The 57,671-nt window shown below is 45.2% G+C and carries 50 protein-coding genes and 1 riboswitch (1 of these 51 running past the window's edge); of the genes, 23 read left to right on the top strand and 27 right to left on the bottom strand.

Features of this window, described 5'->3' with window-relative positions; genetic code table 11:
* Positions 1-225: 225 nt before the first annotated feature.
* Positions 226-2,370, bottom strand: coding sequence for a tetratricopeptide repeat protein (locus LAY57_RS04480; protein WP_249065104.1), 2,145 nt, complete (start codon positions 2,368-2,370; stop codon positions 226-228).
* A 451-nt stretch (positions 2,371-2,821) separates the two neighbouring features.
* On the opposite strand from LAY57_RS04480, the gene LAY57_RS04485 reads away from it, so the two are divergent.
* Positions 2,822-3,433, top strand: a complete 612-nt coding sequence (locus LAY57_RS04485; protein ID WP_249065105.1) for a CHRD domain-containing protein — start codon at positions 2,822-2,824, stop codon at positions 3,431-3,433.
* 127 nt (positions 3,434-3,560) lie between these two features.
* The gene (locus tag LAY57_RS04490) at positions 3,561-3,878 is read left to right on the top strand and encodes a TlpA family protein disulfide reductase (RefSeq protein WP_249065106.1); all 318 of its coding nucleotides are present in this window, start codon (positions 3,561-3,563) and stop codon (positions 3,876-3,878) included.
* A gap of 135 nt (positions 3,879-4,013) precedes the next feature.
* Here LAY57_RS04490 and LAY57_RS04495 read toward each other — a convergent pair whose 3' ends face one another.
* Together LAY57_RS04495 and LAY57_RS04500 are read right to left on the bottom strand one after the other, a co-directional pair.
* Positions 4,014-4,241, bottom strand: coding sequence for a hypothetical protein (locus LAY57_RS04495; RefSeq protein WP_249065107.1), 228 nt, complete (start codon positions 4,239-4,241; stop codon positions 4,014-4,016).
* Positions 4,238-6,004, bottom strand: a complete 1,767-nt coding sequence (locus tag LAY57_RS04500; protein ID WP_249065108.1) for a S8 family peptidase — start codon at positions 6,002-6,004, stop codon at positions 4,238-4,240. Before LAY57_RS04500 ends, LAY57_RS04495 begins: the two co-directional genes overlap by 4 nt.
* A gap of 548 nt (positions 6,005-6,552) precedes the next feature.
* Here LAY57_RS04500 and LAY57_RS04505 point away from each other — a divergent pair.
* Positions 6,553-6,981 (top strand): hypothetical protein, encoded by a 429-nt coding sequence (locus LAY57_RS04505; protein ID WP_249065109.1) that lies wholly within the window; start codon positions 6,553-6,555, stop codon positions 6,979-6,981.
* 99 nt (positions 6,982-7,080) lie between these two features.
* Here LAY57_RS04505 and LAY57_RS04510 read toward each other — a convergent pair whose 3' ends face one another.
* The 5 genes from LAY57_RS04510 to LAY57_RS04530 all read right to left on the bottom strand — a co-directional run bounded on the left by LAY57_RS04510 (position 7,081) and on the right by LAY57_RS04530 (position 12,888).
* Positions 7,081-7,437, bottom strand: a complete 357-nt coding sequence (locus tag LAY57_RS04510) for a hypothetical protein (RefSeq protein ID WP_249065110.1) — start codon at positions 7,435-7,437, stop codon at positions 7,081-7,083.
* A gap of 340 nt (positions 7,438-7,777) precedes the next feature.
* Entirely contained in the window at positions 7,778-10,150 is a 2,373-nt protein-coding gene (locus tag LAY57_RS04515; protein ID WP_249065111.1) for a glycoside hydrolase family 31 protein, read from the bottom strand.
* A gap of 20 nt (positions 10,151-10,170) precedes the next feature.
* Positions 10,171-11,442 carry an RNA-guided endonuclease InsQ/TnpB family protein gene (locus LAY57_RS04520; protein WP_249065112.1) on the bottom strand — a complete coding sequence of 424 codons (1,272 nt, stop codon included), beginning with the start codon at positions 11,440-11,442 and terminating at the stop codon, positions 10,171-10,173.
* Between the two features lie 165 nt (positions 11,443-11,607).
* Positions 11,608-12,267 carry an HAD family hydrolase gene (locus tag LAY57_RS04525; protein ID WP_249065113.1) on the bottom strand — a complete coding sequence of 220 codons (660 nt, stop codon included), beginning with the start codon at positions 12,265-12,267 and terminating at the stop codon, positions 11,608-11,610.
* 345 nt (positions 12,268-12,612) lie between these two features.
* Positions 12,613-12,888 (bottom strand): DUF7219 family protein, encoded by a 276-nt coding sequence (locus LAY57_RS04530; RefSeq protein ID WP_249065114.1) that lies wholly within the window; start codon positions 12,886-12,888, stop codon positions 12,613-12,615.
* A gap of 82 nt (positions 12,889-12,970) precedes the next feature.
* Between LAY57_RS04530 and LAY57_RS04535 the strand changes: the two genes are divergently transcribed.
* Positions 12,971-13,207, top strand: coding sequence for a hypothetical protein (locus tag LAY57_RS04535; protein WP_249065115.1), 237 nt, complete (start codon positions 12,971-12,973; stop codon positions 13,205-13,207).
* Between the two features lie 108 nt (positions 13,208-13,315).
* Here LAY57_RS04535 and LAY57_RS04540 read toward each other — a convergent pair whose 3' ends face one another.
* From LAY57_RS04540 to LAY57_RS04555, 4 genes are all read right to left on the bottom strand, one after another.
* On the bottom strand, positions 13,316-13,978 hold the full coding sequence (locus LAY57_RS04540) for a class I SAM-dependent methyltransferase (protein WP_249065116.1): 663 nt from the start codon (positions 13,976-13,978) through the stop codon (positions 13,316-13,318).
* Between the two features lie 384 nt (positions 13,979-14,362).
* Positions 14,363-15,556 carry an iron-containing redox enzyme family protein gene (locus LAY57_RS04545; RefSeq protein WP_249065117.1) on the bottom strand — a complete coding sequence of 398 codons (1,194 nt, stop codon included), beginning with the start codon at positions 15,554-15,556 and terminating at the stop codon, positions 14,363-14,365.
* 139 nt (positions 15,557-15,695) lie between these two features.
* Positions 15,696-15,905, bottom strand: a complete 210-nt coding sequence (locus LAY57_RS04550; protein WP_249065118.1) for an acetyltransferase — start codon at positions 15,903-15,905, stop codon at positions 15,696-15,698.
* A 365-nt stretch (positions 15,906-16,270) separates the two neighbouring features.
* Positions 16,271-17,371, bottom strand: coding sequence for a DJ-1/PfpI/YhbO family deglycase/protease (locus LAY57_RS04555; protein WP_249065119.1), 1,101 nt, complete (start codon positions 17,369-17,371; stop codon positions 16,271-16,273).
* A 341-nt stretch (positions 17,372-17,712) separates the two neighbouring features.
* On the opposite strand from LAY57_RS04555, the gene LAY57_RS04560 reads away from it, so the two are divergent.
* The gene (locus LAY57_RS04560; protein ID WP_249065120.1) at positions 17,713-18,126 is read left to right on the top strand and encodes a DUF6335 family protein; all 414 of its coding nucleotides are present in this window, start codon (positions 17,713-17,715) and stop codon (positions 18,124-18,126) included.
* Positions 18,127-18,451: 325 nt separating this feature from the next.
* On the opposite strand, the gene murD is transcribed toward LAY57_RS04560, so the two are convergent.
* Positions 18,452-19,834: a UDP-N-acetylmuramoyl-L-alanine--D-glutamate ligase gene (murD, locus tag LAY57_RS04565; RefSeq protein WP_249065121.1), complete on the bottom strand. Its 1,383-nt coding sequence runs from the start codon at positions 19,832-19,834 to the stop codon at positions 18,452-18,454.
* A 131-nt stretch (positions 19,835-19,965) separates the two neighbouring features.
* Entirely contained in the window at positions 19,966-22,116 is a 2,151-nt protein-coding gene (gene glyS / locus LAY57_RS04570; RefSeq protein WP_249065122.1) for a glycine--tRNA ligase subunit beta, read from the bottom strand.
* Between the two features lie 278 nt (positions 22,117-22,394).
* Here glyS and LAY57_RS04575 point away from each other — a divergent pair, with 278 nt between their 5' ends.
* Positions 22,395-23,048, top strand: a complete 654-nt coding sequence (locus LAY57_RS04575) for a Uma2 family endonuclease (RefSeq protein WP_249065123.1) — start codon at positions 22,395-22,397, stop codon at positions 23,046-23,048.
* A gap of 40 nt (positions 23,049-23,088) precedes the next feature.
* Here LAY57_RS04575 and LAY57_RS04580 read toward each other — a convergent pair whose 3' ends face one another.
* Both LAY57_RS04580 and LAY57_RS04585 read right to left on the bottom strand, forming a co-directional pair.
* Entirely contained in the window at positions 23,089-23,961 is an 873-nt protein-coding gene (locus LAY57_RS04580; protein WP_275993601.1) for an ABC transporter ATP-binding protein, read from the bottom strand.
* Between the two features lie 132 nt (positions 23,962-24,093).
* Entirely contained in the window at positions 24,094-24,867 is a 774-nt protein-coding gene (locus tag LAY57_RS04585; protein WP_249065124.1) for an ABC transporter permease, read from the bottom strand.
* 26 nt (positions 24,868-24,893) lie between these two features.
* Here LAY57_RS04585 and LAY57_RS04590 point away from each other — a divergent pair, with 26 nt between their 5' ends.
* From LAY57_RS04590 to LAY57_RS04625, 9 genes are all read left to right on the top strand, one after another.
* Positions 24,894-26,840 (top strand): FAD-dependent oxidoreductase, encoded by a 1,947-nt coding sequence (locus LAY57_RS04590; protein WP_249065125.1) that lies wholly within the window; start codon positions 24,894-24,896, stop codon positions 26,838-26,840.
* Between the two features lie 122 nt (positions 26,841-26,962).
* Positions 26,963-28,018, top strand: a complete 1,056-nt coding sequence (locus LAY57_RS04595; protein WP_249065126.1) for an aromatic ring-hydroxylating dioxygenase subunit alpha — start codon at positions 26,963-26,965, stop codon at positions 28,016-28,018.
* A 240-nt stretch (positions 28,019-28,258) separates the two neighbouring features.
* Positions 28,259-30,217, top strand: a complete 1,959-nt coding sequence (locus LAY57_RS04600; protein WP_249065127.1) for a bifunctional serine/threonine-protein kinase/formylglycine-generating enzyme family protein — start codon at positions 28,259-28,261, stop codon at positions 30,215-30,217.
* A 325-nt stretch (positions 30,218-30,542) separates the two neighbouring features.
* Positions 30,543-30,674: an SUMF1/EgtB/PvdO family nonheme iron enzyme gene (locus tag LAY57_RS36400; RefSeq protein WP_420839061.1), complete on the top strand. Its 132-nt coding sequence runs from the start codon at positions 30,543-30,545 to the stop codon at positions 30,672-30,674.
* 181 nt (positions 30,675-30,855) lie between these two features.
* A complete protein-coding gene (locus tag LAY57_RS04605) occupies positions 30,856-31,182 on the top strand; it encodes a helix-turn-helix domain-containing transcriptional regulator (RefSeq protein WP_249065128.1) in 327 nt (108 codons plus the stop codon).
* Between the two features lie 59 nt (positions 31,183-31,241).
* Positions 31,242-31,580 carry a type II toxin-antitoxin system RelE/ParE family toxin gene (locus tag LAY57_RS04610; protein WP_249065129.1) on the top strand — a complete coding sequence of 113 codons (339 nt, stop codon included), beginning with the start codon at positions 31,242-31,244 and terminating at the stop codon, positions 31,578-31,580.
* Complete coding sequence (locus LAY57_RS04615; RefSeq protein WP_249065130.1) at positions 31,573-31,878, top strand: helix-turn-helix domain-containing transcriptional regulator; 306 nt, start codon at positions 31,573-31,575, stop codon at positions 31,876-31,878. Before LAY57_RS04610 ends, LAY57_RS04615 begins: the two co-directional genes overlap by 8 nt.
* A gap of 59 nt (positions 31,879-31,937) precedes the next feature.
* Positions 31,938-32,282, top strand: coding sequence for a type II toxin-antitoxin system RelE/ParE family toxin (locus tag LAY57_RS04620; RefSeq protein ID WP_249065131.1), 345 nt, complete (start codon positions 31,938-31,940; stop codon positions 32,280-32,282).
* Positions 32,254-32,577: a transcriptional regulator gene (locus LAY57_RS04625; RefSeq protein ID WP_249065132.1), complete on the top strand. Its 324-nt coding sequence runs from the start codon at positions 32,254-32,256 to the stop codon at positions 32,575-32,577. The genes LAY57_RS04620 and LAY57_RS04625 overlap by 29 nt, the downstream gene beginning before the upstream one ends.
* A gap of 23 nt (positions 32,578-32,600) precedes the next feature.
* Here LAY57_RS04625 and LAY57_RS04630 read toward each other — a convergent pair whose 3' ends face one another.
* From LAY57_RS04630 to LAY57_RS04675, 9 genes are all read right to left on the bottom strand, one after another.
* Positions 32,601-33,221 carry a hypothetical protein gene (locus LAY57_RS04630; RefSeq protein ID WP_249065133.1) on the bottom strand — a complete coding sequence of 207 codons (621 nt, stop codon included), beginning with the start codon at positions 33,219-33,221 and terminating at the stop codon, positions 32,601-32,603.
* A gap of 117 nt (positions 33,222-33,338) precedes the next feature.
* Positions 33,339-34,127 carry a bifunctional hydroxymethylpyrimidine kinase/phosphomethylpyrimidine kinase gene (gene thiD / locus LAY57_RS04635; protein ID WP_249065134.1) on the bottom strand — a complete coding sequence of 263 codons (789 nt, stop codon included), beginning with the start codon at positions 34,125-34,127 and terminating at the stop codon, positions 33,339-33,341.
* A 156-nt stretch (positions 34,128-34,283) separates the two neighbouring features.
* The gene (gene ftsZ, locus LAY57_RS04640; protein WP_275993603.1) at positions 34,284-35,543 is read right to left on the bottom strand and encodes a cell division protein FtsZ; all 1,260 of its coding nucleotides are present in this window, start codon (positions 35,541-35,543) and stop codon (positions 34,284-34,286) included.
* A 162-nt stretch (positions 35,544-35,705) separates the two neighbouring features.
* A complete protein-coding gene (locus LAY57_RS04645) occupies positions 35,706-36,575 on the bottom strand; it encodes a cell division protein FtsQ/DivIB (RefSeq protein ID WP_249065135.1) in 870 nt (289 codons plus the stop codon).
* Positions 36,576-37,333: 758 nt separating this feature from the next.
* Complete coding sequence (locus LAY57_RS04650; RefSeq protein WP_249065136.1) at positions 37,334-37,813, bottom strand: orange carotenoid protein N-terminal domain-containing protein; 480 nt, start codon at positions 37,811-37,813, stop codon at positions 37,334-37,336.
* Positions 37,814-38,201: 388 nt separating this feature from the next.
* Entirely contained in the window at positions 38,202-39,242 is a 1,041-nt protein-coding gene (cobW, locus tag LAY57_RS04655) for a cobalamin biosynthesis protein CobW (RefSeq protein WP_249065137.1), read from the bottom strand.
* A 34-nt stretch (positions 39,243-39,276) separates the two neighbouring features.
* Positions 39,277-39,648: a DUF1636 domain-containing protein gene (locus tag LAY57_RS04660; protein ID WP_249065138.1), complete on the bottom strand. Its 372-nt coding sequence runs from the start codon at positions 39,646-39,648 to the stop codon at positions 39,277-39,279.
* 2 nt (positions 39,649-39,650) lie between these two features.
* Complete coding sequence (locus tag LAY57_RS04665) at positions 39,651-40,823, bottom strand: hypothetical protein (protein ID WP_249065139.1); 1,173 nt, start codon at positions 40,821-40,823, stop codon at positions 39,651-39,653.
* Between the two features lie 463 nt (positions 40,824-41,286).
* Positions 41,287-41,436, bottom strand: a riboswitch (cobalamin riboswitch).
* A gap of 39 nt (positions 41,437-41,475) precedes the next feature.
* The gene (locus LAY57_RS04675; protein WP_249065140.1) at positions 41,476-43,146 is read right to left on the bottom strand and encodes a sensor domain-containing diguanylate cyclase; all 1,671 of its coding nucleotides are present in this window, start codon (positions 43,144-43,146) and stop codon (positions 41,476-41,478) included.
* A gap of 334 nt (positions 43,147-43,480) precedes the next feature.
* Here LAY57_RS04675 and LAY57_RS04680 point away from each other — a divergent pair, with 334 nt between their 5' ends.
* The 5 genes from LAY57_RS04680 to LAY57_RS04700 all read left to right on the top strand — a co-directional run bounded on the left by LAY57_RS04680 (position 43,481) and on the right by LAY57_RS04700 (position 51,758).
* Entirely contained in the window at positions 43,481-44,311 is an 831-nt protein-coding gene (locus LAY57_RS04680; RefSeq protein WP_249065141.1) for a FecR family protein, read from the top strand.
* A 103-nt stretch (positions 44,312-44,414) separates the two neighbouring features.
* The gene (locus tag LAY57_RS04685) at positions 44,415-46,268 is read left to right on the top strand and encodes a CHASE2 domain-containing protein (protein ID WP_249065142.1); all 1,854 of its coding nucleotides are present in this window, start codon (positions 44,415-44,417) and stop codon (positions 46,266-46,268) included.
* Positions 46,269-46,363: 95 nt separating this feature from the next.
* Complete coding sequence (locus tag LAY57_RS04690; protein ID WP_249065143.1) at positions 46,364-49,117, top strand: adenylate/guanylate cyclase domain-containing protein; 2,754 nt, start codon at positions 46,364-46,366, stop codon at positions 49,115-49,117.
* 74 nt (positions 49,118-49,191) lie between these two features.
* A complete protein-coding gene (locus LAY57_RS04695; protein ID WP_249065144.1) occupies positions 49,192-50,682 on the top strand; it encodes a cyclic nucleotide-binding domain-containing protein in 1,491 nt (496 codons plus the stop codon).
* Positions 50,679-51,758 (top strand): PstS family phosphate ABC transporter substrate-binding protein, encoded by a 1,080-nt coding sequence (locus LAY57_RS04700; RefSeq protein WP_249065145.1) that lies wholly within the window; start codon positions 50,679-50,681, stop codon positions 51,756-51,758. The genes LAY57_RS04695 and LAY57_RS04700 overlap by 4 nt, the downstream gene beginning before the upstream one ends.
* A gap of 356 nt (positions 51,759-52,114) precedes the next feature.
* Here the strand turns inward: LAY57_RS04700 and LAY57_RS04705 are convergent, their stop codons facing one another.
* Positions 52,115-52,699 carry a L,D-transpeptidase gene (locus LAY57_RS04705; protein WP_476727008.1) on the bottom strand — a complete coding sequence of 195 codons (585 nt, stop codon included), beginning with the start codon at positions 52,697-52,699 and terminating at the stop codon, positions 52,115-52,117.
* Positions 52,700-53,150: 451 nt separating this feature from the next.
* Here LAY57_RS04705 and LAY57_RS04710 point away from each other — a divergent pair, with 451 nt between their 5' ends.
* Complete coding sequence (locus LAY57_RS04710) at positions 53,151-53,801, top strand: hypothetical protein (protein WP_249065146.1); 651 nt, start codon at positions 53,151-53,153, stop codon at positions 53,799-53,801.
* 320 nt (positions 53,802-54,121) lie between these two features.
* Here the strand turns inward: LAY57_RS04710 and LAY57_RS04715 are convergent, their stop codons facing one another.
* Positions 54,122-55,192 (bottom strand): T4 RnlA family RNA ligase, encoded by a 1,071-nt coding sequence (locus LAY57_RS04715; RefSeq protein WP_249065147.1) that lies wholly within the window; start codon positions 55,190-55,192, stop codon positions 54,122-54,124.
* Positions 55,193-55,488: 296 nt separating this feature from the next.
* On the opposite strand from LAY57_RS04715, the gene LAY57_RS04720 reads away from it, so the two are divergent.
* Together LAY57_RS04720 and LAY57_RS04725 are read left to right on the top strand one after the other, a co-directional pair.
* The gene (locus tag LAY57_RS04720) at positions 55,489-56,898 is read left to right on the top strand and encodes a MurT ligase domain-containing protein (protein WP_249065148.1); all 1,410 of its coding nucleotides are present in this window, start codon (positions 55,489-55,491) and stop codon (positions 56,896-56,898) included.
* A gap of 186 nt (positions 56,899-57,084) precedes the next feature.
* Positions 57,085-57,671, top strand: partial view of a type 1 glutamine amidotransferase gene (locus tag LAY57_RS04725; RefSeq protein WP_249065149.1) — the 5' portion only. It continues 229 nt past the right edge of the window; only the first 587 of its 816 coding nucleotides appear in the window; the start codon lies at positions 57,085-57,087; its stop codon lies beyond the right edge, outside the window.

The following is a 57,671-nucleotide window of genomic DNA, read 5'->3' on the forward strand; positions in this document are numbered from 1 at the left end:
CCTTGTCCAGAAATTGATGACTCCTTATCCACCCACCTCCCTCATCAGCCTGCGGCTGATATAGGTCAGTAGGTGTAGGAGTCGCCATCCGGCTTATATCCCGCCGCCGAATCGAAGCGATTATGGCGGGGGACTTACGCCGAAAGAGTTAAATTTTAGATTTGAGATTTTAGATGGCAAATTTATTCAATTTGCAATCTGGAGTTTAAAATCTACAATTCCCTATTACGGCTTTTGTTGAAGTAGCGATCGCCAATCTTTAATCGCCTGTTCTGTCCACAGCCAATTTGTCTTAAGCGTATTAGGCTGAAAATGAACTGAGTCGTCGCGAATCACCTTTTGGCGCAGCTTGAGGGCCTCATTCATCAGACGCGATCGCCGATCGGCTGGTTGATCGAGGGCCGATCGCTTCAGCACTAATGCTAATCCCGCATAAGCTGTGAGGGCATCTGGACTGGCGACTGAGTTGGTTGGTATGGGTGCAAAATTTCCAGCCGTTTCTCTGCTAGCAAGTTCCATTTTGGCAGCTTGTTGTTCTTGCGTTAAATATAGAGCCTCAAACCAAGCCTGGTTAGCACGAGTTAAATTACCTTTTGCGTAGTAAGCAAAGCCGAGAGCGTTGTAGTAAACCGGCGATTTTAACGATCCCGCAGCAGTCTCCCAGTAACGTCGCGCATCATCCACGGTGTAACTTTTGTCTCCCGCCCGAACTGATTGCCAAGCCAAACGTCCGTAGAGAAAGTTAATACCGGGATTATCCTTTTGCTGCTTCGGTACGGCAGTTAAGGCAGCTTTTGCTTGTTCGATCGCACCCCTATCCAGGAGTACTTCGACAGTTTGTTCCCCAGCCGCTAAGTCACCTTGCTTGAAATGTTTAATTGCGATCGCAGTAACGGTTGAAGTGCTGGCTTTTTTAAGAGCGATGGATGGCGCTTTTGCTTGAGGTTGGGCCCCTTTAAGAGCGATGGATGGCGCTTTTGCTTGAGGTTGGGGTGCGGGCGTTGTTGAAGGTGCCTCATGTAACAAATGGGCCGAGCGCAAGCCTACTTGAAACGATCGATTTCGGAAAAACCATAAACTCAAAGAAGTCAAAAGTAAAAAAGTCAAAGGCCAAACCAGCAAAGTTTTGTTTTGTAGGGGCGAGACATTGGCTTTGAAGCGATCGCGTCCCCTGACTTTATCCCATATTTGGACTAAATTTCTAGGCGAATCGATCGCCCTGATTTTTTCTTGGCGATTGGGATTGGTTGTTTTTCCGATTTCTTCAGATAGAATAAGTGGCTTATCCGTATCCACAACAGAATCAAAACGTTGAGTAATAGGTACAGATGTCAACTCCTTGTCTGTTGACTCAACCTTCAGCCTCAAAGTTACATCGGTTAAAGTATTTTTGGGCGACTCTTGGGTAGGATTGGGTTTGGACGGTTGACCGAGAAGACCGGAAATAAAGGCTAAATCTTCTCGATCATCAAAATCATTCATATCTCCATCTTCCAATGCCGTCGGGTTCTGGGCATCGGACTCCTCAAATTCGTCGAACTCCGCAGCTTGTTGTGTAGACATCAAATATCCATCAAATTCCGGGTGAAGATAGAGGATAGGTAAAGCCCAGTAAAAGCGATCGAAACCGTATATCAAAATTAACTTCTGCCGCGCCAAAGTCAAGCTCACATCGACAGGATCGCCTTCACGGATGTTTTCGTAAAACAGATCGGTGAAGGTAGAAGCCACCCGATCCGGCATATACTGAGAAATCGCCAGCACGCTGGAAATACCTGCTTTGACTAGGGCATCTGCCTGATTTTTCTCATCGGCGTCATCCCAGGATATCTCCCTCAAAATTTTCAGTTGTTCTTGATGGTGTCCCTTTAACTCTGACTGAGTGCGAAAAGTCGTCGATTTGCCGACGCAGCGAGAGAAAGCCACATCAGTACTGATGGCAACAAAGCAATCTGGTGAAACATTATCTAGGTTTTCCAAATCGCCACTATAAAGCAATTCCCAAGGAAGATGCGCCAAACGATTATCTTTGAGTTCCAATCGCAGCCGCAATAACTCTCCCCGCGATCGGGCCATTTTTCGAGCCGTCAACCAGCTATTAAGCAGAGTGCCTTGAAACAGCCCCCTGTACAGTTGCTGACCCAGCCCTACCGGGGACTGGGAAGAAGACAGGATGCCATTGTGCCCCTTTGGTTCGCTTGCCTCTGCGGGCAAAATAGCCAGCAACTGTGCAGCTTGGCTTAACCAATCTTCGATTGGCCAAACCACCAGATCTTCCGCCAATGGCACTCCTGGCGCTACTCGTTCTGTTTGCACCAGATATTTATTTTCTCCGACTGGTGTTACGGATACGTGAAATTCCTGAGTCACAGTTGCCCTTCACTCCCGCTCAACTCCTCAATCTCGTTGGCTTTAGCCGCCTTTAAAGCGAGTCCTTCGCCCTTAATATAAGTAGATTCATTTAAGTCGCTAAAGTTTCAATTTTTGTTTCTGAGTCCCTAAAAAGTTGCCGTTGCCATTTTTTTTAAATTTATCCCGATCCCAACGCTTAGGGATCGGACAAAGAGATGGTAGATGCACCCTGATAAGACAACTTCCCCCTGGCCCTCAAGGTCGGGGGTTTTTCTTATTAAAGGTGATTTGCGATCGGGCTAAGAACGGCTCTGAGGCCATATTAGCCTTTCGGATCGTTTTCATTTGCAAAGATATCGTGAAGACGAAGTTACAGGGGCTGCAATCTAATATCTTTGAACGCAACTCGGTATCATTTGTTTGCTTAGATAAGCTTTGTTTGCCTACCCATTCAATCAGGTAACGCTAAATGAAAATTTTTATTGGCTTATTGATAAGTGCATTATTTGCGCTCACCATCTTATTCAGTTCGCCCACTAAGGCTGAAAATCAGGGATTTGGAGAGGGGTCATTTACCGAGTACGAAGCCTATATACATCCTGCCCAAGAACTCGGCCCTGCCACGGGGTCTCAAGCCAAAGGCTATGGTCGAATCCGTTTCGCTCGAAATCTCAGTTCTGGTCATGTTGATGTTCAAATGGCTGGCATCAATCCGGCAAACATGACTGCGTTTCACATCCATTGTGGCACGCCAGATGTCCTCGGCCCGATCGTCGTTAATTTTGGTCAGTTTGGTGATTTTAAGAACACCGTTGTGAATGGTCACTTCTCTGCTTCCATTACTAACGACAAGTTAACCTTTGTCAAACAACCTCTGCCACCGCCTTCTCTTTCTAGTGCGCCTACACTCCCTCTACCTGAAGGTTGCCCCAGCGATCTCAATATTCCCGTTCAAGTCAATACGATCGCAGGCATGGAAGCTTTGGCTAGGAAGGGAGTCCTTTATTTCAACGTTCACACCAAGGGAAACGAATTTTATGGCGAAATGCGAGGTCAGATCTATAAAGTAGAGAAGTATTAAGATTGTCAATGCGTAAGTCATACCAAATTTCTTTCTAAAGCCCGCGCAGACGGGCTTTGTTTGTGTAGCTGCGACTAAAGTCGTCGGGTAACTTTCGCTTTTTTGACAAACAAGGAGAATGGGACAGATGGATAGAACTGTAATCAAATTTTCTTCAGAAGACTGTGGCATTTGCCATAAAATGTCTTTTTATGACCAAAAAGTAGCCGAAGAACTGGGTTTGCAATTTATTAATGTCAAAATGCAGGATACTGCTACCTACCGCAAGTATCGCAAGATTCTGTTAACCCAATATCCCAATAAAGGAGAAATGGGATGGCCGACCTACATAATCTGCGATTCCCCAGAAGGTGAATTTAAGATTTTGGGAGAGGTTAAAGGCGGCCACCCCAAAGGAGAGTTTAGAAGTCGGCTGCAAGAAGTTTTGGATGGAGTAGCAAGTTAGTAAGCTATTACGCATCTAAATCGAATAAAAAGACGGGCAGAATGCCCATCCCACAATAATCTCAGAAAAACTGACTGTGAAATTAGATGCGTAGCAGCTTAGTGTAAGGTGCGTTAGTAACGCACCCTACGCCTTCTAATCCACAACTTTAAAGGATTTGACTTCTAGGACTGGGCCAATCATGGCGAAGGTCATCACATCGTCTCGTACCTCGCCTTTGATTTTGGCTTTCACGCCAGATTTGAGCAGTTCGTCGGGGGCACCTTGGTAGAGTTCGTAGGTTTCCCCTTCCTCCGTGACTATGGCCCAGGTTCCTGGCCCAAGTCCTTTGCGTTCGATCGTGCCGGTAACATTTATACTCATGCGGTTTTTTGTTCTCCCTGCATCGATAACCAAGAGAGTCCGTAACACAGTATGGCGTTGACGATCAGGAAGCTACGAGCCAAAAGCCCTTCTCCCAGCCACATCACATTAGGCATCATCACTGCACTGACTAGCAAGCAGCTGGCGACGCCTATCCCGGAACCAATAGCGAACCATTTCCAGCTACGATTTCCCAGCAGCAGCGCTATTAAGGCTAAGGGAATCAGCACGCTGGCAAAAATGGGGTTTAAGGCGATCGTACCTTGAACGGCGTTGCCGAGTTCGGGAATGGAACTACCCAGGACGCGGAAGGGCCACTGGGGCAGATCGAAGACGTAGAAGCCGCGCAGGAAAAATAACCCAGAACTGCCGAAAATTAGGCCGCCGCTGAGCGACCAACTCCAGCCGGGTAAGTAATTCCGCAAAAACCAAGCCAGGATATAAGAACCCAATACCATCGCAATCTTGGGCAGGAGTGCTACTGCACCGCCATCAAACCAGAAGCGAAGGTTGAGATAGCCGTTTTCGCGCAACCAGCGGAAGAAGTCGCGGAAGGTGATTTGTCCTTTCTGGGCAAATTTGACTGCCGCAGCTGCATCTAGGTGACCAGCACCAAAGTGGTTGAGGGGGTCTTCTGTGACGACTCGTGCCGATTTGGTGAGGACTGTTTCAATTTCATCTGGGTTTTCGACACCGCTGGCTTTCACCAATGCTGCTACTCCGGCAACGTGGGGAGAAGCCATGCTAGTACCTTGGTACTCAGCAAAGACAGGTTCGCCGGTTTGGTAGTCTATGGTTTCTTGCAGAATCTTACCAGTTTCGCTGCCACCGGGTGCGGAGATATCCACACCGGCACCAAAGTTGGAATAGGGTGCTTTTTCACCGGCGGGGCCGGTTGCTGCCACACTGATGACGTGGGGATAACGAGCTGGATAGGAGGAAGAATTTCGATTTTCGTTACCTGCTGCTGCGACTATGACTACGCCTTTACTGTAGGCATAGTCAACGGCTTCTTGCATGAGTTCGCTGGCACCACCGCCACCCAAGCTCATGTTAATCACATCTGCGCCGTTGTCGGCGGCAAATTTGATGGCTTCGGAAATATCGGCAACTGTGCCGCCACCGCTGCCACTCAGCACTTTCAGGGGCATGATGCTGGCTTCGTAGGCGATCCCGGCGACGCCGTAACCGTTGTTGGTTGATTGGGCGATCGTTCCGGCAACGTGGGTGCCGTGTCCGTTGTCGTCATCGGCTTCTTCTTTGTCGTTAACGAAGTCGTAGCCTTTGACAAATTTGGTATCTTTTAAGTCGGGAACGCGACTGACGCCAGTATCGATCACCGCAACTGTCATCCCGCTGCCTTTGGTTTCTTCCCAGGCCGCTTCTACGTTGATGCTCCGCAAGTTCCACTGCTTGGTGTAGTGGGGGTCGTTGGGGACTTCGTAGGCGTTATAGATATAGTTGGGCTCGATAGATTCTGTGGCTTTGGCTATATCTGACTTTTTCAGGGCGTTAAGTAAGTTGGCATCGCCCTTGACAATATAGACATTATCCTTTATGGAGAATTCGCTGTTTAGGAAAGGGTTAACGTGATACTGTTGTGCGATCGCGCTAAGCTTACCAGCGATTTGCGCTGCTGGAACATCTTCCCGGAAGTCCAGCACAATAGAGTCATAGGTGCCACGGGTTGCCAAACCTTTAAAATTAAAGATCGCAAAACCCAGGCCGATTATAAACAAGCACAGAATAAAAACCTTTCTCATCTAAGACCTCACGGGAGAACGGAAACCGCGATGTTTTAACTCGCGGATGAAGTTCGAGTCGGCATTTAAAAATGCCGTCCCCGATTTGGGGAGGATAGAAAGAGGTACAGTTTCTATCCATTCCTGTTAAATAGCCGGAAGCGCCTATCCTGTACGATGTAATGTTAGCTTCGCCAATGTTTAAGGTCGGTAACTATCAAGAAAGCACTGTCTTACCCCTCGTAAAACTGTTTAACCTTCTTGTTCTAGAGCAAGGAACTAGCTACGCATCCCTTGGTAGGTTCTTCAACGCTTACCTTAAACGTAGTCCTTGCGAGACTGAGGCTGGTCAGCTATCTAAAGTTTGAGGCATGACGCCCCGTTTCTTTAGAGCGGGGTGCTGACGTCAACCTGCTAGGGATAGCGCCAGTTTAATCACCACGATAACTCAAGCTCACCCGATTAGAACATTTTGTTGCAGGATATTAAGTAAAAGGGAAAAGGGAAAATTAGGCTTTCTCTATCTGCCTTCACCAATTTACTCGTAGCGAACGCTGGGATAACGAAAAATGGAAAGAGGTCTTTTATGGCTGCCCCTGCTGGCAGCGTTTATTTGGCTAGCTTGGGCTGGCTGGAACGAATTTCAAAAAGTTCAAGCTTATCAGCGCTGGGCATCCCAGTTTGAGCGTGCTAAGTACGATATTTATGCGGTTTTGGGTCAAAATGGCAGCAATTTGACTTGGGGAAAACCTACGCGCAGCGAACCAATCAATCTGCAAACTTTTTCTCTAATAAATATAAAATATATCTATCTAATGGTAGATGACAAAGCAGTAGATTCAAAAAATCCACCTAGCCAAGGTCGTACAGTTGCTTTGGAATTTTTGTTTTCAGAGTCTGGTGCTTCTGTGCGAATTCCCTTCACAGAAATACCCCTGGCAGCTGAGTGGGGAAAATATTTGCAGCAGGAATTGCAACGTTTGCATAATGGGGCATAGAAGATAGGGACTGGGAGAAGATTTTTTATCCACAATTTTCACCAAAATCCCTATTGCTTATCACCAATTCCCGATTTGGCAATTCCTGCTAAATGGGATTTAGTCTTGACCTGTCACTTTTTCAATCAATTGTTTCGCTTCTTTGATTATGCCAGTGTCCGGTTGTGTTTCTTCGTATTCCTCTAAGTTTTTTTCGTAAACCTTTTCTAAACCTTGTTCGTCAACTGCCTTCACGGCTTTTTCGTAAGCCGCTGCTCGATTTACAGTACCTTCGCTAGCTTCGTTGGCGTTGTCGATGCCTTTTTCTATAGTCGGTTGGCTTTGTACGGGAGCTGCTGCTAAACTTGGCCCTGCGGTGAAAAGGAATAAAGCCGACAGGCTAATGAAACTAATCAGACTGAAAGCCACAAGGCTGTTGCGGATTGCTTGCTTTAAGCTTGAAAAAATGCGCTGCATCTAATTTTTCTCCTAACTTTGTTTTTAGTTCAAAAATACGCACAGATACCTTTAAACCCTTAAAGAAAAAAGGGCTAAAAAGCTATCTACAAGGCTGGAATTTTTAAGGGTGCCTAAATGGTGCATAAGTTTGTTGTTCACAAGTATCCTAAGTGTGTAGCTACTACTTTCGCTTCTGCCCAAAGGTACATTCAAAAGGTAATGAAAATCACAAATTATTAATGTTATAGCAACTTTAGGGCGATGAGGGCAACTCCAATTGTTACCTTTAACCTCTTCCCTCTTCCCTCTTCCCTCTTCCCTCTTCCCTAGCCCCTAGCCCCTAGCCCCTAGCCCCTAGCTATAAAGTTAACTGCCTTGCTGTACCATCATCGTGGTAGCGCTGTTCGCCTATACCTACGAGTTGTACGATCGCATCTCGCGCTGGTGGAGAAAATTGTCCCTGACGCGCTCCAATTTCTACTATAGTTTGTTGCCCATCTGGATAAACGCGATAAGTAGTGGTTGCCCAAGCGCCGCTTTTATATTCAAAGCTATGACCGTCATCTTCGTAAAGCGTCCACTCACCTGTACCAGGCCAAATACGCAGCGTTAATTGGTCTAGGGGACGTTCGTCAACGTATTGCATTACTGGTGCCATTGGGATAATTGCGCCAGCACGCACGTAGAGAGGCATCCGTTCTAGTGGAGCCTGTGCCAGGATATGGACAGGCCCTTTGTAGCGATCGCCACTCCACCAGTCATACCAGGTGCCTTCGGGGAGGTATACGGCGCGATGATCGATTCCAGGTCGGTAGATGGGTGCTGCCATCAGGGATGGGCCGAGCAATACTTGGTCGTAGAGGTTGTAGGTTTTGCGATCGTTGGGGAAATGATAAAGTAAGGGACGCAAAATCGGTGCCCCTGTTGTCGCCGCTGACCAGAAAAGTGTGTAAATGTATGGCAATAGCCGATATCGCAAATTGATATATTCGCGGCAGATTTTCTCGACTCGATCGCCAAATACCCACGGTTCGTGACGTGCCGTACTCATTGCCGAGTGACCGCGCATCAAGGGATAAAGCATTCCCACCTGCATCCACCGGGCGAACATTTCGGCAGTCGCGTTGCCAGCAAATCCGCCAATATCACAACCCACAAACTGCACGCCTGATAACCCCATATTGCAAAGCATGGGCAGGGACATTTCTAAATGATCCCATAAGGATTGGTTGTCGCCCATCCACACGGACGACCACTTTTGAATGCCTGCAAAACCCGATCGCGTTAGCACGAAGGATCTCTCTGTAGAACGGTGTCGCTCAAGTCCTTGAAAACAAGCTTTAGCCATTGACAAACCGTACAAATTATGGACTTCCAGATGATTTGTCAGCTCGTCGGGCGGGCCTTGGGGTGCGTCGAAGGGAAACCAGATTTTATTGCCGGGATCGCCAAAAGGCCGATCGTCCAGTGCGGGTTCGTTCATATCGTTCCAGATACCCGCAATGCCAATATCGGTGAGGGTTTTCTGCCAGTCGCCCCACCACTGCTGCACATCCGATCGCAAAAAATCTGGAAATACCGCTTTATCAGGCCAAACATAGCCGTGGAATAGTTGTCCATCCGCTTTACGAACAAAATAATCCTGTTTTATGCCTCGATCGAAAACGGGATAATCTGCTTCTGGTTCGTACTTAACGCCGGGGTCGATAATAGTTACTGTCTTAAAACCATCTTGTTTCAAATCGCTAATTAGTTTGGCAGGATCGGGGAAGCGTTTCGGACTCCAGGTGAAGACGCGATAACCGCGCATATAATCGATATCGAGATGGATGACATCGCAAGGAATGCTGCGATCGCGAAATTCCTGCGCTAGTTCCCGCACCACCGTTTCTGATTCATAACTCCAGCGACATTGATGATAGCCCAACGACCATTTTGGCGGTAGTGGCATTCTACCTGTTAGTTGAGTGTAGGTATCAAGAATTTGAGCGGGTTCATCGCCATAAATAATGTAGTAATCGAGTTCGTCGCCGCGTGTTTCCATCCGTAAAACACCTGGTTTCTCAGCACCAATATCGAATTGACTCCAAAACGTAGTGTTGAAAAAGATGCCGTAACCAACTCCCCCTAATCCCTCTTGTAAACGGGAGTGATTTTCATCGTGACGCAAAGCGATAAAAAATGGAATCGCTTGGTACATTTCGTCAGTAAGCGAACCGTAATCTAGCGCATCAGTTGTCCAATTAGTCTTAACTTCAGATAATTTATCGAGAAATCCAGTCCGTTCGCCAAAGCCATAAAAATGTTCGTCAGCTTCGATGCGTTTCCAAGCTGCAACTGCACCAGTACGCCAACCCATACTCATATCTATATCGTGAGCGAAAGGACGCCCATATTTGTCAAAACATTGGATGCGGCAAGGATGGCGTTGAATGGAAACGCGCATCTTTTCTGTTTCGATTTCTATAGTTTCATTTGTTTCTTGAAATTGGAAATGTACGATATCCCATTCTTCATCATCCAGGGTAACCGCCCAGGAACGGCGCGACATAAATTCGCCGTTTGGTGATAGACGGACGCGGATTAAGTTGGGTGCCAGCACGGTAATTTTCAGACGCGCATCGCCACATTCGCAGGTGACACAGCGTTCCTCGTGTTGGACCGATCGTACCGTTCCAATTGTTGACCAAGGCTGATTTGTTGTGGGTAGTTTTCCGAAGTATTGCGGCATAACTTGACATCCTCCCGGCGCTAATTCGGAGTACCGAATATAGCGCGGGATTCCAAAGATTGCTCTTTGGGCTTCCTCTTTCCACGAGTCGGCTTACTTAATTGAGTTGACCCAACCAAGCAGAGGTCATTCTCTCTAGAGGCGTTAATTTCCGTCTGCCCGACGGTATTTTCTAACATTTTACTTAAGATGGATAGCGCAATATTTAGAATATTAATAGCCGCGTTCCAATCTCGATCTTGAATATGCCCACAGTGATGGCATTGATGAGTTCTATTGCTTAAGGTTTTCTTAACTACCGTACCGCAATTAGAACAATCCTGTGATGTATAGTTCGGAGGAACAGCTACAACTGGTACTGCAAATACTTGACCGAAATATTCAAGCCATTGTCTAAACATCGACCAAGAAGCATCACTAATTGATTTAGCTAAATGATGATTCTTCACCATGTTTTTTACCTGTAAGTCTTCAATGGCTACCAAGTCACTAGACTGGATTACGCACCTTGCTAATTTGACAACAAAGTCTTTACGCTGCCTTTCAACTTTTAGGTGTTTCCTACCTAAGCGATTCTTGGCTTTCTTTCTATTTTTTGACCCAATATTTTTTCGTGAAAGTTGACGAGCAGCTCTCTTGAGCGATTTTTCACCTTGACGTAAAAAGCGAGGATTTTCTATTTGATTGCCTTCTGAATCGGTGTAGAAATGGTTTAAACCAACATCTAGCCCTAACATTCGACCTGTTAATTCATGGGTTTCTTTCCTTTCATGATTAATGCAAAACTGCACGTAATATCCATCAGAGCGACGAACTATCCTAACACGCTTAAGAAGGTCTATTTGGTAAAAATGTAAGTCTCTAGTTCCCCAAAGTCTGAAAGTACCAGCACCAAATTTATCCGTGAAAGTTATATATCTTCTATCGGATGAAAGCTTCCAACCACAGGTTTTATACTCAACTGATGCTCTGGTCAACAGTTTTTTGAACTTCGGATAACCTTTTTTGCCTGCTACTTTCTGTTTGCAGTTATCAAAAAATCGAACTATAGCCAACCAAGCGCGTTCAGCCATTGCCTGTCTTGCCATTGAGTTAAGTTTTTTAACCCAAGGGAATTCAGGATTGTCAGCCAGGACTTTGCAGTATTTGTTCAAGTCCATGCCGTTTACTCCTGGATTATCCATCCAGTATCGCAAAGCTTTATTACGAACAAAAAGCCCAGTCCGCAACATCTCATCGAGGATGCGGTACTGAGCTTCTGTTCCTTTTATTTTTGCTTCGTAAACTAACATTTTATAGAAATGTGCTGTGTAAATATAGTAACATGATTTGTTAAAATTGGGTACATCGAGTACCCAATTTTAACCCGCCTTTCATCCCCACACCAAGCAGAAGCTGCTATGGTGTGGGTCTGACCGGCGGGGTAGATAAAAATGGCCTAACGCACGCAAGTCTATTTAGAAGAGTGGGGAATCGCTGTAGTGTGCCAATATATCGGCGGGGTTGTCATAAATAGCGATCGCATCCTTTAGCTGACTCTCCTCGAAACCACCGCAGCGTACTGCGATCGTGCCGACACCAGCTTTATTGGCAGATTCAATATCGTAGGGAGTGTCAGCAATCATCACAACTTGACTTGGTTCGATCTCAAGTTTACTAAGTGCTGCTTCCACAATATCGGGTGCTGGTTTAGATTCTTCAGCATCGCTTGATGTTGTTGCTTCATCTAGCAAATCATCCACCTGCGCGGCTTTCAGCAAGAAAGAAAGTTCTTCAGTTGTAGCCGAAGTAGCAATAATCAGTCGTAATCCTTCTTTCTGCATCCTCAAGATAAGTTCTCTCGATCCCTTAGTCGGATGTAGTGTTGGTGCAAAGCGTTTGATCATCAGTTCTTTGCGCTTTTCGGAAATAGCTTTTCCATCTCCTTCCTCATCATTAAGTCCAGGCACCATTTTCGGTATAATTTTATCGCCACCCATACCGATCAGCGGTCGAACTTTTTCGTATGGCACCTCATATCCATTAGTTGCAAATGCTTCCACCCAAGCTTGTGCGTGAGCATCATTGCTGAGGACAAGTGTGCCATCTACATCTAGAATTACTGCTTGCAATGCCATTGTTAAATTTTGCGATCGTTCTCTTACCCAAATGAACTTTAAACGTCAAAACGCCTTATATCGTCTGCCTTTGGAGAGAATAATACAGTGTCCGGTTGCATCATTAGTACATGAGTGAGATCGTCAAATTTTCTGTTGTCATCGTTGGTTAAATTTTTACCGCAGATGAAGAGAGATGAACGCAGATAAACGCAGATAAGAATAATCCACGATTTTTTTAGGTAACCAATTCGTAAGGATATGATATAAGTTAATCACGGCACGGCGATAAAAGCTGTGTTAAGCAGCTTATTGCTCAGGCTCCTTGCATCGCTACTTTAGGTAAGCTGCTGAGGCATAAAAAGACTATTCCATTTCCGATGGCGGATTTTTGCCTATTTTCATTGCCTTCTTGCTTTGCTTCAACGGCTTCCACAAAGATTTGATCTGTCGGTAAGCTTCCTGGGGAGTAAGCTTACCTCCAGTTTCTAGTGCCGCTATATATGCAACTTTCTGAGCAAATTCTTGCAAATTGGCGTTAAAAGCTAGGTGTTCGGGTGTAAACGCACCATAGTAGCGGCTCCGTGGGTAGAAAAAGTTGTTTTTGCTCTCTTGGTTGAAGTTTTTGTCCTTAGTTGACATTGATTTTTAATCGTAATAACCTTGGTTATACATATTCTTAACCAATTCTTAACCAAAAGTATACCCTGCTGGGGGATAAACTTTGCAAAGATTAACTTATGTTGTCATTGGTCAGTTGTCAGTTGTCAGTTGTTATTCTCTTTCCTCGCCTCCCCCACTCTCCCACTCCCCCACTCTCCCACTCCCCCACTCTCCCACTCTCCCACTCCCCCACTCTCCCACTCCCCCACTCTCCCGCAACGCTGCACGCATAGTTAAAACCCAAGAGCCGTGTGCGATCGGGTATTTTATAGCAACCGATGAGTCGGTTAAGCCATAAATCTGGGGTAGGGGCGAACGCGAGTGCGTGCCGAGTTCATTAGCATTCGGGCATATAATTTATTGGTTAAAACCGAAGATTTACTACCCGAATGCTTCGCCCCTACTGTCAAGAGTCGCCTTGGTGGTTGCTATACAAGCTAGTCATGATTTGAAATAATTCATTAGACAAATCGTAAGGAGCTTGGCGCTGTTTTTGAAAGAGAACACCTGCTAATAGATAGATGTTTTGTGAATAAAAAGCCATGTTTTTTTCTCGCATCTTGGCAATCGTATTCCTAACTTTTGGCTCAGAACTATAATAGCCAAACTCTAGAGGCGAAACTAAAAACTTGGAGATGTAATAACCTTGTTCGAGGCCATAATCAATCGTCTCTACAGGATTGGAGTAACTAGAAATCATCAGCATCACGTTTTCGTAATCTAATGACAGGAGTTGTTTGGTAATAGTAGATCCGTCGTTGCCTCCACGTAACAAGGGTAGATAGATCTCGTCATCTACTGACGGTAAATATGGCGGGTTTGATACAAGATACCTGGAATCAGGTTTAGCCGAATTAAAAAAGCAGGAATTATGAACTACATATTTATCATTGAGTTCGTAGGCGGCAATTTTTGAATTGGCGATATCGCAAGCTGAACTGTTCAACTCATAACCATGAATTAAGCCATCAAACTGAGTTCTAAGTAATGAATTAAGAACTGGAAGGCCATCGCCAGAACCAAATTCGATCGCAACTTCATTTTCATGACAATTACTTAGAATCATCATGTCTAAGCATTGTGAGTAAAAATTCGATTCTTCTGGGCAAATAAATACTTCTTTTCCAGAAGGGCTCCTCTTAGCAATTTTGGAGGTGGGATTTTGGGTAGAGATTTTGCGAGAGCCCAAAATTGACGTGGCTGTTGGATTTAAGATTGTCTGGTCAAACATTGTATGGCGGTTGGTAGTTGGGAAAAGGTTAGTGTTGGAAAATCAAACTTGTGGCTCATGGCAAAGCTAGCTGGTTGCCAGGATATAGGGCTAAGCATTCAGACAGCAAATGTGGGTTTTGAGTAAGAAATTGTGGCCTGAATGCTTCGCCTCTACTCACTCACGATTGTGATGGCTCAGCTTGGTAAGAAGAATGTTCGGTTCGACGGATACAATAGGTTTTTAAAGTGATGCTTCTACTTCGCGGATCGATCGCACTACAGCAGCGCCAGCGCGATCGCCCATACATTTCCCTTGGTCGTACCCCAGGACGATTTCCCAGGCGCTTGAGGCGTACATATCCGCCAATGGCAAAGCCGCATCATCTAACATCCAGCGACCGTGCAGCTCGTCTACTTTAATGTGCAGATCCCAATAGGCTGTTGCATCTGCTTGAAGTCCCAATCGGTCAGCTGCGGCGCGGTAGTTTTTGAACGGGGCCGGTACGGAAAGTTCTCCGTAGAGCAGTCCGCCGATGTAGCGTAGGAAACAGCGCTTGCGTTCGGTGAGCAAGAAGCTATGGTTGATGAGTGCGAGAATTTCCCAAGGCACTAAATCAAAATATGCCTCTGGTTCGGTGTGCATTTTGAATTCGGCAAGCATGGTGATGAAATGGGATGAGTGCTTGCGGCCAAGACGACCGCCGCCGTACTCTTCCAGCAGCAAGCGCGTCAGCACCGAATGCACCTCATTACTGACACCACCCAGGGTGCGGGACAGTTGACTTGCTTCGACTAATCCATCCAGGGATGCGATCGCAAGCAGATGGCGATATCCCGCCTCAGTCATCTCTTCTCGTATGTAATGACTGTCCTGTGTTAGAGGTGGATCGAGGTCGCTTTTTACCCGCTCAATTAATGCCTGCTTGACATCAAGTTTTTGCAGGCTTTCTACATCTAAGTGCGACAACTCCCACTGCTGCCAAACTTCCTCGATTCGATCGCGTATCTTTCGCAAGTAATAAGAACGCTCGTTGGTGTAATGACGCAAATCGTCATACCAAAAAAGCTTTAATCGGTTGATGCGATAAAGCACGCGCTGTAAAAAAAGATGTGCCGCGTTGCTAGAGCCTGATGCTCCTGCGTAAGCAACTGGGATTGCGCGTGCGATCGCGCTTTCAAAATCAACAGCAATTTCAGGTTGTGCAGCTAGTTTTTTGTCTAAATCTTCCAGTTCCAACAGCGCGATGAATTGCTGCTCAGCCTCATCATATTTGAAAACTTCCGTTTGTAGCTCAGCCTTACTATTCACCTTAAAGTTGGTTAGCGGCAAGCTAACTACATTGCTCGGCATCTCATCTTCCTTATTCTCGTACAACTTATTTTTGTTTATTATTTTGTTGTCCGCACAATTTAACAATAACTTCGTTATAGGCATTATTAAATCTTTCTTAAGTAGGAACGATTGCAGAGATAAAAGATTAAAAAATTAGGGTGGGCTTTACCCACCCTAATCAACTATGACTCATCATCGGTCATTTTTTATTGCATATATTTAATGACCGATAACTTGGATATCAGGATGTTGTATAGTTCTCATCTTTCCAACAGCGTGGCAGATCCTCCCCGGAAGGAAAAAGCAATTTTTCCTTGGCATAAGAAACAGCCTGTTGTTCTTCTTGACCTTCTTGATCTCGTCCTGTTACCTCATTCTTAATAGGGTTGAACAAGTCTTCAACATCGACTATTTTGATTAAATTGCCATTCTCTTTCGTTTTGAGAAACATAAAACCTCTGTAAGTAGATCTAATTGCTTTAATTTATAATTTTTTTACGGCAAATTGGTCATCTATCAAAAGTTGTTTGTTATTGTTTACACTCGTTTATTTGTGCCGCCAACCAATGACTAATGACAGATGACAAATGACCGATGGCCGATTAAGGCTTGAGAACCACCTTGATGCAGTTGTCTTTTTTGTGCTTGAAAATTTCGTAGCCTTTCGGCGCGTCTGACAAACTCATGCGATGGGTGAGTTCCCCCCAGATTTGGGGGGCAAAACCTTGGTTAGTGCGTAAGTCCTGTTCAGATTTCAGATTGGAGATTTAATTTTTCTATTAGACTTCTCCAATCTGAAATCTAAAATTACTTATTTCACACGCCTACAGCAGGTGAAGTAGAAGGTTTGGCCGGTTTGGCAATTTCTGAACCCAACCGCGCATGGTAAAGTTGTACAAACCGTTGTTCGTAATCAGATAGAGCGATTTCGATTTGGTTGAATATCTCTGTTGTAACTGGGTCGGTAAACTGATTGCGTAGTTCATAGGTATCAACAACAGCAGTTTGGATATCGCCCAAGGCGCGACGCAGCATCGCCATTTCGTCGCTACCTTGAAGAGAGGTTTTTAATTTGGCATAAGCGTCAGCTGCTTGCGCGGGTAAAGAAGGTTTTTCGCCCAGTCCATTCAGCCGTTCTTCCAGCATTTGGATATGTTGCTTTTTAGTTGCGATTGTCTCTTGAAGGAGACTGCGTACTTCCCCATCAGATGACTTTTCGGCGTAATGCTCAAACGCTTCGCAGGAATAACGTTCACCCGCAAGTGCTGTGTTCAAAGCCTTGACAATATCGCCCTTAGTCGATCCATCCCAAGCGGCTGCAATTTTCCACCATTCTGCCGTAACATCATTTTCATTAGGCAGATCGACTTCTTTGCCACCATAACCCAGACGACTCAGAATTGCTGTTGCGAAAATCGCCAAATCTCCAGGACGGCGCGATGTAATTAGATTGCCATCTACAACCAGAGGCTCATCGATATAGTTCGCACCGGCGTTAATAATATCCTTGCGGATCGAGATAAAACAGGTCGCATTTTTGCCTTTGAGCAAATCGCCTTCAATCAAAACTTGTGGCCCGTGACAAATAGCTGCAACCAGTTTTCCTTGCGCCATCGCCTGCTGCACAAATTTTACCGTATTCGGGTTGGTACGCATCGTGTCGGGAGCAAGACCTCCCGGAATAACGACTGCATCGAACTCTTCAGGGCGTGCTTCTGTCGTCGTTGCATCCGGTTTGATGGAAAGTTTGCCCTGTTTCCCCACATAGGTGCTGTTCATGCGGGAACCAAGGACAACTACGTCAAATCCCGCCATTTTTAGCGCCTTGTAAGGAACTTGAAATTCGGCGTCTTCAACACCAGTTTCAATTAAAATAGCAACTCTTTTTTTGCTGACATGATTATTGTCTTGAGTCATGTAATTACCTCAAATTATTTCAAATGGGCATTTAAGATTGCAAATTCATTTTTTTAATCTGCAATCTTAAATCTTTCAAGCTGCAATCTTTTTACAGAGATAACGCTTAAATTACCTCTAAAGAGGGATTTGCGCTGGCAAGAAATTGTTTATTGCACTTAACAACATCTGTTAGTTGTCGTCAAATCTCTTCTTTAGATTACGCATCCCAGCACTCGGATATCGTCCTTCCAAAGTGATAAATCAATTTCGCTCTAAAGTGATAGATCGGTTTCGCTCTAAAGCGATACATGGGTTTCCCCATCAGAAACTAAACTTTAAAAGCAGAACAAGTGATGATTATGACGGACAAAGCAGATAGAAAGACACCAGACATAGATGAACCGATGATTGCGGATTTGCCGCCGGAAATTACCGAATCCTACGGAACTGGAGTTAAGACAGAGCCGGGATACAACATCGGTACGCGAAGACTGCGGGATGAAATGAAGCAATATACATCGACTAGCCCAGAACTTAGTGGAGGCGATGTTGATGCAGCTTGGGAACAAGCTAATACGTCTGGTGAAGAGGCGGTTGGTGGAACTGTCGCTACTCCCGATCAAAATATTGTAGATGAATTGGGAGCGGCTGTTGGATTGGAGATGGATGACAGGGCTTTTCTGCATACAACAGATATTTTAGAGCAGCGCGATGAGCAACGCTGGGAGTTAGAGCCAACGTCTTCTGAAGATTATGAGGAACGCAAAAATTAAATAATTAAATTCATCCCACGCCGGAAGGCAGTGGAATGTAGTCTACGGGCGATCGCAATTAACGATTTATAGCAACCGCCAGGGCGATTAAGCCAACTCCAACTGTTACATGAAGTCCATAATCCCTTACGGAGTAACCTTTTCCCTCTTCCCTCTTCCCTAGTCCCTAGCCCCTAGCCCCTAGTCCCTAGCTATACATTGCGGTATTTTGGTTTATATAGCAAGCGATGAAGTCGGTTAGGACAACTCCAACTCTTACCTCTGGTTTTTCCATCCCTTATTTCGTAACCTTCTTCCCTTTTCCCTCTTCCCTAGCCCCTAGCCCCTAGCCCCTAGCTATAAACTCGATGCAGAGTTGACGAAAACGATCGCCTCTTTGCTCGAAGTTCTGGTACTGGTCAAAGCTAGCGCAGGCGGGTGATAGCAGGACAACTTTGGCTTGATGTTGTTTGGCTAATTCAGCCGATCTTGGCACAGCGTGTTCCATTGTTTCGACTATTTCATAACTTGAATAACCGATGTCGTCCAGTCTTTTGGCGAAGGCAGTTGCAGCGTCACCGATGAGTAAAACTGCGGCGGCTTTCTCTCGAATTTTGTTCATCCAACCCGTGTCATCACCGGCTTTCGCTTCGCCACCTGCTATTAAGATAGCGGGAGCGGTGACGGCATTTAACCCCACTTCAGCAGCGTCGTAATTGGTTGCTTTGCTATCGTTAATGAAGTCAATTCCTTGCCAAGTGCAGATGTGTTCGAGGCGATGGGGAACGCCGGGGAAGTTGGTGATGGCGTTAGCGATCGCATCTTTATCAATACCCGCCAATCTCGCCGTCGCTACTGCCATTAACAGATTTTGCAAATTGTGTTCTCCTACCATTTTTAATGATGAGGCTTGCACTATTCGATCGCCGCGATTGACCACCCAACCATCTTCAATATAAAAACCCCGATCGCCAACTAAATCAGCTTTGCCTTTCACACTTGTCCAGTACGCATTGGGAAAACTTTCAGGTGCATTTTCTCTCAGATATGGATCGTCACCATTAAATACTTGCAGTTGCGACTGATTTAGTAATTTTGCCTTGATATTGAAGTAATTTTCTAAGGTTTTATGACGACTGAGATGATCCGGCGTGAAAGTTGTCCAAACGCCAATATGCGGTGCCAAAAGACGAGAGGATTCAATTTGATAACTGCTAATTTCACCAATTACCCAATCTGGCGGCGTTTCAGATAACGCTAATTCGCAAGCAGCATAGCCGATGTTACCGCAAGCGGGTGCATTAAATCCAGCGGCTTGAAAGATAGCAGCAATTAAAGCTGTGGTGGTAGTTTTGCCGTTCGTACCCGTGACACCTACCCAAGGACAAGTTTGCAGACGACGCCACGCCAGTTCAATTTCGCCAATTGTTTCTATACCTAACTCTCTGACGCGAAGCAATACGGGTATATCCCAAGGTACGCCGGGACTGACAACAATTAGCTGGGGTAAATCTTCGCCTTCTGGTGCAAAAGAATAGCCAAGCTTAACGGTAATTCCATCGGCGACAAGTTGCTGCTGCTGTTTTTGGAGGGTTTCGGAGGTGTTGCGGGAAGCTAAGGTTTCTGCGCTGGCGGAATCGCTCAGTGTCACATCCCAACCTTCCCGTTTTAACAGTCTTGCAGCTGCAATTCCCGATCTCCCCAAACCAATGATGTGCGCGTTAGGCATAGACGTTGTGGTAGGTTTTCCCCTGATTTAGCAATCTTTATCGTACCGGATCGGGATGAAAAAGAATATTAACCACAGATATACACTGATAAACACAGATGAAGATTCGATCGATCTGCTACAGGCTGCGGTTAACTTTTCACGATCGGGCCAAAATCTGCCAGCACCCGCGCATGATTTCGCAGCAATCCCAGCAAATTCAAACGATTTCGCCTGATATCCAGATTTTCATCCATAACTAACACGCTTTCTGCACCATCAAAAAATGTGCTGACTTTGGGAGTAATTTCGCTGAACGCATCTACCAATTGTTGATAATTGCGCTGTTCTCGCGATGCTGTTGTTTGGGGAACAAGTTGTACGATCGCATCATAAAATGCTTGTTCTGATGGTTTTTGGAATAACTCTGTCTTCACCAATCCTGTTGGTTCCAACTGTTGCTTATCCAATTCACCTTGTGCGGCGAGACGGGTAGAACGATTGACGGTTTCGTAAATCTCAGATAGTTTGCCGTTGTTCCGAATTTCTTGCAGGAAAGTAGCGCGATTGCGTACATCCAACAAATCTTTTAAGGCGCGTTCTGTATATTCTGGATCGTTTTCTCCCAAAACGGCATTGACTAAATCGTAATCTATGGCGCGTTCTTCTTGCAGTAATGTACGAATGCGTTGGAGGAAAAATTCTTGCAATTGTTGCACTAATTGAGATAAGTTTGTTTTGGGATAAGCGGCAACAAAATCTGCTACAACTTGTTCTAATAATTGTTGCAAATTCAAAGGTAATTCTGCCACCCAAGTGATATTAACTACGGCATTAGCAGCACGACGTAAGGCGAAGGGGTCAGAAGAACCTGTTGGCAACATTCCCAAACCGAAAATGCTGACTAAAGTATCGAGTCGATCGGCTAAACCAACAACTTGACCTGTGAGAGTTTCCGGTAATTTATCCCCTGCACCTCGCGGCAAATAATGTTCAAAAATCGCATTTGCCACGGCTGAGGTTTCGCCACTTGCCGCCGCATATTTTTGCCCCATTACTCCTTGCAATTCGGGGAATTCGCCTACCATTTGGGTAACGAGGTCAGCTTTACACAAGAAAGCGGCGCGTTGGATATTTTTACTATCTTCTGCGTTTAATTTGAGTTGTTCGCTAATTTGTCCGGCAATTTTGATGATGCGATCGACCTTTCCACGCACTGTACCCAAATCTTCTTGAAATGTCACTTTCTCCAGTTGGGGAACATAACTTTCTAAGGGTTTATCTAGGTCTATTTTATAGAAATACTGACCATCGGCTAATCGCGCCCGAATTACCCGTGCGTTTCCAGCGGCGATCAGATCTGATTTGGCTGGATCGCCGTTGGAAATTGTGATGAAATTGGGTAACAATTCCTTAGTTTCTGCTGTTTTGAATACCGGGAAATAACGCTGGTGAGTTACCATCACCGTGGTAGTTACTTCCGCTGGTAATACCAAAAATTCCTCATCAAATTTTCCCAATACAGCGGTAGGCCATTCTACCAAGTTGATGACTTCTGCTAATAAATCGGGATAGATTTCGGTATAGGCATTTTGCTCTTGGGAAATTGCCTCAACTTGCGCTTTTATTTTCGCTTTTCGCACTTCTGGGTCAACTTCCACAAAGGCAGAACGGAGAGAATTTACATAATCTTTCGGGTGGGAAATTGTGATAGGTTCGGGATGTAGAACGCGATGGGTGTGAGAAATGCGATCGCTCTTTATCCTCTCCGATCCATTTTCAATTTCCACTGGCAATACCGCATCATCCAATAATGTTACCAGCCAAGCGATCGGACGAGAAAACTTAATATCCCCATCGCCCCAACGCATGAACCGCTTACCTTCCAACCCCAAAATCCACGCAGGAACCAATTCCTTGAGAATATCAGCCGTAGCGCGTCCCGGAATGCTTTGCTGGACAAACACGAAATCGCCCTTATCCGTGGCGCGAACTTCCAACGCCTCTAGCGAGACACCCTGCTTGCGGGCAAACCCTTCCGCCGCTTTGGTGGGTTGTCCATCCTTAAACGCCGCCGCTGCTGGTGGGCCTTTGATCTCTTCTATGCGATCGGCTTGTTGTGCGGGCAAACCTTCGATGAGGACAGCGAGACGGCGAGGAGTACCATATACATTAATCGTCTCACTTGTCAAGTATTGTTCCGAGAGACTTTTGGGGATAAGGCTTTGCCATTGTTGGATGGCGCTACCCACAAAGCTGGCGGGGAGTTCTTCTGTACCGACTTCTAATAAAAAGGATGGCATAACTGGGGGTTGAGATGGCTAGTTAGAACAGTTTATCGCGATTAGACGGCTGTGGGGTTATGGTGAGAGGGATATTGCGGTGAGCAACTGGCCCGCCTGCGATTTGAATCGCAGGCTCATAGCGAAAGTCCACTGAAGTGGACTGAATTGCGTTTTCCAGTCCACTTCAGTGGACTTCAGCTATTAGCCTGGGAATTAATTCCCAGGCGGGCTGACAGCGTAGCAGTTATCTATCACCTGTTTAAGTAACTTAGCAACTATTGCATCAGGAGAATCAAATGGTAGCGCTGCAACTGCGACAACTGGGCGTACCGCCAGGACATCGGGTGTTATTCCATGATGTAAATTGGCAAGAATTTGAGGCAATTTTAGAAGAGTTGGGAGAAAAACGACCTTCTCGATTAGCTTATATTAACGGAACTTTGGAGATTAGGGTGCCACTACCAGAACATGAAAAAGCCAAAGTAATTATTGGTGATTTAGTGAAAGCTTTGCTAGATGAATGCGATCGCAATTGGGAATCCTTGGGCTCGACAACCTTTAAACGAGAGGAAATGGGGGCAGGTATTGAACCTGATGACTGCTTTTATATTCAAAATCATGCTCAAATGATTGGCAAAACTCGCATAGATTTAACAATCGATCCACCGCCAGATTTAGCTATTGAGGTAGATGTTACTTCCAAAACCCAAGTAAGTGCATATCAAGCATTAGGAGTACCGGAAATCTGGCGATATGAAAACGGGAAAATCCAAATTTACCTACTGCAATCTGGAAAATATGTGGAGTTGCAAACCAGTCCCACTTTTCCCAGTTTTCCAGTAATTGAGGAGATTTCTCGTTTTCTGGAAATGAGTCGGACAATAGGGACAAGTCGGGCGCTGAGAGAGTTTCGTAAGTGGGTGAGAGAACAAAGAAATCTTATCAATTAAAATCTAACACCCCAACCTTCCCTACCAGCGAACGGAGATTTTAACCTTGTGTCACCTCCACATAAATATGCTCCAAACGCACAGGCGATCGCGCGATCGCATCCACAGCAATCCCATCAAAACAGGCAATTATCTCCTTTAATTCTAAAGGTTCCGGTAGCCAAAAAGCCAGGTCATTGCCATAGCGTCGATGGGTAAAGCCTAGTTGTTTGCCGCGTGCGATCGCACTTTCCTCATCCCGCGTTTGCACCACCACAACTTCCTGCGCCGGAATCAACTCCCGCAACGCAGACAAACTCCCTTCAACCACAATTCGCCCATCTTTAATAATACCTATTTTATCGCAAAGACGCTCAGCTTCATCCAACAAATGAGTAGTCAACAAAACAGTAATACCCTGCTTTTTCAGATTCCGAATTAACTCCCAAATCTCATAACGCGCCTCAATATCCAAACCCGTCGTCGGTTCATCCAAAATCACCAACTTCGGCAGATGTACCAACGCCACAGCAATATTCAACCGCCGCTTCATCCCACCGCTGAGAGTTTCCACCGGACTTTTAGCCCTATCTACTAAATTAACAGCCTCCAAACAAACTTGTACCTGTTCCCAGCGCTGCTGTTTTGATAACCCATAAATCCGAGCAAAAAAATCAAGATTTTCCGCACAAGTCAGACTTTTATACAGTAAATTCTCTTGTGGCGCTACCCCAATCAGCGACTTAGTAGCCTCAGAAACAGGTTGCTTATTAATCGTAATTTCTCCCCTATCCTCCTTAACCAAATTACATAATATATTGATAGTAGTAGTCTTCCCAGCACCATTGGGCCCCAACAACCCATAAATTTCCCCCGGTCGAACGTGCAGCGTCAAATCCTGAAGAACTTGTCGCTTCCCGAAAGACTTACTCAACCTTTTTATATGCAGCACAACCTTAGTAGATAGAGGAAATAAACATTGACATCCAATCAAATCTTATCTGTGTTCATCTGTGTTCATCTTCTTCCATCTGTGGTAAAAAATTAGCCCTTTCGCAAGAAGACATCACAATCTCCTCTCCACACTCAACATCCGCCGATAGGATAGCCATCCCGCCACCACCATCAAAATAGCAAACACATATAAAAACCAAAAATGCAACTCAATATCTGCAAATTTCTTTCCCTCATCAGACACTCCAGAAAGCGCTTTAACCATGTGGTAAACAGGATTAAATTTAGCTATATCCAGCAGAGTCTTAGGAAAAACAAAACTTGGCACAAATGCGCCCCCCAAAATTAACAAAGGCACCCCAAAAGCCGCCACCAAAGCATTGACATCCTCAGTCCGACGAGCAAATTGCGTACCGAGAACAAATCCCACACCAACATACGAGATAATGCTTAGTAAAATAATAACTCCTCCCAAGAGGATAGAACCTTGAAACTTAGCGCCCCAAAAAGCCGCAATAGTATAAACCAGTAGCGTTTGACCGATGCCAATGCAGGTGTGAGCAACAAAAATGCCCAAAAAGTAGGACGTGCCACTCAAGGGCGAGATAAACAGACGTTTGAGCGTTTGCTGTTCTCGTTCTGCTACCACCGTTGCTACACTACCACCCAAGCAGCTGAAAAACAACGCCGCACCCACCAGAGTTGAGGGGGCAGCGTATTCAAACGCCTCAGCCATTGACAGTTGGGCACGTTCTGCCACAATAAAGCCGTTGATTATTAGGATAGAAACTGGAAAAATAGTCCAAAAAACCAGGCTGCGTCGCCGCCGCAACAATTCAATCAAGATTCGCTGCGCCACAGCCAGCGTTTCGCGCCAATATTTCATCTTGTGAGGAGTGAACAGTATAATACATGAATCAATTATCAAGGTACGCGCTTTCGCAGCCCATTTCCCGACGCACATTATTTAAGATGTTCGGTGTCGGTGCTGTCAGCGGGATGGTAGGATACTCCCGATTCTCTAAGCCGAAGCCGACTGTCTTTCAGCAAGATACCCTAGATTTGCCGCATTGGGTTAATCGACCTATCAGCGTGGCAGTCGTTGGGGGTGGATTGGCAGGATTAGCTTGTGCCTACGAACTCAGTCAAAGGGGTTTCGCGGTCACGCTTTTAGAACGTGCGCCGCAGTTGGGAGGCAAAATCGCCAGTTGGCCTATCCAATTTGGCGGTGAATCTTTTATGATGGAACATGGGTTTCATGGCTTTTTTCCCCAGTATTACAACCTCAAGAGTTTAGTTGCAGAAGTGGGAATTAAAGACAATTTTGTAGATTTGAAATTCTACTCAGTTGTTTATCGAGATGACAAATATAAGCCAGAAGTATTTCGCCCTAGCCATTCAGCTTTCCCCTGGAATATAGTAGATTTGGCAATAGCATCTCCGAATCGTTTGCGTTGGGGAATAAATCTGACTAAGTGGAAACATTGGCAAGTTTTTCGAGCAATTACTGGCTTCCAAACTGAAAGGACTTTCCACAATCTGGATAATATATCAGTTGCCGAATGGGTTGAGAAGGAGTTCCCCAGAGGACTTTATGACCTCTATTTCCTCCCGTTTGCGAAATCTAGTTTAAATGCGCCAGATAAAATGAGTGTGGGGGAATTAATGCAGTTTTTCCACTTCTATTTTTTTGGCAATCCAGAAGGACTAGCTTTCAACGGTACGAAGGATGATATGGGGACGAGTTTGGTGCAACCAATTGCTAGGTCAATTGAAAGTAAGGGTGGTAAAATTATTACAGGTGCAACTGTTAGAGAAATTAACTGTTCCCAAGGTAAGATTGCTTCGTTGAGTTATCAACAAGGGAATGCTGTCAGCGATGTTCCTTTTTGGGTGAGTCGCAACGAAGTTATCGCTGATGACAATATGGAATATTTTGGTGCTGGCGATGAAGTTTTTGCTGCTAAATCTGGGGAAGCTGAAGCGATTTCCCTAAGTTGCACTCACCAAGGTTGTACGGTTAAGCGACAAGCTGATGGGGAGTTTCACTGTCCCTGTCACGGTGCTGTTTTCGATGCGGATGGTAAGGTGGTGAAAGGGCCAGCAGAACGGGATTTGCCCAGATACAAGATTTTACAGCGTCAGGGAGATCGATCGCAATTAGTCGCCGTCATTGATTCCCCAAAACAAAAATCCGCCGAAACCATCAAAGCTGACTACTACGTCATCGCCGCTGATGTGCCTGGAGTTCAACACCTGTTTACATTGATGACTGGCGATGTCGCGCCCCAAGTGCAAACACAAATCGCGCACTTAAGTATAGCAGATCCCTTTGCAGTTTGTCGATATTGGTTCGATCGCGACTTTGAATGGTCACAAAGTTGGTTTACCTCCCTCTCCGGTTATCGCCTCACTGACAGCATCACCCTCTATCACAAAATTCAAACACAATACATCGCATGGGCAAAAAAAACCGGAGGTAGCGTTGTAGAATTACACGCATATTGCTACAAAGAAAAAGAATTTCCCACCCAGGAAACATTACTTGCAACCTTCCAGCAAGAACTGTATGAAATTGTCCCAGAACTCAAAGAAGCCAATATCCTGCACCGCGAATTAGTCAATCAGAAAAACTTCTCCGGTTATCCACCAAATAGTTATGCAGAACGTCCCAAAACCAGCACCACTATTCCCAACCTCATGTTTGCCGGAGATTGGGTAAAAATGCCATTCCCTTGTGGTTTAATGGAACGCGCAATTAGCAGCGGATTACTAGCAGCAAACGAAATTCTGCATCGCGAAGGTTTGCAGAGGCGTCCATTACTTTCCGTCAACCCCGAAGGCATTTTAAAGATTTGAAATCCAACCACAGATAGTAGATATTAACCACACATAAAACTATATCTACTATCTGTGTTCATCCGTGTTCATCTGTCTTCATCTGTGGTAAAAAATAACCTATCCACAAAGTTACTACCCGTATGAACTCCCTCTCTTCAACTACCCAACCTCGCCATATCCGCCAACTAGGAATCAACCCAAACCACTGGTACGTTGTCGCCAAAAGTAACGAAGTAAAAACCCAACCTTTCGGCATTACCTTATGGCATCAACCAATAGTTATATATCGAGATAGTGCAGGCAAAACCCACGCTTTAGAAGATAGATGTCCGCATCGCCAAGTAAAACTAAGTCACGGTAAAGTTATCGGCGATAACTTAGAATGTGCTTATCACGGATGGCGTTTTAACTCAACAGGTGAATGCGCTGAAGTTCCCTACTTAGCAGATAATCAAAAATTACCAAATTGTCAGATTCGCCGATATCCCGTCCAAGAGAAAGATGGTTTTATCTGGCTATTTCCCGGCGATGATACTTTATCTGAAAAAATCTCTCCTTTGGCATTACCAGAATGGGAACATCTCAATTATATTGCAACTGTTGCAGTTATTCATTGCAAAGCACATTATTCCTATCTAATTGAAAACCTGATGGATATGTATCATGGACATTTGCATCAAGACTGGCAAGCTTGGGCAAATCCAGTACTTGAGGATATTGACGAAGATGATAACCGTGTTGATGCTCATTATCAAGCAGAAAGTTATTATAAAATAGATAAAATATGGTCAATTTCGCAATTGTTTTTCCCAGGTTTACGACGACTGCATCCCGAACCATTGGATGTCAGTTATGTTTATCCGCATTGGGTTTCTAGATTGGGAAATGATTTTAAAATTTACTGTTTGCTTTGTCCTGTGAATGAGACGGAAACTCGCGCTTATCTGATTCATTTCACATCGCTGAATGCCTTTTGGCGATTGCACAAATTGCCTGTGTGGTTTCGTCGATTTGTGAAAGATAGTTTGTTTGGTGCAGCGAAAGGTTTACTGGAAGGTTTGGTGCGTCAGGATGTAGAAATGATTGAGGAGGAACAACAGGCGTATTTGCAGAATCATGAGAGAAGAAATTATGAATTAAATCGAGCTTTGGTGAGTGTGCAAAGGTTGATGAGGAGTCAGTTTGAAAAAGGATAATATAAATTTGTAGGTTGGGTTGAGGTACGAAACCCAACATAAGCGTTGGGTTTCGCTTCTCTCAACCCAACCTACAAAGAAATGGCTAAAGGGGGCAAGTTAGTTAAATTTTAACCACAGATGAATACAGATGAACACAGATGAACACAGATAAGAACGCCATGTTGAGATTTAGCGCTAAAGCGCAACAACATACCTGGGTTTTCCAGTAATATAGATTCAACTGCCATTTTGCCCAATATGATTTGCTGTCTCAACCCCGATTGTCAAAATCCCGTCAATCCTGATGGGACAAAACATTGCACCAGTTGTGGGACGAAAATGATACCTTTACTGCGGGGACGATTTCGCGTTATGGAACCGCTGGGACAAGGTGGTTTTGGCAGAACTTATTTGGCGGAAGATGAAGATAAACTGAAGGAACGCTGCGTGGTGAAACAATTAGCGCCAAATGTGAGTGGAACTTGGGCGCTAAATAAGGCGGTGCAACTGTTTCAGCAGGAGGCGCAACAGCTGCAAGCTTTGGGCGGACATCCGCAAATTCCAGCGCTGTATGCTTATTTTGAAGAAAGTGGTTATTTGTATTTGGTGCAGCAGCTGATTGATGGAGAGAATTTGTGGAAGTTGTTGCAGAAGCAGGGTGTTTGGCGAGAAAGTGAAATTCGGCAATTTTTATTGGATATTTTACCTGTCCTTCAGTTTATCCATTCTCGGCATATCATTCACCGCGATATCAAACCGGAAAATATAATGAGGAATCGCACGAATGGGTTGCCAGTTTTAATTGACTTTGGCGTTTCTAAAGAACTGTCGCAAACGGTGATGGCGAAAACGGGAACAAATATCGGTTCGCAAGGTTATGCGCCTATCGAACAAATGCAGGATGGTAAGGCGTATCCCGCTAGTGATTTATTTAGTTTGGGTGCGACTTGTTTTCAATTGCTGACTCAAGTTCATCCTTATCGTTTGTGGATAAAACAGGGTTATAGTTGGACGGCGAATTGGCGAAAACATTTAAAGAGTCCGATTAGTAATGAGTTAGGTCGGATTTTGGATAAGTTGTTGCAAGAAGATATGCAGCGACGCTATCAGTCTGCTGAGGAAGTTTTGCGGGATTTGCAACCGCCGCCACCACCGCCTGCTGCTTCTCCTCAAACTCGCCGCAATTTTCTGCAATTTGCTGGATTTGCTGGTTTGGGATTAATTGGAGTTATTTTATATCGGTTTGGATTTGCTAATAAATCAAGTGAGGGTGAAAAATCTGTTTCTGTGCGTGACTTGCCTGAAAGCGAAATACCGACTCCTACTCGTAATTCACCTGTACCTACAAAACAACCTGTAAAACCTGCGAATAGTTTAAGTAAGTTTTCATTTGAAGTTGTGACGGTAAATGCTGGCGGTGCAATAATTAATCGCCGCAACAGGGAAGCGGAATTTTTTAGGGAATATATTAATGGAGTGAGTTTGGAAATGGTATCGATTCCCGGTGGTACTTTTATAATGGGTTCGCCGGATGGGGAGAAAGGACGGTATAGCGATGAAGGGCCACAGCATCAAGTAGCTGTGGCATCTTTTTTTATGGGGAAATATGAAGTAACTCAAGCTCAATGGCAAACTGTCGCTGCTTTACCGCAAATTAATATATCTTTGAATGCTAATCCATCGAGGTTTAAAGGTGGAAATCGACCTGTAGAAAATGTAAGTTGGGATGAAGCACGGGAATTTTGCGCCCGACTTTCTATAAAAACGGGGAAAACTTATCGTTTACCTAGCGAAGCGGAATGGGAATATGCTTGTCGGGCGGGAACGACTACTCCTTTCTATTTTGGGGAAACGATTACTGCGGATTTAGCTAATTACAACGCAAGTTCTACTTATGCTTCGGAACGGGAAGGAATTTATCGAAAAGAAACAACTGATGTGGGGAGTTTTCCACCGAATGCTTTTGGTTTATACGATATGCACGGAAACGTTTGGGAATGGTGTGCTGATTCTTATCACGAAAATTATAATGGTGCTACGTCTGATGGAAGTGTTTGGGAGTCTGGTGGAGATAATAAATACCGGGTGGGGCGTGGAGGTTCTTGGGACCACTCTCCTGCGGATTGCCGTAGTGCGCTTCGTTCTTGGCTCGCTCTGGTTAGCAGGTACGACCATTTGGGATTTCGGGTAGCGGTATCGTCCGGATTCCGTTTGTAGTCTCCTTTGCCAGGACTCTTACCCTTTGCTCTTTTATCCTTTTACCCTTTTCCCTTCTTTTCCCTTTTCACTTCTTCCGCCGCAGGCGGATCAAATTTTTTTTTAAAATAGGAGTAAATCATATCTTGTGCCAGTTACCAGACCCGCCTGGGATTCAAATCCCAGGCTAATAGCGAAAGTCCACTGAAGTGGACTGAATATTAATAACACAAGAGTCTGTAGGGTGCGTCAGAGGTCAAAATTTTGGCGGCAATGATTAATTTTCTTCTTCTGACGCACCCTACAAATTTGATGATATGATTAAGTTTGGGGCAGACACTTCCGGATGGAGCGTGGAGGTTCTTGGAACAACTCTCCTGCGAATTGCCGTAGTGCGAATCGTAATAGGAACGCTCTGGATAACAGGAACGACAATTTGGGATTTCGGGTAGCGGTATCGTCCGGGTTCCGTTTGTAGTCTCCTTTGCCAGTACTCTTCTATGCCAGAACTGGTAGATGGGAATTTACCGGGTGAGTAATGAAGAGTCCAAGTCTGTTCCAGTGATGAAGATAACTTTGTCCAAATATAAACCTAAATCGGGTGGCTTGGTAGGTGAATAACCGAAGACTCGCCCGATTTTTAAGTTATAAAGCAGATTATGAAAAACTTGAAAATGCCAACGAGTAGAAGTTACCATAAGTTTCTAATTGAATCTCTGAAAAACCCGGAAAGATCTGCTGCTTATATCGAAGCTGTTTTAGAATTGGAAGAAGAAAGTCCCGATCCAGAACTACTGCGGGCGGTGTTTAAAGATGTTATTGATGCACGTATTAATGCTAACAATATCTCGGATTCAGCGAAACAGTTGCATGAAAAATTCGATCAAATGCTAGCAGAAAGTAATGCTTCTGAAATTTACACTTTTATTGAATTACTGGATGAACTGGGTTTTCGAGTAGCGATACGCGCTGACGCCGACGAATAGCGCGATCGCACCCACGCAGTTGCCCTGATATTATTATGGTAAGCGGCTACAATGAAATCATGGAAGTGCAACCAAGGGAAATTCAGCGTTACGTTACACCAGATGGCAAAATTCCTTTCTCCGAGTGGTTGTATTCCCTCCGGGATCTCAAAACTCAAACCAAGATCCGTGGGAGGCTTGAACGAGTTGAGCTAGGTAATTTAGGCGACTACCGCGCCGTAGGAGAAGGAGTCTGTGAATTCAGAATTGATTATGGCCCTGGCTACCGAATTTATTTTGGACAAATAGGATCTATTATAGTGGTTCTACTCTGTGGTGGAGATAAAAGCACTCAAGAGCAAGACATTCGTACAGCTAAGGAATACTGGGCAGAATATAGGAGTCAAGACAATGCTTAAAAGTGTTAGTTACCATGAAGATTTGATTCAATTTCTCAAAGACCCAGAACACGCTGCTGGCTACATCGAAGCTATCTTAGAAGAAAAAGATCCCGAACCGGAACTGCTCCGCAATGCGCTTAGAAAAGTTGCAGAGGCTTATCTAAAAAGCAATAAACTCTCAGATTCGGCGAAGCAGTCTCATGAAAAACTCGACAAGATGCTGACAGAAAGTAGGTGTACTGAAATTTACACTTTTATTGAATTATTGGATAACCTGGGTTTTCAAGTGGCGATACGCGCTGACGCTGACGAATAGCGCGATCGCACCCACGCAGTTGCCCTGATATTATTATGGTAAGCGGCTACAATGAAATCATGGAAGTGCAACCAAAGCAAATTCGACGTTATATTACCCAAGATGGCAGAGTTCCTTTTGCTCAGTGGTTGGATTCCCTTCGAGATCCAAAAGCCAAAAACCGGATTCAGTTGAGGCTTGACCGAATTGAGGAAGGCAATTTAGGGGATTGCCGTTCAGTTGGAGAAGGAGTTTTTGAGCTTAGAATTGATTATGGCCCTGGTTATCGAGTCTATTTTGGACAAATAGAATCTATTATTGTACTTCTCCTCTGTGGTGGAGATAAAAGCACTCAAGATCGAGATATTCGCAAAGCTAAGGAGTATTGGGCTGATTATGAAAAATCTGAAAACGCCAACGAGTGATAGCTATCACGACTACCTAATTGAGTCTCTTAAAAACCGCGAAGAAGCGGCGGGTTATATTGAGGTGGTGCTAGAAGAAGGAGGCGACCAACCAATATTACTACGAAAGGCAATTAGAAATGTTGTTGAGTCTTGTGCAAAAAGCGATCGACTTTCTGATTCAGCGAAACAGTTGCATGAAAAATTCGATCGCATTCTAACAGAAAGTAATGCTACTGAAATTTACACTTTCGTAGAGTTACTAAATGCGATCGGTTTTCGAGTGGCGATCGCACCCAAAGATCCTGAGTCCTAAATGCGATCGCTTCTTTTACCAGTTTATCGCTTCGGTAACATCGGACGCATAATCAAATAACCAGCACCGAACGCCGTCACCACAATCATCACGATCGCAAACGTCAACCACCATCCATTCACCTCAGAACTTTTTTCTGGCTGGGGACGACGACGATTGCGGGTTTCTGGCTGTTCTATCACTAATTTTGCTGGCAACCCAGAGTCTGTCGGTTCCATTTCTGGGAAAATGTTTGATATATCAACCCCCGGCGCAGAAGGGGTAGCATTGGAAACAGAACGAGTCCGACGAGGCATCGGAGGTGCTTCTGGTATAGGGCGGCCCGGTTCGGTTCTTAATTCGGGATGAGTGTAGGAAGGTTGACTCCAGCCACTTGGTACAGAAGAGTCCGCTATCTGCTGTAGATGGAGACTCGCATGAACAACCTTTTCAATTTCCCGACGCAGCTGTTGATTTTGTTGAGACATCTGCTGATTTTGGTTATTCAGCGAGTCCAGCATCACCTTAGTCGCTTGCAACTCTGCTGCGAGTTCTCGATAAAGCGAAATTGGTACGGAAGGTGAGTAAGCACCGGGTGCTGTTTGGGAATTATGACCTGCACTCGCATTGGGCACCGATTGCTTGGGATTGAAGTTAGATGTCATAAGCTTCTTCGCTTTACCTAGAATTGCGTCAGACAGAGGCGACCTGTATAACTATGCCTCAGAATAGTCCAGATCGGGAAAATATCACAAGCTGATTTAAAATATTCTTTTTTATTTTTACAGAGGCTTTTGTAATATGGGAAAAAAGTGTCCCACCGGCCCTTGACCGTGACCGATATTTAAAGCATACTCCAAAGCGGCGCTGACATAATCCTTTGCCAGTCGAACGGCAGAGAATAAATCTTTGCCTAGTGCTAGATTAGCTGCGATCGCAGCTGCGAGAGTACAACCAGTACCGTGAGTATTCGTCGTCTCTACCGTCGATGCACTCAAAGTTTCCAGCCGACTACCATCAAACCAAACATCCACACCACGCAGACTCCCCTGCATCCCGCCTCCCTTGACCAAAACTGCTTTAGATCCCAGTTGGTGAATACGCTGTGCTGCTTCCCCCATATCATCCAGAGTCAGAATCTCCAACCCACTTAAAATTTGCGCTTCATAACGATTTGGCGTTACGATCGCCGCTTGGGGGATTAGCTTAGAGCGCAAGCACATTACCGCATCATTGTCAATCAATTGGGCTCCTGTACGGGACACCATCACCGGATCGACCACCAAATTATTCAGCCCTAAAGCTTCTATGCGATCGGCCACTGCGGAGATAATCTCCTGGTTGAGCAGCATACCCGTTTTAGTAGCTTGCACCCCGATATCTGCAACCACTGCCTCAATTTGGGCTATAACAGCCGCAGCCGGTAGAGCGTCAACCCGTGTGACGCCCAAAGTATTCTGAGCAGTCACGCAGGTTATGGCGCTGGTGCCGTGGACGCAGTGAAAGGCAAATGTCCGTAAATCAGCCTGAATTCCAGCACCGCCACCACTATCGGAACCAGCTACAGTCATAGCTACAGGTACGCTTAAGCCATTTCTTGGCCTCATACTACCAAAAGGATGAAAGATTCTGGACTCGTGGGCGGCAAAGCAGACCCCTTTGCCGTCGCCGACCCGTACTTGCAGATGCTAGGAGCGAAATTACGGCTTTATAGGTAAATTTTGGCCTTATTTCGGGGGGCGTCTCCTTTGGAGAAACTCCGGGATGTCCAAGCCACCTTGTTTATCTGGGGACTCAGGATTTGCGGGAGGTTTAGTTGGAGTCGGTGATATCGATCGCGGTGGTTGAACTTTAGCCCCTCGCGATTGCGTTGAGCCTTGCGGTTCGCCGCTAAACCCAGTCGCAATCACCGTAATCCTAATTTCGCCTTGCAGCCTTTCATCAATGACTGCCCCAAAAATAATATTGGCGTTGGGATCGACTACTTCGTAGATAGTTTCCGCAGCCGCATTGACTTCGTGCAAAGTCAGATCGGTTCCACCCGTAATGTTAAACACCACGCCTTTGGCTCCATCCACAGAAGCTTCCAGTAAAGGAGAGGAAATAGCTGCGATCGCCGCCTCTCTGGCACGCGATTTGCCAGAACCAACACCGATTCCCATCAAAGCTGAGCCTGCATCCGCCATAATAGCGCGGACATCGGCAAAGTCAACGTTAACCAAACCGGGGATAGTGATGATATCCGAGATCCCCTGCACACCCTGACGCAGAATGTCATCTGCTACCCGAAAAGCTTCCTGCACCGGCGTTGTCTCTGGGATCACAGACAGCAGGCGATCGTTCGGAATAATAATCAGCGTATCTACCCGACTTTGCAAAGCCGCAATGCCTTCCTCCGCCTGGTTCGTGCGCCGCCGTCCTTCAAACAAAAAAGGACGAGTTACTACCCCAACGGTTAAAGCGCCCACTTCCTTTGCTGTTTCAGCAACGATTGGTGCTGCACCAGTACCCGTACCGCCTCCCATCCCAGCCGTAATAAAAACGAGATCCGAGTTGGCTACAGCTGCGGCAATTTCGTCGCGAGACTCCTCAGCGGCTTTCTGACCGATCGCCGGATTGCCCCCCGCTCCCAGTCCCCGCGTCAATTTCTGTCCCACTTGCAAGCGTCTTGAGGCAGATGATAAAGTCAGAGCTTGAGCATCTGTATTAATCGCCCAAAACTCAACACCAGCGAGATCGCTGGCGATCATGCGGTTAACCGCATTGCTTCCACCCCCGCCGACGCCAATCACCTTAATTTTGGCTATCCGACTTGGCACGATATCGCTACTTCGAGATGTTTCCTCAGCCATACCTTTGGCATCGCGAACTTGACCGAACTGAAATACAGTATAGGGATTAACGGCGTCCACCGTCGGTGCCAAACCCGGTTGTCCCTCTGCTTGGGAACGGTTAAAAGCGAGCCCCTGTTTATTATTAAGCGTCATTGCTCTTCAAAAATAGCTGGTAAACAACTTTTCAATTTTAGGTAGCTCAAGTCAACTATAGGCTAAGTCGGTTGAAAAACCAATAATAGTGACAAAGCCGATTTTTCGGTTGAAAACGCCTTTTTCAAATAGCCCTGCGGTTACGATATCTGCGATCGGTTTTTAGCGAGGATCGGGATCTTTGTCCGAACTTGCTGGTTCTAGCAGTTGAATCGCTGGGGCTTCTGGTTTTTTGAGGTCAATGTAAGCAATTTGGCGTCCATTCAGTTTAGCTGACAATTGTCTCAAGCGATCCAGGACTTTGAGTTGCTCCGGCAACTGGGAACTGTACGATCCCAGATGTACGATTCCTAACTCAGTTTTCAAGATTAAATTTTCCGGGTCTTGCCAGTCAATCTCAGAAACTTTCACAGGACTAAGACGAACTACTTGATAAAGTTGAGACCAGTATGGCAGATACCGATCTCTAGAACCGATAATTTTGAGGTTTGGCAACGGAAACGACTTATCTATGCTGGTGTTGTTTTTTATAGGCATCCAAACACCTTTTTCATCGAGCAACCCCATCGTCGATTCTTGGGATCGCGTTTTTCCCTCTTTTGCGGCGATCGAGAGGCTGCATCGAACGTTTGTACAGGCTAGAGCCACCGGCTGTCTTTCCTGAATTTGTACTGTCAGGCTGGGCGGGAATAGCTGCCGGGTAACTGTAGCTTTGGCAATCAGCGACTGCCTCGACTCCAGTTTTGCAGCCAGCACTTGAGGTTCAATTCGGAGCAAAGACTGGGGATAGGATAAGGATAACAGAGACCGAATCGTTCTAGAGGAAAGAAGTTGATTGCCCTCTATAGAGATCTGCTCTGGGTGACGAATTACCCACACTGGTTGAGTGCTTCCCCAGAGTAAACCCAGGGCCAAACTGCTGAGCGCTAAAGTCCGCCAAATATCGTGAACCGTGTGGCGACGCCTTTGGCGACGCAAGGTTTGACGCCGCTGGCTCAAGTCCGCAGGCGAGACTGATACAATACTGGTCATCCTCATCCCTCAACTATGCGATCCTATTCGACTGGTTAGTTTACTATGCTTAAACGTTGTATAGTAAATACTCGCTATTTGTTCAAATCTGCGATACAACCGCCGATTATTATACATAACACCTTATTTTCCCTTGTTAAATCCAAACGCTCCGGAAGCGATCGCCCCTATTTCACCATCCGTAACCGATCGGCCAACTATTTAGCGCTCACATTGACTGCGGTAAGTCCACTGAACCGCAAAGGCTCATGACAAACTAGGAGCAGCAAGGATTTCATGTAATTTATTTTGAATCCAGTCAAGACCTTGTGGTGATTATCTATAATCTGGGTCGGCTAGATATACGCCCTCTGACGGCTAGCAGACGATCGCAGCCAGAGTATTATAAAACTTCACTGACTTTCTAGTTATTTCTAGCTAATTATAGTAGAATTTAGACAAAATGACGGCAGAACAATGCAGCTACTTGAAAAACACATTATCGCTCTTCACCACTCGGTATAAAAGAAGCTAGATAATTTATGCTTTCTTTCTAAGAATATTTTCAACTAGGCTAACTAGATAAAAATTAAAACTAGAAATCCCTCGCTAACTCTAGTTACTCTAGCGGGGGAGAAAATACAGCGCTTTTCAGGTTAGTGAGGTACACAAATCCCCGACAACTCCTGCGAAGTCGGGGATTAGTCCACATAGCCTCTACTTCATCCGACTGAAAGACGCTGTAATATGTAGCACTCTCAAAAGAAAATTGACCAAACCTAAATACTAGAGCCACCCGCTGCTTCGGCACCCATTTCTAACACGGCACCGCGTAAGAAATCGATTTGCTCTTGAAAACTCATTCCTTCGATCTTCGCCAACAAATCTTTTCCGGCTTGGGGAAGTTGATAATCACTAGGCACGGGAATAATAGTACCGTTCTCCATGCCTTGGGCTAAATAGTACCAAAAAGCCAGCTTAGTTTCGGGACTCAAAGACCCATATTCACGACTAATTTGAGTATTCGCTCTTGAAGCAATATCGCGCTGAACTTGCAACTGTTCTTGATGAGGAAGTGGCTTAACTTGATTGAACAATCCCTGAGCGATTTCAGAACCAGAAGCACCTGGAGCGGCTGGGGTTATAGACTTACCTAGTTTGGTATAAACAAACCATAATAGGCCGAGTTGGTCGTCTACGCTCAAGCTTTTTAAGGCTGTTTTACCTCGATCGTAAGCACTCACATTCGTAACTGTCATAGTAATCCCGTCGTTTTGTTAACTAACAGTTACATGGTGAAACAAACAGTAACGTACTTACCCCTGCAAGAAGGTAGAGACTTGGCAGGGGATCGAGAGTAGGCAAACCCTACTCAAGGTAGATGTACTTAGTCTCAATTCCAGAAATGCGCTTTTGCCTCACATTGGAATTGGAAATTTGCGATCGAGCCCGTCGCCCCCCCTTAAAAAGGGCCAAGGGAGGATGTCAATTCATCTCATACCAAATCCGGGATAAAAACCCCCGTTATCCATAAGAAGGGTGAAGCATTGCGGTAGAAAGGCTTTGCTTAGGGGAATACACTTATTGCCGCAATGCTTCACCCCTACACTTCCCACTAGAAAGGGGGTAAATAACCCGGATTTGGTATCATGTGTCTAAAAGTGCTGACTGAATTTGACTTTTGTCAAGAGCCCGACCAATAAACACCAATCTTGTTTGACGCAGTTCGTCAGGTTGCCAAGCACGATCGTAGAAGTATTCTATGCGATCGCCCACTCCTTGCAGCACTAACCGCATCGGCTTATTCAAAACTGCGACAAAACCTTTAATCCGATAAATCTCCAACTTTTTCACTAAATCTTCCAGCTTAGCTACCAAAACTTGTGGCTCAAACGTTCTATCTAAAATCAAATGAATCGAGTTAATTTCTTCATCATGGTCGTGGTCTTCTTCCTCATCATGATGACTGGGACGATTGTCCAAATTATCCTCCACAGAAGCATTGAATCCCAACAGCAATTCTGGATTAATATTTCCTTGTTCGCAAGGGACAATTTTCACCGATTGAGGTAACTGTTGTCTGAGCCAGTTTTGCACCTGAGTTTGAGTTTGGGTATCTACCCGATCGACTTTAGTCAACAGCACCAAGTCAGCACAAGCGAGTTGGTCTTCAAAAAGTTCTTCAATCGGCGTTTCGTGATCCAGATTTGGATCGGCTTGTCGTTGAGCATTTAAAGCATTAATATCGCTTGCTAGCGTACCCACCGACACAGCTTCGCAGTCCACCACCGTCACCACACCATCCACTGTGGCTCCCGTGCGAATTTCCGGCCAGCGAAATGCTTGAATTAATGGTTTGGGTAAAGCCAATCCCGATGTTTCGATTAGTATGCAATCCAGCTTATCTCTACGCTGCAAAATTTGTTGCATAGTTGGCAGAAATTCTTCTTGAACGGTGCAACAAAGGCAACCATTTGTGAGTTCGACAATATTGCTAGCCGCATCTTCTTCCTCATCGCAAACTTGGCAAGATCGCAACAATTCTCCATCTATTCCTAGCTCACCAAACTCGTTTACCAGAACTGCTATTCTGCGACCTTGATTGTTCTGTAGCATCTGACGAATCAAGGTTGTTTTGCCGCTACCGAGAAAGCCAGTAATCACAGTAACAGGAATCTTTCCAGCCATAAAAGCTCCTCAATCTAAAATCTAAAATCTAAAATTATCCGATTGGTGGAATTTTTGCCAATATGCCTTTTTTCAGTGGTTCGGGTCGCTCAGACCAAGGGAGGGAACCATCTGGTTTGGCATAATATTGAGTGGCACATTCCAGTATGGCAGCTGCGCTATCTTGAACTGGTAAATTGCCAAATAGGTAGGTGTATTTGCCAGGAGCGGCGAAAGAGACGGTACAGGAATGACTGCACGCGCTCATACACTGAACTTCTTGAATGGGAAAGTTATCTTTTAAATCCCAGTTTTGGTGGAGTTCGCTTAGGTGTTCTAACAGTTGTTGACCGCCGCTTTTTCCTTCTGGTTTTCCCTGTTTCCAAACAGTGGCACAGGTTTTACAAACAAACAAATTGTGTTGCATCTTTACTGAAATCTCTCTGCTGTACGTTGTCGCAATCCCAGTCCTAATACTAAGCCAATTCCGATTATGCCCGTAAAATAAGCTAGGGCAATTAATCGCACTGATAGGGGAGGCGCTATGCCTTGTACGGCGATCGATCTCTTCAATTGCAAAGGTAAAAATTCATTGGATGCACGATTTTTGTCAGTAAATTCTACCTCTACTTGGTGGGGTGCGCCATCGAAAAATTGATGATTCCATTCAAATTTACCCTTGGCATCTGTCGTTCCAGTATAGGCAAACGCTACCCAATTATCTTCTAGCGGAATTGTCTTGATTTTAAATGTTAAATTGCTAGCAGGTTTGTTTGTTTTAGTGTCAATTGCTTGAACTTTAAAGTTAGCAAGTTGACCTACTGTGGCGTTGTTATCTCCAGTTAATTCGAGTTTTATTCCTGAAGAATCGGTAATGGCTGCGTTTTCTGTGGGGTGCGAATCTTCATGAGAGTGATGTTCATGAGGCTGAGATTCTGCGAGTTCAGCGCTGATGTTTACGAATAGTAGGGTTACGATCGCAATTACAGTTGCCCCACTCAGCAATAATCGCACTCGTTCCGGCGCTATTTCTCCTGGCTGAATTTTTTGTTTCCCTCCAATTATCCAGCCTCCCCCCAATCCTACCAACAACAGAATCGTGACTAAAATGCCAAAATTGCGCCATTTGACTGGATTTTCAGGAACAGAGAGGGTCAGAGTTTGCTGAATTGGCTTAAATTGATTGGCAACGATGGGAGTAACATTTACCAATAACTGATATTTGCCACGAATCGGCAAAATTTGCTCGACTTGCACTTTGCCACTAGGAGCAATAGTTTCAATATCGAGTAACTTCGTTCCCTCCACTATGGGGAAATCGGTACTAAACCAGGGATTTTTAGGCGGCGTGAGAATAGTGAGGTGAATTTTGGCAGCTTTTAGGGGTTTACCAGCTGCATTGAGCGCTTGTAGCGTTAGACGCACTGGCAATTGAGGTGTTGTTGCTTCTGCTTCAAAGGGTAACAACTGCCCTACAGGTGGTTCCGTTGTCAATTTTACTGTTGGTTGGGGGGATTGTGCTATCCCTGCCCCACTCAACCGCAAAGAAGCTAGCGCCATCAATGCGATCGCAGCTATCAAAATATTTTTGTTTTTTCTCATTTGTTCCTTGTCAGTTATTAGTTGTCATTTGTGGAAATTCCTTCCCAAAAACCAAGGTTTTGCCCCCCCAGTCCCCCAAATCTAGGGGTAAGCTATTACGCATCTAAATCCAATACAAAGACGGGCTTTCCTACCCATCCCACAAGAATTTCAGAAAAACTGACGGTCATTTTAGATGCGTAGCAGCTTAACAGGACTGATAGCCCCCAAAATCTGGGGGGCTAGGCGGGCGAAAAGCATAAGTCCTAATGACTAATGACAACTAACTGTCAAAGTTTGGTGACGCAGAGAATGCAAATTGTTATGCGCTGGCGGATAGGTGGAGAAATAGACCGTCCAGAGTATCGCAGAGGAGAGGGATAAGTAGAGTGTCGCTTGTACAGGGCGCGATAAAGTCAAACTTATCGCTTTTTTTCCGATAGAAATAGAATGAGCAGTCATCCGTACCTCGCAGATGTTTTCAGGGTTGATGTTCATGTCGGCAGGCATTCTGACTTAGATACCAAAAGGGATGGTTTCATAACAGTTGCGGGACAGCGACGGACTTTCACCGTTCTTTCCCCGTTACCTCTGGTAGCTGTTCCCCACCAGAACCGACTGGATTTCGGTATTGTATCGCACTACTTGTGCTTTCCGAAAGGGGAAAGTACTTTCAGGTAGTGTGGGCGATCGCGCGATCGCGCCCTTGTGCTTTTGCTTGATAGAGCGCTTCGTCTGCGGCTGCAATCAGTTTACCAGGAGAGGATTGATGCTCAGGAACGGTGCTGGCGACTCCGAAACTGAGCGTAATATACTTGCTTACGCCAGACTTGGGATGGTCAATTTCCAAAGCTGCTATCTTGGAGCGGATCTCCTGGGCTACGCAAACCGCCCCATTAGCATCGGTGTTGGGCAGAATCACGGCAAATTCTTCGCCGCCGTAACGGGCTACCAGATCGGCAGGGCGTCTGGTAGCTTGAGCTAGAGCCTCGGCAACTTTCTGCAAACAGATATCTCCTGCTATATGACCGTAGGTGTCGTTGTAAGCTTTAAAAAAGTCTACATCGCAAAGAATCAGGGAAAGCGACTCTTTATCCCGTGCCAGCCGCCGCCACTCAGAGTTTAGGTATTCGTCAAACCGACGACGATTTGCTACCTGGGTTAAGCCATCTAAAGAAGCTAATTGCAGCAGCTGTTGATTCACTGCTACCAACTGTTGGTATAGTTCCGCTTGCTGAAGTGCGATCGCCACTTGCGTTGCCAGTTGCTTGAGCAGGTCTATCTCCCACTCTTGCCACTGTCTAGACCGAGAACATTGATGAGCCGACAGCAGCCCCCAAAGATGAAATGGGGGCGTAGGTGAGGGAGGGAAGGAAACATCGCTCTCCCGCTCTTTTGCCCTCTCGCTCTCCTGCACAAAAGCTCCCCTGCTCTCTTTTACAATGGGAACCACCAAGTTGGCTCTGATCTGAAACTGAGATAGTAAGTTGATGTGACACCGATCCAAAGAAGCGGTGTAGATATCCTCAATAGCCTGGACGCGACCTTCTCGGTAACGGTGGACATAACTTTCTCCAAAGCAGGGGTCTATAATTGCTGTTTGCAGAATGGTAGTCCAGCCAGGGCCAACAGATTCTACCGCCACAACCCCACTCCAATCGGCGTTAAAACGATAAATCATCACTCGATCGGCCTTGAGAAATTGTCGCACTTCTGCGACGGTGGTATTGAGAATTGTGTTTATGTCCAACGACTGACGAATTCGCAAGGAAATTGCTGCCACAAGCCGCTCCCGCGCCATTTGGTGTCGCAGCGACTCTTCGGTTTGCTTGCGATCGCTAATGTCCCGCAGGATAATTGTCCAGACGGTTCCATCTCCCACATCCATCTGGGAAATAGAAGCTTCAGCTGGAAACTCGGTGCGATCTTTGCGCCGCAACCAAATTTCCCGGCGCCCTCCCATTTTTGGCCTAACATCAGTGGATTGCAACAAGGTAAAGATGTGCTGGCGATGAGCTGTGGTGAAGCCAGAAGGCAAAAGCAGGTCAATTGGCTGGTATAAAACCTCAGCGGCGGTGTAACCAAAGATTTTTTCTGCACCTTGGTTGAAAAGTTGAACCCGCATTTGTTCGTCTACCGAGATAATGGCATCCTCGGCGATATTGAGAATTCCAGCCAGACGAGCTTGCGATAACCGCAGTGCCGCCTCTATTTGCTGGCGCTCCTGAATTTCCCGTTCTAATTGCTTGTTGGCTTGCGAAAGTTCTGTTGTCCGTTCGTCAACTACTTGCTGCAAAGCTTCTATGGAGGCATTGAGTTCGATCGGATCTAGCGCTTCCAGCATACTGGTTTGAGTGATTATACATATTTATTTGGGCAACTGTAAGAGCCCCATACTCTGAGTTTTTAAGGTTCAGGTTGACTGATGACCAGCATTTGCGGCTTTGCCACCTGGTATCATATTATGAGATATTCTCTGTATGCTATCAAAAATTAGTGCAAGTCCTCAGAAAAATCAGATCGGATCGTTTGCAGCGTGATCGGGTATTTAGTGGGACACTTTCCTAAGTTGATGCGTCTTATATGGAACTATCAAGAATAATTCAGCTTCAGCATAACTGTAAATGCCAAACATGAAGAAACTCACCCATTTGTTCAGGGCACCTAGAACTATAATCTTGAGCTTATTGCTAGTAGCGGGGATCTTAATAGCCGGTTCAGTGCCGGTGTTTGGCGGTGGGGCTCCACGGCTGAGTCAAGAGCCTTATTTGGAAGTAGTCGAGGTTAGCGGCAACGTAAGTTATGGTTACGAACCTCTGAAAGCTTTGCAAGGACGCCCTGCAAAAGTGGGCGATCGCCTCCGCCGATCGGGAGAAGGCATCACCACTGGTAATGGCTCTAGCGCTAAACTGGCGGTAGATAATGGCATTGGCAACCTTGACGTTTCAGAAAACACCAATGTCCGAGTTAAAAATCTCAGCCGAGGTCGTAATGGTTCCAATACCACGGATCTGGCAATGAATAGGGGACGAGTGCGAGCCAAAGTTCGCAGCTTTACCAACCCTCAATCGCGCTTTTCCATTCAAACACCAGGTGGGGTTGCCGGAGTGCGCGGTACAGAGTTTGTGGTTGAAGTTCTGCCCAACGGCGAAACGCGGGTTATTACTGTGGATGGGATAGTCGCAGTCAGCGCTGCCGATCGAACCCAAGCGGTCAGTAAGGGCTATGCTTCTCTTATCGTACCGGGAAACCCTCCTACAACCCCCAGTTTGATATCTGGAAATGTCCGAGTCAGCTTACAAATTTTGCCAGCACCAGATACTGGTAAAGTTCGGGTGAGTGGATCTGTTAATCCAATTAATTCGGTTTTTCTCAACGATCTGCCTGTAGATGTTAGTCCTACGGGTTTGTTCGACACTGTTGTTCCACTTCCAACCAATGGTCTTCTGAGGTTAATGGTTCGCAATCCCTTGGGCGAAGAACAAGTTTATGAACTGGTAGCTCCTTAGAAGGATAATTGCTGATTTCAGATTTAAAATTGTTTTTTTTCCAATTTTAAATCTGAAATTTAAAATATAAAATCTTAAATTTATTATAAATTACCTGTTCTTTATGGTACATAAAAGCTGGATTCAGCGTCTGCGGCGTTATTTTTCCAATAGCTCTCCCTGCCTTACAGGTGGAGTTGCGGCGCTTTTATCTATAGGAATTTTGCATCTAGGCGGCTGGGAACGCCTGGAACAAATTGGCTATAATAAGCTGTTTCAAATTCGCGAAATAAGTATTTTGCCTCATCGAAACTGGGATGAGAGAATTGCAGTAATTGCGATTGACGAAGCAAGTTTGGAGAAATACGGTCAATTTCCCTGGCAGCGGACTCGCTACGCGCAACTATTGCAAGCGCTGGAAAAATCTCCGCCTGCTGCGATCGGTTTTGATGTAAAGTTTATCGATCCAAGTTCATTTGATGCCCAATTTGCTTCATCGATCGCAGCTAACGGTAAAGTCGTACTAGCTAGGGCTTGGGATAATCAAGGTAACCTCCTCGAACCCGTAGCAGAATTAGCAGACGCAGCCGCTAATCAAGGTCAGATATACCACCAAGTTGACGCCGATGGCGTTACCCGCTCGGCGGCAATCTGGATAAACGGGCCAGAAGATTCTATCCCTGGGCTTGGCCCTGCTCTGATTGAGGTGTACAACCTCAACAATCCAAACCAACCAGTATCTTTCACTGGGCCAGTTAAAGGAGAGGAATTACAAAAAGTTTGGCTCAATTGGCCGGGAACGGTTAAATCTTTACCAAATGTGCCGCAGCTAAAATCACCACCCACTTATTCTTTTGTTGATGTTGTGGAAGGTCGGTTTGAACCCAAAGATTTTGCAGGTAAATTTGTTTTAGTTGGCTTTACTGCCACAGGTTTAGCAGATCCGTTGCGGACGCCCTACAATTTAGAACCGCCAACGTCAGGAGTCTATTTCCATGCTGCGGTAATTGATAATTTGCTCAATCACCGACTGCTGCAAAGACTGCCAAAGACGATGGAAATTGGGCTGTTACTTTTGCTCGGCCCAGGGACAAGTTTGCTGCTGTTCCATCGAGATTTGAAGGGAAGAATTGCGATCGTATTTTTGTTGCCGATAACTTGGTTAGTCATCGCTTTAATGGGGTTCAGTTTTGATCGATGGTGGATTCCCATTGCTGCACCGCTTGGCACAATCTTGTTAGCTGCAATCGGCGTGCAACTGGGAGAACAGTACGAAAGGCAACAACTGATGAACCTGTTTGAAAAGCACGTTGCGCCGGAAACGGCTAACTTGATTTGGCAGCGTAAAGACGAGATTATCGACGAGGGTGAACTGCAAGCCCAAGAACTGACAGCAACTGTTTTGTTTATGGATATTAGAAGTTTCACCACCATATCAGAAAAACTTTCTCCCCGCGAGTTGCTTAGTTGGCTAAACCAGTATTTGGATGCGATGACTGACTGCATTATGGATCGTGGCGGTGTCGTGGATAAATACATTGGTGATGCGATTATGGCCGTTTTTGGCGTACCCTTTCCCCACACCGAACCTGAAGAAATTCGACAGGATGCGATGAATGCGATCGCAGCCAGTCTCGCCATGCACGAACGCCTCAAACAGCTAAACAAGCGTCTGAAAGCAGAAGATAAGCCGGTAATTCAGTTTGGGATTGGCATTCACACAGGCCCACTGATCGCCGGTAGTGTAGGCGGTTCTAGACGACTGAATTATTCTGTGATTGGAGATACTGTTAATGTAGCGGCCCGATTGGAGGCGATGAATAAAGAGTTAACTACTGACAAACCTTATAAAATACTCCTCACAGGCGAAACTTTTGATTATGTGAGCGATCGCTATCTTGCTGAAGAAGTCACAACCATCCAACTCCGGGGACGCCAGCAAGAGACGATTATTTACACGATTTTAGGGGAAAAATGAGGTTAGAGGAAAGTAGGGTGCTTTAGGCACAGCCGTAACGCACCATCCTAGTCTTTTCGGCTCATTCGTACTTAGTATGCTAAATTAGTAGTAAAATGCTAGTCAATATCCTATGTACTCCCACCCAAGTTTTTGGGGTAAATCGCATACCGATGGGCAGTCGGGAATTAACGTCTGTGGAGATAACTTCCTCAAAGAGAGATAAGCAACAGGTTAACTATTTACCATCAAGATTAATAAAAAAGATGTTAAATCCCCAAAATCACCTGCGTAAGTTCCGTAATCGCTCCCTAATTAATCTAAAACTCAGTGACTGGACAATTAAATCCAAACTGCAAGCGTTGCTCCTATTAGTTAGCCTCGGTTCTGTAATGGTAGTTAGTGGGATTGGTTGGTATCAAACACAAGCCACCCTCAGAAACAAAATCGCCGAGCAACTTGAAGGTATCAGCAACACCAAAGCCGAACAGTTTGAGTCGTACTTTGAAAATTTGAACAGCCAAGTGGGGATGCTGGCAGCAGACGGCAACATTGTGAAAGCGATGGTAGAGTTGAATGCAGGTTACCGCATCTTGGAGAGCAACTTTATTCCCCCCGAATGGGATAAAGCTTTGGATGCTTACTACAACGAAAAATTCTTTCCTCAGTTGCAAAAGAATCTATACCCTGAAGTACTGAATCCCAGCGTCTATATTCCCACCGCACAAGCGGCTCGCTATCTCCAGTATTACTATATTGCTTCTAATCCAAATACACTCGGCAAAAAAGACAAGCTCCTCGATGCTGGTGATGGCAGCGATTACACCAAAGCTCATGCCAAATATCAAAAAATCTTTGCAGGGATTGTCCAAAAATTCGGTTATTACGATGTATTTTTGATTAATCATAAAACAGGTGATATAGTCTATTCCTATTTTAAAGAAACAGATTTTGCCACTACTAGACTACAGGGTTTTTATTCCCAGAGTTCACTAACAAGTTTAGTGCAGGCAGTCCAGACAAATCCGACACAAGGTAGCATTCAGGTTGCTGATTTTAAACCTTACCGTCCCTCTTATAATGCTCCAGCCGCTTTCATAGCAACACCCATTTATAGCGGTTCTAACATGATTGGCATCTTGGCAGTGCAAATTCCCATTGAAAAGATGGACAAAGCTATTAGCCGGAATAATAATTGGGAAGGCAGTGGTTTGCAGAAAACGGGGGAAGCTTATTTAGTTGGGCCTGATTTCCTAATGCGATCGACATCCCGTTTTTGGGTTGAAGACCCCAAAAAATATCAAAATGTTGTTCGTAACATGGGGACTGACAAGAGAACTCTCGAACTGATGGAGAACTTCAACACTACCATTGCTTTACAGAAAATCAACAGTCCAGCCGCCAAAGCCGCCTTAGAAGGGCAACAAGGTATGATGGTAAACCGCAACTATCGGGGGGTAGAGGTATTGAGTTCCTACGCTCCTTTGCAGTTGAACGGGTTAAATTGGGCGATTCTGGCAGAAATAGAGGTGGGGGAAGCTTATCGTCCGCTTTACAACTTACAGGTAATTTTGCTGATTGCGGCGGCGCTTTTCTTACTGGGGACGGCGTTTTTAGCGGAAGTTGCAGCCAGGATTTTTACCTCTCCCCTGCGTCGCTTGACTGAAAACGCTCGGAAACTTGTTGCTGGGGAACTGGATGGGGAAGTTGAGGTAAAGTCACAAGATGAGTTTGGGGAATTGGCAACAGAGTTCAAACAGGTAGCGAACAAATTACGCCAAACAGAGGAAGATCTGGAAATCAACAAGCAGGAGAACGATATCCTGTTGCACAATATTCTACCCAGAGCGATCGCCGATCGCAGAAAACAAGGAGAATTGCTCATTGCCGACAGCCTCAAGCAAGTAACCATCCTGAATGCTCATCTGGCAGGTGTTGCTGAGTTGAGCAAGCAAATGTCACCCACAGAGGTAACAGAACTCCTTACCAGACTATTTGATGAATTTGACAAAGCAGCAGAACATTTTGGCGTAGAACGGCAAAACACCATCACTACAGATTACGTAGCGGTGTGTGGACTCACCCAAGCCAGATTTGACCATAGCAAACGAACTGTTGATTTTGCCCTAGCCATGTTAGACATTATCCAACGCCGGGAGAATGGTCGTCGTAATTTTGCTTTGGGTTTACGCATCGGCATTCATGCAGGTCCGATCGCAGCAGGGGTAGTCGGAACCGAGAAATTTAGTTACAGCATCTGGGGGGAAACGGTATATTTGGCAAGCCGTTTACAGAGCCAAACTGAGTTGAACTATATTTTACTAACTCAGAGCGTGTACGAACGGGTAGCAGATAGCTTCACATTCGTGCAGAACCCATCGGTGAATATTGAAAACTTAGGAAATGTACAAACCTGGACGTTGGTAACCGCCAAAAAGTTGGTTACGAGTCAGGTGGACTTGGTTCAGTCATCCTTCGCCAAAGTGAAGCCCATCGCTGATAAGGCTGCCGAACTATTCTACAACCGACTGTTTGAATTAGAACCTTCTTTTCGTCCTTTATTTAAGGGAGATATGAAAGAACAGGAGCGTAAGCTAATGGCTACGCTTGCTCTCTGCGTGGAAGGTTTACGTCACCCAAATAAGATTATCCCCGTCGTCCAGAAGTTGGGTCGCGACCATGCGGGTTTTGGTGTCAAGGCTGAATACTACGATATTGTCGGCGAGGCGTTGCTGTGGACATTAGCGCAAGGATTGGGTGAAGAGTTTACTACGCCAGTGCGAAAGGCATGGGAAGAAGCTTACGCATTCCTGAGCGAAATTATGAAAGAAGCAGCAGCAGAACTTGAGTTGGAAAAGATAGGTGTATAAAACAAAATTCTCATTAATTGAAAGCGGCTGAAACATACTTAGTACTCACTGTTCATTGTTCGTAAAAAACTCTCATGGATAAATCACTTCTGGGATGGCTATTGCTTTTGGGTCTGGGATTCCCATTGTTGAGTATATTACTTGGTGAAGCATCCTCAAGATTGGAACGGCAGCAGCACCCCTTAGCAGTCGGTCTGCGTCAGGTGCGGGAGTATTTGTTACCTCCCTTAGCCGTGCTATTGGTAATGCGGCAGGTTTTAAGCGTCGCTGACAAAGATTCCTGGGCACGTTTGGTAGAAACATTAACTTGGGTTGCCGTTATTGTGGCGGGACTTTCTTTAATCAACGCTCTGTTGACCACAAAAAAGCAACCGATCAAATGGCAAATTCATGTACCTAACCTGTTCTTTCAGATCGCTAGGGGTGTAGTGATCCTAGCAATTGGCTATCAGATTATCAATGGAGTTTGGAATATAGATTTGAGTGGCTTGGGTTCCACTGTGGGGTTAGCTTCAGCAGTAATTGCCCTAGCGCTGCAAGATACCCTCAGTAACCTGGTGTCAGGATTACTGCTGCTATTTGCTAAACCGTTTAGAACGGGTGATTGGATTGAGGTAGATGGAAAGGAAGGGCGGATAGTTGAGCAAAATTGGTGGTCGGTCACTATTGGAACTCCTTACTTTAAAATAAACGTTCCAAATGGGGAGTTGTCCAAGGCAAGCATTATCAATTACGGTCAAGGGGCAATCTGGAAAAGTATTTCTGTCAGTTTTTCTTACAACGACTCTCCTAATGTGGTAGTTCCAGCACTAAATAGCTTGGTGGAGGGCATAGATGCGATCGAATCTGAAGGTTTTGCTGAGGTTAGTTCCTATGGAGACTCTAGTATCACTTACGACCTTTCATACAAAATAGTGCCGGAAGAAGATGAGGACGTTTCTGGACAACTTAAATCCCGGCTTTATTATCTGACCAAGCGTTATGGCTTTACTATGCCTTATGCGATGAAAGCGCAGTACAGTCTGAATGCGACGCAAGGGATACCGAGCAAGATTCCGCAAGTAGTTGAGAATCGCCAACAGGAAGTGGCAACTTATTTGCGATCGCTGCCTTATTTCTCGACCCTTAATGATAATGAGATTGAGAAACTGGCAGAAAGAGCTAGATTTAAAGCCTACGGTAAGGGTGAGTTAATTATTCAGGAAGGTAAGGAAGACGAAGGACTTTATGTTATCTTCAAAGGCACGGGACAGGCTTACCTAAAAGACGAGCGAGGTGACCGCAAGATAGTGGATCGACTTGAAATTAACAAAGCATTTGGTGAAATGGCTATCTTTCCAGGAGAGGTAAGTCCAGTTACAGCTGTTGCTGATGAGGATGTTGAGGTTGTGGTGATTCCAGCGGACGAGATTATCGAAGCGATCGAATCTAACAACAAATTTGCCTCAGAGATTCTTCAGTATATCGAAGAACGGAAAAAGATGGTTCGACTTGCCAAAGGAATCAAAGATGGAGCGAGTCCATTAATTAGTAACAATGGTCGGCGGGTGCGAGCGGGATCATGAAGATAATCAGAGCCAAGGTTTATAAGATTTGCTTATTTTTGAGCGGCATGGTTTTAGTATTGACAGCCTGCGCCTCAGAGTCAACAACCTCAAAAGCGAAGATTGACGATCGAGCCAGTGCGGACAACACCTCAACAGAAAACTTAGGTATTCAACAGGTCGAGAGTAAATTAGTTAAACTCCCCTCAACCGAAGGCTCAGCTAAACAGGGTATTGTGCTGCCGGAAGTAAATCCTCTGGAACTGGAGGGAACACTGGCGATATCAGGATCTCCGGTAGTTTTGCCGATTAGTCAGGCTCTTGCTCAACGCTTTATCCAAGACGGCTACCCCAACAAGATCGCGCTCTCTGCTATTGATACCAGAGTTAGTTTCAAGCTACTTTGTGAGGATAAAAAGGTAGATATTGTCAATACGGTTCGCCCGATTACCAGTGAGGAGTTAGCCACCTGTGCTAAGTCAGGTATTAAGCCAATAGGCTTTCCAATTGCCATTGATGCAGTCACCATTGTAGTTAGTTCTCAGAATAAATTCGTCCCAAACAGTCTGACCCGCGACGAACTGGCAAAGGTATTCACTGTCGAAAAATGGTCAGATGTGAATCCTAAATGGCCAACGGAAGTGATTAAACGCATTATCCCAGCTGGGGTTAGTACTGGAGGCTCAGTTGACCTGTTTTCCCAAGCTATTCTCAAGGGAAATATCAGCCAAATTATTAATGCTCCCAATACGATATTTTATGACTTTGTAGAGCAGTTGCACTCAGAAGCTTTAATCAATCCCTACATGATTGGCTTTTTAGAGTATGGCTCCTATATACAAAACAGAGATAAGCTGAAGGCGATCGCTATTGATACAGTAGATCCTTTCCTGCCAGCATATCCTCTCACTCGTTCTTTGTACATTTATGCAGATGCCAAAGCGATTCGGAAACGACCCGAAGTAGAGGGGTTTGTTAATTATTACTTGACTTATGTGAGCGAAGAAGTTTCTAGTCTGGGCTACTTTCCCATCAAACCAACCGTGTTGAATGAGTCAAAAACTAAATTTTTGCAAGTGAAGGATAATAAGGAGTAGTTTAGCCATAATTGACGAATCCAGGACTTACGCATTAGCCCCCCCGACCCCCCAAACCTGGGGGGAGAAAAAACTTATTCCCCCCAGATTTGGGGGGTTAGGGGGGCTAAATCAGGATTTTTGCGTAAGTCTTGGAATCAAATTTTCTATTAAAAAAATCATAAAGGTGACTGGATTTTACCAGTCACCCCTATTTATAGCTAGGGACTAGGGGCTAAGAGTGCTAGGGGCGAGCGTTGAGGGAAGAGGGAAAAGCTTGACGAAGTAAGGGATTATGAACCAGAAGTAAGAGTTGGAGTTGCCCTAACCGACTTTCGTCGGTTGCTATAAAAGGAGATGATTTCTGCAAGGCTAGACTAGCGTTGTACTGTGACGGTTGTACCTACAGTCACCTGCTGGTATAAAGCCATAACATCCCGATTCCGCATACGCACGCAACCGTGGGAAACTGCCTGTCCGATCAGCTGTTCGTTCGGGGTGCCGTGAAATCCAATCATATTCTTACCGTCAGTCCAAAAAGCAATCCATCTAGGGCCTAAAGGATTATTTGGCCCTGGAGGGATCACCTGTCCTGTCCAGGGATGTTCCCAAGCTGGATTTTGTAACATTTGTAGAACTTTAAAGGTGCCTGTAGGGGTTTCCCAACCTGCCTTACCTACAGCGATCGGGTAACTTGCTTGCACTTGATTGTCCCGATAAACATAGACGCGGCGATCGCTCAACTTGATCGTCAAATTAGTATTTTGAGTGGGATTAAACCAGGATGGCTGTACAAAAGCAGGTATGTGACGCTGAAGTTGTGTCTCACTCTTCGTTGCCTCTTGAGTAGTTAGTATAGAGGCAGTAACCTGCCGCTGAGCTGAACTTAGTGAAATTACTGCCCCAAAGCAGAACAGCATCCAGTTTCGAGATAGGGATTCTCCTCTCACCATTCCTTTCATCTATCATCCTTTGCAAACAATTCAAGCAGAGTTCAGACTTTTATTAGTTCATCGGCTACATATTATAGTATCTAAATATTGTCTTAATACTCTTTTAATCAAAATCCTGTATAGTATAGCTAGAATTCACGAGGCCAAAAACTTCGCTTTTTGGCTGTCATTAGTCGTTGGTCATTAGTCATGAATAATTGACAAATAACAATGGATTACTGAGAATGAACTGCGGATTAAAGGTCGCGGACGCAAAAAGCTCACTTTCGGAGGGCGCAGAGTATCAATCGTTTGCTGGGCTGTTGATTCCCATTTATCCAGTTCTGTGGGCTTTGAAAAATCAAGGTTTCAAGACCTGTGCTGTAGAAAGGGCTGATATCTTTAGATAGAGTTGCTGCCAACCCAGCTGCGTTAAAATCTGGAGGATGTTCGGATTTTATCAGTTTTTTACCAACCAGGATTGAATAAACTGCTGAGTCAGTTGTACAATTTTCGTAAAAGTGAGGTTGTCATGCGTCTTCAGAAAACAAAAGTATTGGCAGGTACAACGCTGTCGGTGCTGCTTTCCCTAGTGGCAGTATATCCGGCTCTAGCACGCCCATCTGGGAAACAAGCAGAGGGACAAGCTCTAGCGCAGATCGATCGCATGAATAGCGCTAGCATGAGAGGCACGATCAAAAGTATTGTCGGCAACGTGGTAACGCTAGAGATGCCGAACGGTGAAACCAAAGATGTTATGATAGGCCGAGCCGAAAGGGATCGCCTGGGATTGCGGCCTGGAATGGAAATTATGACATCCATGAAGGACGGTAATCTGATGGTTGAAGTTGTCAGTGCAGGCTCAGCATCTTCTACTTCAGCAGATACGACCAGCACCGAAGCTGCCAGTGAGGCAGAAATGACCACCAGAACAGAAGGTCGCCGCGTGGTCGAAGAAACAACTATTCGCAGGAGTACTACGACTCCCTCTAGCGTCCAGCAAACCACCGAACAAACGACTGGTGATATGCAAGAGTCGAGACAGGTGGTAGATCAAAACACTGAGTCTACACCCGATACAACCTCTTCAGAAACAACTCAGCCGAGTCGGCCAGTAAGAGCCCTTTGGTAACTTGTGGAGACTGGGGATTGGGGAAGTAAAAAGTACTTTTTTTCCAATCCCCAATTCTATTAATCAAAATTTGCGATCGACATTAGACCCCTTGCATAAATCGGAGAAGGGCGAAGCATTTGCGGATCAAAACCCTGATTCCATCGATAAATCCGGGCGCAAATGCTTCTCCCCTACAGCTAAAAATAGACTTTTGCAAGAGGTCTATTGATAAATTAAGTAGGTGGGCGTAAATAAACTGAACTCCCAGAAACCGGGTTTCTCTGAGAAACCCGGTTTCTAAGGGCCTGACAGTTTTACGTTTAATGATGCCCACCTACTTAAATCTGAATAAGAGATAACAAGCTACCAATCGTCAGCGATTTTAACCCTTCTTTAACAGAATAAAATTTACCGCTACGCAGACCGAAGAGAATTTTAGAGTAAGGCTTTGTCAGCGCTATACTAGCAAAGTCTTTTTGACTTTCTATAAATGCGATAGCCTGATAACTTTCTAGTATTTCCTCTACTAAAGCGTCATATTTAGCTTTAATACGATTAAATACCGGAACTAAATCGGGAAAATAAGTTAAAAACTCCTCTCCTTCTGCGTTTACTATTACCTCTAATAAGCGCTGCGGATGCAGACTGCCTTTTGTATGAGCCAAACCCACATATTCAGGCGATTTAACTTTCACCCGATTGAAGTTATCATCGCAGACAATATACCCTTCTAATTCTAAAGGGTTTAAATTTTGAGATGCTGCTAATATAACATCCCAAGAATTAAAGTTAAAACGTTGTACGCATTGCCAACCATATTTTTCGGCAAATTGATCGGGGCTATCTTCCTTTAAGGTAGATAAATTTCTGACGCCATGTAATACGATCGCAGAGGTTTTAGGTATAACAATTATCGGATTATAAGGCGTGATTAATTCAAACATGAAACAATAGTTCAATTCTTCAGGTAACCGATACTTTAGCTCGTTCCAGGTTTGCCAAAATAGCTGACCGAACGTTAATTTATAAGCATTAACAAAGCCAGAAGCATCGGGAATGCCTGAACTGGAAACTTCCCACTCCGAAGCATAAGGATTAAAATATAACACCATTAAAGAGCCATCAAGTTTTTCATATATTTTTGCCGTAGACCAATCTATCTGGGCGGCATTAGGTTCACCATAATTGAAGAATTTATCAAATGGATAAGAAATGACCGACCAATCTTTTGCTTCATCTAGGATAATCCCTCTAGATTGCTGCACTACTTTTTCACTTAATGGGGAGTAGATAGAATCATATTTTAGCAAAACTAAATTAGGATAGATAGTATGCCTTTTTACCCTAATAAAAAATTCAGTAGTGAGACGATTTAATCCATATTCTGTTAAATGTTCAATTAGTTTCATATATAGCTAGGGGCTCTTTTGCTAGGGACTAGGGTCAGAAGGCTTTATAATCCGCGAACGTTTCAGGAATTAAGAACGTCCTAATTACCTTGGCGGTTGCTATAATTTTGCCCGATCTTAGGATCTGGAAAAAGCATACTACATTTATAGTACTTTGTACTATAAATTTATTTTAAGTACTTATACTCAGAAAAGCACTATAATTGCAGTCAAGTAGGGTATAATTGCTCCCAGTCTTAGATTTGAATCGCCGCCAAGACAACTGAGGGGCAACCCCAGGCGGATTTTGTGGCTTTGTGGATGTAAAGAGCATCTTAGGCACGGCTTCCCTGCCTAAATGTTCGATCGTTAAGGATGTCAGAGTAGGAATGCAATTGGTAAATGGACTGCGACTAAGCCTAGCGGTGTCAGCTGCACGCACGATCGCTTCTCTTGTTCGCCTGCTGGGACTGGGTGCGGCTAGCGTTTTACCCGGAGAAATCGCCAGTCGCGTTCAGCCGCAGATACTGCAACTGCTGTGCCGCCAAGTGAAGCACGGCGTTATTTTTATCGTGGGTACGAATGGCAAAACCACCACGTCGCTGCTGTTGCGGACGATGCTGGAACGCCAAGGATGGCGGGTAGTTCATAATGCTACTGGTGCTAATTTGGTAAACGGGTTGATTGGCGCATTGCTGGAAAATACCAATTTGGCGGGTAAGGTTTCTGCTGATTACGCAATTCTGGAGGTGGATGAAAATATCTTGCCGTTGGTTTTGCACTCCTGTCAGCCTCGGATAATTTTATGTTTGAATTTGTTTCGGGATCAGCTCGATCGCTATGGAGAGGTAGATACGATTAGCCAGCGCTGGCAGAAAGCCATTTCACCGATGTCTTTGGAAACTGTCGTTATCGCAAATGCGGACGATCCTACTCTTTCTCATTTGGGTCAGAAATTGCCCCAGCGCGTCTTATTCTTTGGCTTAAACGAGCCGAAATATTATCTTGATGAAATTCCCCATGCTGTTGACTCAATTTACTGTCCTAGCTGCGGTCATTCGTTGAATTATCAGGGAGTTTATCTTTCTCACCAGGGTGATTTTGATTGTCCTAAGTGCGGTTTTACTAAGAGCAAACTAAGTATTGATAGCCGGGAATGGCCGCAAATTCTGATCGGTCTTTACAACAAATACAACACGCTGGCGGCGGTGTTAGTCGCCCAAGAAATTGGCATAGACGATCGGAACATTCGCGATAGTATCAAAGATTTCAAGGCGGCTTTTGGACGCGCTGAGGAATTAGAAATTGCTGGGAAGCGGGTGCGGATTTTATTATCTAAAAATCCCGTCGGAATGAACGAAACCATCCGTGCGGTAAACGAAATCAAGAGTGATGGCGGTGCGTCTACAACGCTGATGGTGCTAAATGACAGAACGCCTGATGGTACGGATGTATCTTGGATTTGGGATGTGGATACAGAAAAGTTAGTGGCTTCGGGAGGAACTATAGTCGTGAGTGGCGATCGCGTCTACGATATGGCGCTGCGTCTGCGTTACAGCCAGAATGATGAGAACAACGGCTGCAAATTGATGATCGAAGAAGATTTAAAAGACGCGATCGCAACCGCACTCGAATACACCCCAGATGGCGAAACGCTGCACATTTTGCCGACTTATTCAGCAATGCTTGAAGTGCGGGAATTGCTGATCGGACGGAAAATTCTGTAATAATATCATATCCGGTTACATCGGCCTTGTCTGTGGTAATCATTGGTTGAATTTTTACCGCAGATGAAGAGAGATAAACGCAGATAAACACAGATAAGAACGATCGCCGGAATTTTTTAGATAACCGATGCTACCGGACATGATATCACCAATGACCAATGACTAATAACTAATAACTAATAACAAATGATTAATGACAACAGAGAATTAACAATTGGTTGGTTGTATCCGACGCTGATGAGTACGTATGGCGATCGCGGTAACGCGATCTGCTTGCAACAACGCGCTCAATGGCGGGGATATAATGTACAAGTATTGCCCCTCGATTTGCAATCAACAGTTGCAGATTTTCACAAAGTGGATCTATTAGTCGGCGGCGGCGCACAAGACAGACAGCAAGAAATTGTGATGCGCGATTTGCGTGGTGCCAAAGCTGAGGCGTTGCGGGAGATAATTGAAGCTGGGACACCGGGAGTTTTTACTTGTGGGGCCCCTCAGTTGCTGGGCCATTATTACGAACCGGCGATCGGTCAAAGAATTGAAGGATTGGGATTATTTGATTTTGTGAGTAAGCATCCCGGTATCGATGCGCGGCGTTGTATCGGTAATGTGGTATTTGAGATCACAGCATCTCGTTTAGCAAAGGAACTAGAAGCGATGCTGGGTAAACCCCCTGTGGTGATCGGGTTTGAAAATCATGGCGGTAGAACTTATTTGGGGAAGGTAGAAGCGCTGGGAAAAGCGATCGCAGGTTATGGCAATAATGGTGAGGA

The organism is Argonema antarcticum A004/B2 (genome assembly GCF_023333585.1).
GTDB classification, from domain to species: Bacteria; Cyanobacteriota; Cyanobacteriia; order Cyanobacteriales; family Aerosakkonemataceae; genus Argonema; species Argonema antarcticum.

Excerpts from the sequence above, each read along its gene's own strand:
- LAY57_RS04645 (WP_249065135.1), bottom strand. The coding sequence starts at position 36,575 with ATGACCAGTATTGTATCAGTCTCGCCTGCGGACTTGAGCCAGCGGCGT.
- ftsZ (WP_275993603.1), bottom strand. The coding sequence starts at position 35,543 with ATGACGCTTAATAATAAACAGGGGCTCGCTTTTAACCGTTCCCAAGCA.
- LAY57_RS04610 (WP_249065129.1), top strand. The coding sequence starts at position 31,242 with ATGGAAGTGCAACCAAGGGAAATTCAGCGTTACGTTACACCAGATGGC.
- LAY57_RS04560 (WP_249065120.1), top strand. The coding sequence starts at position 17,713 with ATGACGGACAAAGCAGATAGAAAGACACCAGACATAGATGAACCGATG.
- LAY57_RS04615 (WP_249065130.1), top strand. The coding sequence starts at position 31,573 with ATGCTTAAAAGTGTTAGTTACCATGAAGATTTGATTCAATTTCTCAAA.
- LAY57_RS04715 (WP_249065147.1), bottom strand. The coding sequence starts at position 55,192 with ATGAAACTAATTGAACATTTAACAGAATATGGATTAAATCGTCTCACT.
- LAY57_RS04495 (WP_249065107.1), bottom strand. The coding sequence starts at position 4,241 with ATGAGTATAAATGTTACCGGCACGATCGAACGCAAAGGACTTGGGCCA.
- LAY57_RS04695 (WP_249065144.1), top strand. The coding sequence starts at position 49,192 with ATGGATAAATCACTTCTGGGATGGCTATTGCTTTTGGGTCTGGGATTC.
- LAY57_RS04520 (WP_249065112.1), bottom strand. The coding sequence starts at position 11,442 with ATGTTAGTTTACGAAGCAAAAATAAAAGGAACAGAAGCTCAGTACCGC.
- LAY57_RS04630 (WP_249065133.1), bottom strand. The coding sequence starts at position 33,221 with ATGACATCTAACTTCAATCCCAAGCAATCGGTGCCCAATGCGAGTGCA.
- LAY57_RS04590 (WP_249065125.1), top strand. The coding sequence starts at position 24,894 with ATGAATCAATTATCAAGGTACGCGCTTTCGCAGCCCATTTCCCGACGC.
- LAY57_RS04605 (WP_249065128.1), top strand. The coding sequence starts at position 30,856 with ATGAAAAACTTGAAAATGCCAACGAGTAGAAGTTACCATAAGTTTCTA.
- LAY57_RS04525 (WP_249065113.1), bottom strand. The coding sequence starts at position 12,267 with ATGGCATTGCAAGCAGTAATTCTAGATGTAGATGGCACACTTGTCCTC.
- thiD (WP_249065134.1), bottom strand. The coding sequence starts at position 34,127 with ATGACTGTAGCTGGTTCCGATAGTGGTGGCGGTGCTGGAATTCAGGCT.
- LAY57_RS04575 (WP_249065123.1), top strand. The coding sequence starts at position 22,395 with ATGGTAGCGCTGCAACTGCGACAACTGGGCGTACCGCCAGGACATCGG.
- LAY57_RS04515 (WP_249065111.1), bottom strand. The coding sequence starts at position 10,150 with ATGCCGCAATACTTCGGAAAACTACCCACAACAAATCAGCCTTGGTCA.
- LAY57_RS04600 (WP_249065127.1), top strand. The coding sequence starts at position 28,259 with ATGATTTGCTGTCTCAACCCCGATTGTCAAAATCCCGTCAATCCTGAT.
- LAY57_RS04675 (WP_249065140.1), bottom strand. The coding sequence starts at position 43,146 with ATGCTGGAAGCGCTAGATCCGATCGAACTCAATGCCTCCATAGAAGCT.
- LAY57_RS04505 (WP_249065109.1), top strand. The coding sequence starts at position 6,553 with ATGGAAAGAGGTCTTTTATGGCTGCCCCTGCTGGCAGCGTTTATTTGG.
- LAY57_RS04485 (WP_249065105.1), top strand. The coding sequence starts at position 2,822 with ATGAAAATTTTTATTGGCTTATTGATAAGTGCATTATTTGCGCTCACC.
- LAY57_RS04585 (WP_249065124.1), bottom strand. The coding sequence starts at position 24,867 with ATGAAATATTGGCGCGAAACGCTGGCTGTGGCGCAGCGAATCTTGATT.
- LAY57_RS04660 (WP_249065138.1), bottom strand. The coding sequence starts at position 39,648 with ATGCAACACAATTTGTTTGTTTGTAAAACCTGTGCCACTGTTTGGAAA.
- cobW (WP_249065137.1), bottom strand. The coding sequence starts at position 39,242 with ATGGCTGGAAAGATTCCTGTTACTGTGATTACTGGCTTTCTCGGTAGC.
- LAY57_RS04530 (WP_249065114.1), bottom strand. The coding sequence starts at position 12,888 with ATGTCAACTAAGGACAAAAACTTCAACCAAGAGAGCAAAAACAACTTT.
- LAY57_RS04625 (WP_249065132.1), top strand. The coding sequence starts at position 32,254 with ATGAAAAATCTGAAAACGCCAACGAGTGATAGCTATCACGACTACCTA.
- LAY57_RS04685 (WP_249065142.1), top strand. The coding sequence starts at position 44,415 with ATGGTACATAAAAGCTGGATTCAGCGTCTGCGGCGTTATTTTTCCAAT.
- LAY57_RS04540 (WP_249065116.1), bottom strand. The coding sequence starts at position 13,978 with ATGATGATTCTAAGTAATTGTCATGAAAATGAAGTTGCGATCGAATTT.
- LAY57_RS04545 (WP_249065117.1), bottom strand. The coding sequence starts at position 15,556 with ATGCCTATAACGAAGTTATTGTTAAATTGTGCGGACAACAAAATAATA.
- LAY57_RS04500 (WP_249065108.1), bottom strand. The coding sequence starts at position 6,004 with ATGAGAAAGGTTTTTATTCTGTGCTTGTTTATAATCGGCCTGGGTTTT.
- LAY57_RS04555 (WP_249065119.1), bottom strand. The coding sequence starts at position 17,371 with ATGACTCAAGACAATAATCATGTCAGCAAAAAAAGAGTTGCTATTTTA.
- LAY57_RS04490 (WP_249065106.1), top strand. The coding sequence starts at position 3,561 with ATGGATAGAACTGTAATCAAATTTTCTTCAGAAGACTGTGGCATTTGC.
- murD (WP_249065121.1), bottom strand. The coding sequence starts at position 19,834 with ATGCCTAACGCGCACATCATTGGTTTGGGGAGATCGGGAATTGCAGCT.
- LAY57_RS36400 (WP_420839061.1), top strand. The coding sequence starts at position 30,543 with ATGGAGCGTGGAGGTTCTTGGAACAACTCTCCTGCGAATTGCCGTAGT.
- LAY57_RS04690 (WP_249065143.1), top strand. The coding sequence starts at position 46,364 with ATGCTAGTCAATATCCTATGTACTCCCACCCAAGTTTTTGGGGTAAAT.
- glyS (WP_249065122.1), bottom strand. The coding sequence starts at position 22,116 with ATGCCATCCTTTTTATTAGAAGTCGGTACAGAAGAACTCCCCGCCAGC.
- LAY57_RS04650 (WP_249065136.1), bottom strand. The coding sequence starts at position 37,813 with ATGACAGTTACGAATGTGAGTGCTTACGATCGAGGTAAAACAGCCTTA.
- LAY57_RS04665 (WP_249065139.1), bottom strand. The coding sequence starts at position 40,823 with ATGAGAAAAAACAAAAATATTTTGATAGCTGCGATCGCATTGATGGCG.
- LAY57_RS04705 (WP_476727008.1), bottom strand. The coding sequence starts at position 52,699 with ATGAAAGGAATGGTGAGAGGAGAATCCCTATCTCGAAACTGGATGCTG.
- LAY57_RS04595 (WP_249065126.1), top strand. The coding sequence starts at position 26,963 with ATGAACTCCCTCTCTTCAACTACCCAACCTCGCCATATCCGCCAACTA.
- LAY57_RS04510 (WP_249065110.1), bottom strand. The coding sequence starts at position 7,437 with ATGCAGCGCATTTTTTCAAGCTTAAAGCAAGCAATCCGCAACAGCCTT.
- LAY57_RS04550 (WP_249065118.1), bottom strand. The coding sequence starts at position 15,905 with ATGTTTCTCAAAACGAAAGAGAATGGCAATTTAATCAAAATAGTCGAT.
- LAY57_RS04620 (WP_249065131.1), top strand. The coding sequence starts at position 31,938 with ATGGAAGTGCAACCAAAGCAAATTCGACGTTATATTACCCAAGATGGC.
- LAY57_RS04700 (WP_249065145.1), top strand. The coding sequence starts at position 50,679 with ATGAAGATAATCAGAGCCAAGGTTTATAAGATTTGCTTATTTTTGAGC.